The organism is Aquabacter sediminis (assembly GCF_028863665.1).
Lineage (GTDB): Bacteria > Pseudomonadota > Alphaproteobacteria > Rhizobiales > Xanthobacteraceae > L1I39.
Genome location: NZ_JARBFX010000012.1, coordinates 72,140 through 129,810, shown reverse-complemented (window position 1 = coordinate 129,810; position 57,671 = coordinate 72,140). Strand labels below are relative to the sequence as shown.

Below are 57,671 nucleotides of genomic sequence, written 5' to 3'. Positions count from 1 at the left end.
GGACAGGAACTGCAAGGCGGCGTCACCTCCGTTGCGGGGGCTGGCGCGGGCCAGACCGCGAGCAATATCAGCTCTGCCGTGTCCGGGGCCGACGGCTCCAGCCCGCAAAACGGCAGCAGCAATGCCGCGAACGGAATCGCAGCGGCGTTGACCATTGGCGGTTTTGCCGGACAGGGCGGCGCCGGCTCCACGGTGAATGTCACGAGCAGCTCGAACATTTCGACGGGAGGAGACCAGTCCACAGCCATCTTCGCCCAGTCGGTGGGCGGCGGCGGCGGCAGTGGCGGATCGGCCAGCGCAAATTCCAGCGGCAGCTCCTATGCGGCCTCCTTCACCCTCGGCGGTGGCGGCGGTCCGGGGGGCGGCGGCGGCAGTGTCTGGGTGTCAGCCACAGGCTCCATCCAGACCATCGGCCTCCAGGCTGCGGGCATCTTCGCCCAGTCGGTGGGCGGCGGCGGCGGCTTGGGCGGGTCATCCTCCAGCACCGCCTCCAGCGGCGGGCAGGCCGCGCTCAGCATGAGCCTCGGCGGCAGCGGCGGCAATGGCGGAGACGGCGGCACCGTCACCGTCACGTCGATGGCTTCCTCCACCATCAGCACCCTTGGTCCGAACGCCGCGGGAATTTTTGCCCAGTCGGTCGGCGGAGGAGGCGGGTCGGGTGCATCCAGCAGCGCGGCCGCCAGCGCTCCGGGCTCATCCAGTTCCGGCGGCAGCACGTCCAGCGCCACAGGTAGCCTGTCCGGTTCGGCAACCGGCTCAAGCACCGCTTCGGCGGCAGGAGAAAACGGCGGCAAGCCCGGCGCGCAATCCGGGACCAATGGCGGGTATTCGCTGGCCATGAGCCTCGGTGGTAGCGGCGGGCAAGCCGGCAATGGAAACACCGTTTGGATCAATAACGAATTTGGGATTTTCACGGGCATCAATCTGGTGAGCGGGACCAGCAGCCTCGTTCCCGCCGACAACTCGCCGGCCATCTTCGCCCAATCGGTGGGCGGCGGCGGCGGCAATGGCGGAGCCTCCACCACCAACAGCTCGGCGGGTGAATACAGCGCCTCCCTGTCGCTCGGTGGCAATGGCATGGCCGGTGGCACGGGCGGCACTGTCACGGTCAACACCATCGGCACCCTGCAGACGACGGGTGCCAACTCCGCCGGTGTTTTTGCCCAGTCAGTGGGTAATGGTGGCGGCAATGGCGGATCCTCCACCACGACCTCGTCCTCAGGCGGTGCCCTTTCCCTGGCACTCGGCCTCGGCGGCAGTTCATCGGGCGGCGGGGACGGCGGAGAGGTGACTGTCACAGTGAATGCGTCCGGCGCGTTCCCGACGGAAACGGGCATCAGCACGCAGGGCTTCAATTCCCATGGCATCTTCGCCCAGTCCGTGGGCGGCGGCGGCGGCTCCGGCGGCGTTCTCGTTTCCGCGGCGACGGGGCCAAGCAGCACTGGCGGGACCGGCAGCAGCAGCAGCTCGGCTTCGAGCACCTCGACCTCCGCCTCCAGCACGGACGGTGTCGCTCTGGCTCTGGGTCTGGGCGGATCGGGGAGCGCCGGGGGCAGCGCTGACGAGGTGCAGGTCACGTCGAACGTGCAAATCAGCACACAAGGCGCCAATGCGGCGGGCATTTTTGCCCAGTCCGTCGGCGGCGGCGGCGGCGCGGGCGGCGCCAGCACGGTCAATGCCAGCAACAGCAGCTATGCGCTCGCCTTCGGTCTCGGCGGATCGGGCGGCGGAGGCGGCGCCGGCGGCGAGGTCAAGGTGACCGCCAATGCGGCAATCACCACCGGCGGCATTCAGGCCTATGGCCTGCTGGCGCAGTCCGTGGGCGGCGGCGGTGGAACGGCGGGGGCCGCGACCAGCGGCGCCTCGGGCGGATCGGACGCATCCTTCAGCATGGCGCTCGGCGGCAGCGCCGGCAGCGGCCAGACCGGCGGCACCGTGAAGGTAACAACAGCAGACACGATCACCACCTCGGGCGCCGCAGCGGTGGCGCTCCTCGCCCAGTCCATCGGTGGCGGCGGGGGCATCGGCGCTGCCAGTTCGTCCACCTTCAGCAGTGACGGCGTCAGCGGAACGCTCACTTTGGCGGGGACTGGTGGTAGCGGCAATGACGGCGGGAAGGTCACGGTTACGGCTGCCGGCCTCGCGACCTCCGGTACCGCCGCCTTCGGCCTTCTCGCCCAGTCGATCGGCGGCGGCGGCGGTGTCGCCAGTGTCGGCACAAGCTCGGCCATGACGGGCGGGCTCTCCACGACGCTGGGCGGCTCAAGCAGCGGCGCGGGCGGCACGGTCAAATTGACCACCACCGGAGCCATCTCCACCACCGGCAATGCGGCGATCGGCATTCTCGCGCAAAGCATCGGCGGCGGCGGTGGCGTTGCGAATGGCGGCGGCAGCGTGTCCTTTGCGGGGACGTCTGGGGATGGCGGCAGCGTTACGGTGAACGTGAACGCTTCGCTGACCACGTCGGGCACGAATGCGGTGGGTGTTCTCGCCCAGTCGATCGGCGGTGGCGGTGGTGTGGCGGTCTCGGACGGACAGTCGACCACTTGGAGCGGGCCCACCGCCGGGTCTGGGACGGGCGGGTCTGTGACGGTGAATGTGAGCGCGCCGATCAGCACCAGCGGGGCGGGCGCCTATGGCGTCATCGCCCAGTCGGTGAGCGGGGGCGGCGGGCTTGTGATGAACGGCACCACCATGGAGCTGGTGAACGGCGCCAATGTGCTTGTGAACGGCAGCGCCCTCATCTCCGGCAAGGCGGCGGTCTATCTGCTGGGCGACGGCTCGGTCACCGCCAGCGGCGTGGGAGGCACCGGCATCTCGGCCCAGGGCAATGGCGACCCCATCATCACGCTGGCTGCGGGAACGCGCGTCACCGGCGGCCCCTCGGGCACCGCCATCGTCAGCGACGGCACCGAGACCTACATCACCTCCTATGGCACCATCTCCACCCTGGACGGAGCGAACGGTCAGGCCATCCGCACCAGCACCGGCTTCGCGCAGATCGTCAATGGCGGCAGCCTCACCGGCAATCTGGCGCTGACGCCCGGCGCCGCCAACAGCGTGTCGAACCTTGCCAGCGGCACCCTTTGGGCGGGATCCTCGCTCGATCTCGGCGGGGCGGGCAATGTTCTGACCAATGCGGGCACGCTGCGCAGCGCCTTTTCCTCGATCGGCACCACCACGCTGAACGGCTCCCTGGTGCAGACGTCGAGCGGCGTCCTGGCAATCCGGGCGGACCAGCTTTCGGGACAGTCCGACCGGTTCCGGGTCGCGGGCGATGCGCGCCTCTCGGGCGGGGTACTGGGCATCCTCTACAATCCCGGCCGCGCCATGCCGGGCCATTTCGACACCCCCTTCCTGTCGGTCGGGGGCACGCTCACCACGGACAATCTCGTGGCGCTCGGCGACACGGCGATGCTGGATGTCTCGTTGGCCAATATCGCCGGGGGCCTCAGCCTTGGCACCACCATCGACTTCACCCCGTTTGGCCTGTCCAACCGGGGCCTTGCGGTTGGGACCCTGGTCGGGGAGATCCAGACGCGCGGCTCCTCGGCCCTGTTCGAGACCATTGTGCCGGCCTTGCTGCAGGTGACAACGGTGGCGGGGCTGGACCAGAGCTATGAGACGGTGGGGGGCGGCGCCGTCTCCATGGTGCCCACCACCATGATCAATGCGGCCTCGGCGACCCTCATGGGCATCACCACGCAGATGGACTTGTGGCGCAGCGGTCTGCGCCCGGCTTCCACGGCGCTCAGCAACGCCGTTCCGGCGAGCGCGGGCACAAGCGGCGCAAGCTCGGAATCGAGCGACAGCGCGGTGGGCGGCGGACGCTTCTTCTGGGGCGCGCCCATGGCAAGCCTGACCACGGGAGCGGGCCTTTCGGGCTCCAGCATCGGCGGCATGGCCGGGCTGGACGGGGTGGTGGATGGCCTGCCTCTGCTGGCGGGCGCGGCGCTCAGCTTCTCAACGTCCGGCCTTGCCGCCAATGCCTATGGGGCGGACGTGTCCACCAGCTATGGCAGCCTCAGCCTCTACGGCCTCTACGAGGCCGGCCCGGCCTATGTGTCGGCCATCGCGACGGCGGGCTACGGCAGCGCGAACTTCAGCCGCAACCTCTACAATCTCGGCCTCAACCTTGCCACCGACAGCGGGCTGGACGGCTGGATCCTGGGCGGACGGATCGAGGCGGGTTACAGCTTCGCGCTGGGCAAGAGCGGCGCCAACCTGACCCCGTTCGTGGCCTTCCAGCCGACCCAGCTCTGGCTGGGCTCGGGATCGGAGGAATTCACGCTCGGACCGGGAATCCAGTATGAGGCGACGTCCGTCACCGCTCTGCCGCTCTATGTCGGGCTGCAGATCGACGGCGTCTGGACGGCCAGCAACGGGCAGCGCGTAGCGCCCTATCTGCGGGCGGCCTGGATGCATGATTTCAGCCCGGACCGGTACGTGCCGCGCTCGTTCGCCGAATTGCCCAACCTCACCTTCTCTGGCACCGCTATCCCGACGATCAGCAACGCCCTCGACCTGCATGCCGGCCTGCAATTCCTCGCCGGCCCGAACACCGCATTGTCGGCGAGCCTCGACGCACAGGTGTCCGAGAGTTATTCCACGCTTGGTGCATCTGCCAGCTTCCGCGTGAAGTGGTGACCTGCGGAGTGGCGCATGGATATTTACCGGTGACGTGTCCGATTCTCGATCGAAATCCCCAATATGGGAAAGTCCGCTGCCAGCCCATAGCAGCTTATGAAGACGCACAGATCGCCTTCATAAGCTGCAGCAAATCACATGGCTCACGATGGGTAGCTGGTTGAACGCGAAAGCGCCTCCCATGCACTGATTTCGTCGCGCATGCGGTCGAGCTTCTGTTCGACCAGCCCCAGAGCATCGTCGCCAAGGAACAGCCGCACCGGCGGGTTCTCGGCCTTGACCAGAGCAAGCACCGCCTGCGCAGCCTTTGCCGGATCGCCAGGCTGATTGCCGCTCTTGGCCTGTCGTGCGGCACGGATCGGGTCCATGACCGCGTCATAGTCGGCAATACTGCGGGGCGTGCGATCCATGGAGCGGCCGGCCCAATCGGTGCGGAACTGGCCGGGCGCGAGCGCGGTCACCCGAATTCCGAAGCCCGCCACTTCCTTGCCGAGCGCCTCGGAGAGGCCTTCGAGCGCGAATTTGCTGCCGCAATAGAAGCTGATCCCGGGCATGGTGATGAAGCCGCCCATGGACGTGACGTTGATGATATGGCCGCGACGCCGCGCGCGCATGCCCGGAAGCACCGCCTTCATCATCGCCACAGGCCCGAAGACGTTGGCGGCGAACTGGCGCTGAAGATCGTCCATGGACGATTCCTCCAGCACGCCCTCATGGCCATAGCCCGCATTGTTCACCAGCACATCGATAGGACCAGCCCGCCGCTCGGCTTCGGCGACAGCCGCTGGGATCGCGTCGAAATCGGTCACATCCAGCGTCACGGGGTGAGCCCGACCGGGCGCGAGGGCGGCGAAGGCATCGGCGTCAGCGGGCCGACGCACGGTGCCGATCACATGGTGGCCCGCCTCAAGCGCGCCGAGGGCAAAGGCGCGTCCGAGCCCGGAACTGACGCCCGTGATGAGAAATGTCTTGGGTGCGGAAGCCATGATACAACTCCGGATGCGCTCGAATTTATATCATGATATAGATAGGCCATGGCAGGAAGCAAGACCCAGGTAGCGCCGACCGCCGCGCGCGGCGAGCCCGTTCGCCAGCGCGTGTTGGACGCGGCGGAGCGGCTGCTCCGCCGGGGCAAGGCCGATTTCTCGATGCGCGACCTTGCCAGCGAAGCCGGGGTGAGTTTCGCGACGCCGTTCAATCAGTTCGGAAGCAAGGCGGCGATCATGCACGCTTTGTCGGGCCGGCGGATCGATGCCATGGCCACGCGCTTTGCCCAAATGTCGCCGCCGGCCGATGCAGCCGGCAGGGTGCTGCTGGCGATCGACACAGCGGTGGAGGTGATGCTGGAGGAGCCGGAGATCAACCGCGTCGTGATGAGCTGGATCGGCACGGCCGGTCCATCCCCGGGAAAGGTCCTGTCGCACTCCACGGCCTTATGGTCGCTGGCGCTGGGCGCCGGTGAAGGCTTGGCCGAGGCGGATAAAGAGCGTGCGCTGCGCTGTCTGCCGCAGCAGCTCGCTTTCGCCTTTCGCGGCATTCTCTCGTTCTGGACCGCGGGTGAGCTGCAGGATGAGCAGCTTGCCCCGCAGGCGCGTGAGATGGCGAAGACACTGCTTCGCGGCTTCGCGTAACAGCCGCAGGTCAGCGATACCGTCCCTTGAGCTGCCGTGCAGCCGTCAATACCGATCGGCAGGCAGCATGCCTAAGCGTCAAGCAGCCATGCGCGCTACTGGGATGACCACAACGTCAGACTGGCCAGTTCTCTCCCGGTCCCCGAAGATGTCATCGGCCACTGGAAAAAGCGGCTTAAGCAATTTGATTTTCGATCGAAATTTTATCGATGGCGGAGAGCACATCCATCATCTTTCCACCCTTCACCACGCGCGCGCATGACACGCCGTGAGACGCTCAACCCGTTTATATTGATTAGAAGTGATAGTCTCTGACACGCTCTGAGGCAGGAAATTGGAGCGGGTGAAGGGAATCGAACCCTCGTATTCAGCTTGGAAGGCTGCTGCTCTACCATTGAGCTACACCCGCGCACCAACCGGGCCTTTTTCCGGGCGGCAGGCCGCGGGGCGGGCTTTCACCCGGCCCCGGCGGTCAGCACAGCCGGTTCGACTGGACGACGGGTGGTGGAGGGGGTTGGATTTGAACCAACGTAGGCAGAGCCAACGGATTTACAGTCCGTCCCCTTTAACCACTCGGGCACCCCTCCACATCTGGGCCCGTCATCCGTGCTGACCCGAAAGGGTCAGCCCGACTGTTTCGGAAGCGGCGTCAACCGGCTCCCGAGGCCCGGTTTTATGTGAGGGCTCCCCCCACAAGTCAACCGAAAATCTGCGGGCTTTCTCTGCGCCTGTGGATGGCCGCTGCCCTCGCATGGGCGCGACCTGGGGCGGCGCGGCGCAGGCCGGCCATCCTCCACCACGCTTGCCATCCCCCTGCCATTCCCTTTGCCATTCCCCTTGCCCGTTCGCCATCGCGCCTTTGCCCTTGCGCGTCGGCGCGCGCTCTGACAAAGCCATGGCCATGTCCGATCGGCCCAGCCGCCCCCCGCACCGCAGCCCCTCCCACCGCCCCTTCGGCGGCCAGGGGGGCAACCGCCCCTTCCCGCCGCGCCGTCCCAAGGGCGGGCCCGCCCCCGCATGGGAAGGCGACGAGGATGTGGCTCTGCTCTACGGCTGGCACACGGTGTCGGAAGCGCTTGCCAATCCCAAGCGGCGATTCCGCAAGATCATGGCCACTGAGAATGCGGTGAACCGGCTCGCCGAAGAGGGCCTGAAGCTGCCGATCGCGCCGGAAATCGTGCGCCCCTCGCAGATCGACAAGCTGCTGGGGCCGGACGCGGTTCACCAGGGCCTTCTCGTGCAGGCAGAGCACCTGCCCTCCCCGCGCCTGAGGGACGTGGCCAAGGCCGATCTCGTGCTGGTGCTTGACCAGATCACCGACCCGCACAATGTGGGCGCCATCGTGCGCTCGGCGGCCGCCTTCGCGGTGGGGGCCATCGTTACCACCGCCCGTCATAGTCCTCCGGCCACCGGCGTGCTGGCGAAAAGCGCCTCCGGCGGCCTGGAGCATGTGCCCTTCTGCCTGGTGACCAACCTCGCCCGCGCCCTCACAGAGCTGAAGGAGAACGGGATGCTGGTGGTGGGCCTGGACAGCGAAGGCCCGGCAGACCTGGAAGACACGCCCCTGCGCGCGCCGCTCGCCTTGGTGCTGGGCGCCGAGGGCAAGGGCCTGCGCCAGCTCACCCGCGAGACCTGCGACGTGCTGGCCCGCATCGACCTGCCGGGCGTCATCAAGTCGCTCAACGTGTCCAATGCGGCGGCCCTCTCGCTGGGCATGGCGCGGCGGCAGCTGAAGCGCGGCTGAGGCGCCGCCTACCGCACCGCACACCTTGCCGGCGAAGGCTTTCGGCAGCGCGAATACGGTGCGTTGACTTAGACCATTGACCAATCGCGCGCCTGCCGAAGGTCAGGCATGCTCTCCTCATTGCGCACCACCTCGTCCGGACATGCCCGCGCGCCAAATGACGCGGGCGAAGACGATGCGCAGGAGGAAATGCCAAAGCTGAGGCGCGCCTTCGCGTGCCGCAGAACCCTTGCGTTCACCCTCCCGCACATCCGTTCCGGCCGCAGGCCGCGCGCCCGCCCCCGCTGGCGGGGTTTCGTTTGATGCTGGGAGGAAAGCTCATGTCAGTAACGACCGCACCGGCCGCGGCGGCCGGGCCAATGACGAAGGAGGAGCGGAAGGTTATTATCGCCTCCTCCGCCGGCACCGTCTTCGAGTGGTACGATTTCTACCTTGCCGGTTCGCTGGCGGCTAACATCGCCGCCACCTTCGTGCCTGGCACCAATGACACCGCCAAGTTCATCTTCGTGCTGTTCGGCTTTGCCGCCGGCTTCGCGGTTCGTCCCTTCGGCGCCCTGTTCTTCGGCCGCCTCGGCGACCTGATCGGCCGCAAATACACCTTCCTGGTCACCATGGTGATCATGGGCATCGCCACCTTCGTGGTCGGCATCCTGCCCAGCTATGAATCCATCGGCTATCTCGCCCCCACCGCCTTCATCATCTGCCGCCTGCTCCAGGGCCTGGCACTCGGCGGCGAGTATGGCGGCGCGGCAACCTATGTGGCCGAGCACTCCCCCCACGGCCGGCGCGGCTTCTACACCTCCTGGATCCAGACCACCGCCACGGTGGGCCTGTTCCTCTCGCTGCTGGTCATCCTGTCCCTGCGCCTCTCGATGACGCCGGAAGCCTTCGCCGCCTATGGCTGGCGCATTCCCTTCCTGCTCTCCATCATCCTCTTGGGCTTCTCCATCTGGATCCGCCTGCAGCTGAGCGAATCGCCCGCCTTCCAGCGCATGAAGGAAGAGGGCACCCGCTCCAAGGCGCCGCTCAAGGAGGCCTTCGGCACCTGGTCCAACGCCAAGATCGCGCTCATCGCGCTGCTCGGCGGCACCGCCGGCCAAGCCGTGGTGTGGTATACGGGCCAATTCTACGCCCTGTTCTTCCTCACCCAGACCCTGAAGGTGGACGGCACGACGGCGAACCTGCTCATCGCCTTCTCGCTGCTCATCGGCACGCCCTTCTTCATCTTCTTCGGCTGGCTGTCGGACAAGGTGGGCCGCAAGCCTATCCTGCTGCTCGGCTGCTTCATCGCGGCGGCCACCTACTTCCCGCTCTTCACCATGATCGCCACCACGGCCAATCCCAAGCTCATCGCGGCGACGGAGAACGTGAAGATCGTGGTCAGCGCGGATCCGGCCACCTGCGGCACCCTGTTCGACCCGGTGGGCGTGCGCGTCTTCACCCGGCCGTGCGATGTCTACCGCCGGACGCTCGCCACCAACTCCATGCATTATGAGCTGGTGCCCGGCCCCGCCGGCTCCGCCCTCAGCGCCACGGTCAACGGCACCGCCGTGACGATCCCGGACACCGACAAGACCGGTGCCTCCATCGTCGCCGCTGCCCAGGCCGCCGGCTATCCGAAGGCGGGTGACGCCTCCATCCTGAAGCAGCCCACCATTGGTGGCGTGCTGACAGACGGGCGCTCCCTGAAGGTGATCGGCCTCCTGTTCATCCTGGTGCTCTATGTGACCATGGTGTACGGCCCCATCGCCGCATTGCTGGTGGAACTCTTCCCCACCCGCATCCGCTACACCGGCATGTCGCTGCCCTACCACATCGGCAATGGCTGGTTCGGTGGCTTCCTGCCCCCCACCGCCTTCGCCATCGTGGCCGCCACCGGCAACATCTTCGCCGGCCTTTGGTACCCGATCGTGGTGGCCTGCATCACCATCGTCGTCGGCCTCTTGTTCCTGCCCGAGACCAAGAACCGCAATCTCGACGACTGGCACTGAGAGCATTCGGGCGGGGCTTCGGCACCGCCCGTCTCCCGCGCCGCGGGTCAGAAAACCCTGGCGCCCCGACTTCGCGAAACAGGCGTCCCGCCCCCGGCGGGGCGCCTTCTTTGTTGCGAGGTTCGCGGCTTATTGCTGCTGGACGCAGCGCCGGCCTTTCAGCGGTTCGACCGTGCGGGTCGAGAAGCGGAACAGCGACTTCTCCTCGATGGCGGCCGAGCCCGTCGCCTTCATGAACTTGCCGTAGTTGGGACAGTTTTTCGCGTTCGCCTTTTCCGGGATCTCGCGCCAGAAGGTGAGGCCGGTCTCGTCGATGGAAAATTCATCCGATTCGCATCCTGTCGTGGGATCGCACCGGCCCTGCACCGAATAGCCGCCCGAAAACACCTCCTTGCCCTCCGGCACCAGGTAGATGACGAGGCCCCGGTCCGGCCCGGTTCCCGCATCAAGGATCAGGAAGGTCTTGGCCAGCGTGATGTAATAGAGAGCGTCCATCTGGCCGGTGCCGAGCACCACATCGCTGGCACGCGCCTCGAGGGCGCAATCGGCCTTCACATCCGGCGTGCTCCGGCGGACCTGGAACTTCATTCCGGCATCATCGGTCTTGGGGCTGGAAATAACGGTCGCCACCTCGTTGCGGATGCAGCTGGTCACGGTGGGCGCGAACACATGGGCGCTCGCGGGGGCGGCCCAAAGGGTGGAGAGGAGGCCGAGGCCGAGAAAAAGCTGGGGTTTCATGGAATGCTCCCGTGACAGGTCCGAACCGGCCTAATTCTCATGCCCACGCCACAATCACGTGGTGAGTGGGCCAGGCGTGCCCGGCATTATTCGCCTTTGCGCGATAACCAGAGACACTCATTATCTGTATTTCAGACCGGTGAGCAGTGCATAGACACGAATATTTTGTTTCGTTTTCTTGTGACGTACACGAACGCCATGAATGAGAAAGCGACCTTTCTCCTTCCGTAACGCTCGCATTTGATGTATATCTTCTTGCGACATATTGCGTGACGAATGTCATCTTGCATATTGAATGCCAAATCAGCTCAGCGGCCAGCACAAGGATGCTGTCTGCCGGCAAGCAGCTCCTGGCCCAAGCTGCGCCTTTCCTCCAATCAAGGCGGACGAAGCCGCCCCACCGGCCAGGAGCTGCGAGGCGCAGGCAAGAGGTTGACGAACGGGCCGCTGTCGCGGGATAGATGCCCGGACACACTCGAACCAACCGAACGTTCGGCGGGATTCGAGCGGGCACCCGGAGGCAGACCGCCCGAGGGATCTGGGCCGGCTTAGCACAGCGGTAGTGCAGCGGTTTTGTAAACCGAAGGTCGGGGGTTCGATCCCCTCAGCCGGCACCACTTTTCTCCAAGACAGTGCCGAATGCGTCTCCCGTCGCAGGGCGACCGGAATGACCCGGCGGGTAGCATGTACCGGCATCAGCCGAATGCGGGACGGGACCATTTTTTACGGACTATTTCATTGACGCCGCATCGCCCCCGATGTGAGAAACCAAGAGCGGCAATTTGATCCGCTTGAAGTCAAATCTAATTTTTGGCCGAGCGGTAGATCATGGCGTCTTCTGCACGGTCGTCGGCGACGGTTGTTGCGGCCCGCTCGTCACCCTCCACCGTGGCCCCTGGCGCGTGCCGCTCGGGTGTCATTGTCTGATCGTGCGACAGGTTCAAAGCTGTGTGGCCACATGACGGGGTTGACCGAACACGAGAGGTACGCCCCCGTCCGCCGCGGCATTCGCGGGTCGCCCTGCGGGGCGGCCCCGGGCGCATGCTGCTGCCGATCCTGGCCTGCCTCCTCCTCGCGCTCATAGCCCTTTTGACCCTTGCCACCGGCCCCGTCGCTGCCCAGCACGCGCCGGCCTTGCCGCTGGCTGCGGAGGCCCTGGAGGTGCCAGCCAAGGGGCACCTGGAAGCGCTCTATGACCCGACCGGCACTTTGAGCTTCGAGCAGGTCCGCAAGGAGGGGCAGCACTTCACCGCCTTGTCCGGTAATTTCAATGCCAGTTACGTGCCCAAGGGCGCCTGGTGGGTGCGCCTGCGCCTCGCGCCAGAGCCGGGAGCCGGCGGGCAATGGTGGCTTGTCGTCACCGCCCCGTATACGGACCGAATCGCGGCCTATGCGCCGGACGTGGCGGACAACGGCACACTGGTGCGCGACCGCCACAAGGAGACCGGCGCTCTCGTCCCGGCCCGCGCACGAGACCTGTTCACTTTCACCAATGTGCTGCGGCTGCATCTGCCACAAGGGGAGACATCCGAGGTCTATCTGCGCCTGTCCGGCAATCGGGCGCTGAATGCCCAGCTCACGCTCTGGCGACTGCCGGAATTGACGCGCCATTTGACCCTGTCGGTGCTGGTCTTCTCGCTCGGTGTGGGCGCGGCCATCATCACCGCCTTCGGCACGCTCATCATGGCCATGTGGCTGCGCTCCGCGCAATTTGCCTGGTATGGCGCCTATGTGGGTTCGGTGGCGCTGGTGTTCCTCGGCAATGGCGGCTTCGGGCAGGTGCTGCTGCAAAGCTTGGACCCCGGGGACGTGGTGCGGCTTCAGAACATGGTGGGGTGCTTTGCCACCATGGCGGGGGCCTTCATGGTCCGCGCTCTCTTCCGCACCCGCCAGCGCGCCCGGATCATCGACGCGCTGATCGTGATGCTCGGCTATGGCTCGGCACTCGCCATCGGCGTCTCGGCGCTTGGCTACTACAAGGTCATCGCACCCTATCTGATGCTGGGAATCTTGGGCCTGGCTTTGGTCTCGCCCTGGCTCGCGCTGCAGCAGGTGCGCCACCGGGAACCGGCCGGCATCTGGTACTTCGTCGGCTTCACCTGCTATTGCGCCGCGACCATCTGGTTTTCGCTGGTGGTGCTGGGTGTCGCGCCGCTCAACGACTTTCTCAATTGGGGCTACCAGACCGCCGGCTTGCTGCACATGGCCGCCATCTTTGCCGGCCTTGCCTCCTCCATGCGGGCGGGGTCGCGGGCGCGGCGCCGGCTGGAGAGCCAGTTGCTGGCTCTCTCGCGCAGCAATGAGCGGCAGCTTGAGCAGGCCGTCGCACAGCGCACCGCCGCCCTCAATGCGGAAGTGGAAGGCCGCCGGCGGGCGGAGGACGCCCTGCAGCGGGCGCTGAAGGAGCAGCGCAACTTCCTGGTCATGGTCAGCCACGAATTCCGCACACCCCTGTCCACCATGCGCCTGGCCGTCGCGGTGCTGGAGCGAGGCCTCGGGACGGGCATGAGCGCGCTGCGGCGGGAGGTGGACAAGGTGGGGCGTTCGGTCATCCGCCTGTCGAACCTCATCGACACCTTCCTCGCCGACGAGTGGCTGGAGCATTCCGCCATGATGCTTCAGCACCGTCCCGTGGAGATGGCCGCGCTGGTGGCCGAGGTGGTGCGCGAGCATGGCGCGCAGGCGCCCGGCCGGGTGTTCCTGGGCGAATGCACGGAGACGGTGATCGAGGGCGACGGGGTACTCCTGCGCACCGTGCTCGACAATCTGGTGGGCAATGCCCTCAAGCACACGGACGGCCCGGTCACCGCCAGCATCGTGCCGTCCAACGAGGGCGCCCTCATCGAGGTGGCCGACCGCGGGCGCGGGGTGCCGGAGGCGGAACGGGAAGAGATTTTCGAGCGATATTACAGGTCACCCAGCACGGTCACCCGACCGGGAACGGGAATCGGCCTCTATCTCGCTCGCCTGATCGTCGAGCAGCACGCCGGATGGATCAAGGTGGGCGACCGAAGCGAAGGCGGGAGCGTCTTCAAAGTCTGGCTGCCGCGCCATCCCGGTCTTGACCGGCCCACGGCGCGTAAGGGGTGAGGGAGGGGTCATGTCGGTTCATGTGCTTATTGTCGAGGATGACAGCGACCTCCGGGACAGCCTGGACAACCTCCTGACCACGTCGGGCTTCACGGTCCGTGCCCTGCGCGATGCCCGCTACATCGAACGCGAGCTCGCCACCTTCCCCGCCGACGTGGTGCTGCTGGACGTGAACCTGCCCGGCCTCGACGGCTTTGAGGCCGCCGGCCATCTCAAGGAGCGGCCGGGCATCGGCATCATCATGCTCACCGGCCGCACCCGCCGGGAGGATCGCCTGCAGGGACTGTCCGTCGGGGCGGACCACTATGTAACCAAGCCGGTGGACCCGCAGGAACTGGAACTGCTGATCCGCAACCTGGCACGGCGCCTTGCCGGCCCGCGGGAGGGGACACAGACGGAGCGGGCGCGGCCGGGACGCTGGGTGTTCCTGACGGCGCGCTGGACGCTGATCGCGCCGGGCGGCGCCTCGGTTTCGCTCTCTGCCGCCGAGCACCATTTGCTCAACAAGCTGACCGAGCGGGCGGGGGAGCCGGTGGCTCGGACGGCCCTAATCTCCGATGTTCGGCGGCCCTCCGAGGACACGCTGGGGCGCGGGCTCGACCTCATCGTCTTCCGACTGCGCCGAAAGGTGCAGACCGAAACCGGTGAGGCATTGCCCATCGCCTCCGCCCGAAGCATCGGCTACGTTTTCACTGGCCCTGTGACGCGCGACGCGGACCTGCCGTAAGCCGCGCAGACGGCGCGCGCGGGCACGCAGGCTCATGCGGCTGGAGCATCGGCGTCATGCCCTGCCTCTTCGCCTGTACGCAGGGACGGCTGGAGGCGCCGGGCCATACGTCTCTTCCGCCCTTTTGGGGATTGACGTAACGGCCGACTGACCGCCACCACCGTCAAGGCCATTCATTTTGGGGCGAGCAGCCGGTGCGCGATCCCTCCTCCCTTCATCCCACCGCTGGTCCTCGCCCCTGCGAGACCCATCGCGCGCTGGCATGGACGATGGTGGGGGTGGCGACGGTTCTGATCTTCGCGCGCACGCCCGACATCCTGATTGAGGGTCGGATGTTCGCCGAGGAAGGGGTCATCTACTTCCGCGATGCAAAGGTGGGCACCTGGTACGATGCGCTGCTGGCGCCCCGGCTGGGCTACTTTTCGGCCTTCAACAAGCTGGTCGCCCTTGCCGCGAGTGCGGTGCCGCTGGAGGCGGCGGCGCACGTCACCACGTTAAGTGCGCTGGCGCTTCAGTTGGTCGTGGTGTGGATCATCGCCCGCTCCGACGCCTTCGGGCCGCCTTGGGGCCGGGTCCTTGCCGCCCTGGCGCCACTGCTCGCGGTGCCCAGCGCAGAGGTGTGGCTGAACACCATCAACAGCCAGTTCCACCTCGCAATCGGCACCGCCGTGCTTCTGGCGACGGGACCCGCTGCCGTTTCTCCCGTGTTCCGGCTGAGCTTTCTGCTGCTCGCGGGGGCGACCGGTCCTGTTTCCGTCACGCTGGCGCCGCTCTTCGTCCTGAAGGCCGCTCGCAGCCGGACCCTGGCGGACAGCCAGGAAGCCGTCCTTCTGTGCGTGCTTGCTGTGATCCAAGGCGTGTTCATGGCCAAAGGCCTTGCCGGAGGGGAACGCGCCGGCAGCGTTTCCATCGCCGCTCTTGTGGGCGCTTTCGGAATCAAGAATTTGGCAGCCCCCTGGCTCGGAGATTCGGCGGGACTGTTGGCTTTTGAACTGCTGACCGGCAGGAGGTTGGAGAAGGGCTTAACCATCGGCGGGCTCGTGGCCTTCGCCTCCCTTCTGGCAATGCTCCTGCTGCGATCCGCACCGTCCCGCTGGCTTGCAGGCGCTGCCCTGGTGGTCGCCCTCGTCTCCTATGCCGGCGCCCTGGGCAAGGATCCCTGGATCCTGCTGATCCCCACCGCCGCCGGGCGCTATGCCTATGCGCCGAACGTGCTGCTCCTGCTCGCCCTCGTGGCGACGGCGGTGTCGACCAATCCCGCTCGCGTCCGCCTGCTCGCCGGTGCCCTTGCCGGGTGGGCGCTGATCGTAGGGCTGACGCAGTTCTGGACCGACGAAGCCTTTTTCCGCGGGCCATCGTGGCGCGGCGCGGTAGCGGCCTGGCGGGCAGACCCGACGGCTGACCGGATCTCCATCTGGCCGGTCCCCTGGTTCATCACCTTGCCCCACACGGCCCCAGACTCGGCCCAGCAGCGCTGAACATCGAAAACGGCGCGGCAGTGTCGGGGGGAGCGGGGCGAAGGGGCAGCCCTCCTGACGCACTTGCAGGTGCGCCACGCGCCGGATAGAGCTTGAAGCAGCGCCAAGCAGGCGCCAGCACCGGGGAGAACCATGCGCGACCTGACGATCGAGGATTTTCCGGTACGCTCGTTCGACAAGCTGCGCTATCGCGACACCGATCGGCAGGGCCACGTGAACAACGCGGTTTTCTCCACCTTCCTGGAGACCGGGCGCACCGAACTCTTCTACGGACAGGGTGGCTCCATTGCGGGTGAAGGCGGCTCCTTCGTGCTGGCCCGCCTGCTGATGGAATACCGCGCCGAAGTGCTGTGGCCCGGCGAGATCTGGATTGGCACGGGCGTGCTCAGCGTCGGCCGCAGCTCGGTGCAGATGCGCCAGGTGCTGTTCCAGAACGGCAAGCGGGTGGCCAATGCGGACACGGTGATGGTGCGGGTGGACAATGCCACCCGCCGCTCCTCGCCGCTCTCGGAAGAGGCGGTCGCCCGCCTCAACGCTTTCCTCCTCCCGCAGGACTGACGCCGGAAGCCAGCCCCGCCTTTCAGAAGTGGATGGCGAACCGCGCCATGCCCAGCTGCGAGGTGTAGTTGCTGCCGGCATTCAGGCTGTATTCCAGCTTCAGCTCCAGATTCTGCTTGGTCAGCGCCTGGAGGCCGATATCGAAATTGCCAAGCACACTGGGCAAGGGCGTGGTGGTGGTGAAGGGCAGCGTGCCGGCAGGGGCCGAGAGGAAGCTCGACGTGCCCGTCCAGCCATCGTTGGAGGCGAAGGACGCGCCCAGCGTCATATAGGGCCGCAGCACGGTCCCGTCGGACAGGTCGATGCGGCCGCCGAACTCCACTGCCGGCGTCACCACGAATGTGGTCTGGCTCGCCCCGTTCATCTGCAATTCCGCTCCGGTGAAGCCCTGCTCGCTATAGCCGGGGGCATTCACATGGATCAGGTCCAGATCCACCATCGGCCGGGCATACCAGTTGGCAAACGCGAACTCATAGGCGGCGCGCAGCCGGCCTGTAGCGTTCATCACATTGGCGGTGCTGGTGGGCGCCCCGCCCAGGGTCCAGATGACGCGGGTGTTGTCATAGCTCATCCACCCCAGGTCCACCGCCGCCGCGAACATCCATGGCCCCACCTGCCGCTTCAGGGCAAGGCCCACATCCACCCCGCTGCCGTCCGACGACACCGTTGAATTGGAGCTGGAGAGCCAGGTCTGCTGGTAGGCCGCCGAGAGGGCGATGAAGGTGTCGGTCGCGATCTCGCTCTGCACCCCCGCCTGGAAGATGAGGCTGTCGGCGGTGTAGCCGGTCATCTGGTCGGTCGTGGCCTGGCTGGTGCGCCCGGCGATGATGCGCGTCCAGGCGCAGCGGTCCTCGTGCAGCTGGGTGCTGCTCTCGATGAAGACCGGGCAGGACAAGGTCCGGTTCAGGAAGGCACGGCTGTCAGTGACGCGCAGCGCCGCCCCGGTCTGGAGCAATTGGGGCGAGAGCTGGCCGAGGGCATATTGATAGGCCGGCAGGTCTGACAGGCCGATCAGCGAGGAGAACACATTGGTCATCCCGCTCGAGCCGCCCAGATTCCAGGCCTGCTGCAACGCCCCGCCAACCGCCGCCTCGTTGGCGCTCAGCGGCAGGCCAAACGGCACGAAGTGGGCCACCGGCGACACCGTGACAGAGGTGGCCGTTGTCATCATGTCCCAGCTATAGGCAAAGCCCGAATTGGTGGTGGCGGCGGTGTTGGTCACCGAGGCCGCCTCAAGGATGGTGTAGCTGGTATTGGGCGCGATGGTGCGCGGCCGCGGATCGATGAGGCCGGACAGCACCGCCACGTCGGACACGCCAAGAAGGTCATGGCCTTGGGTGCGGGCGTCCACGTCAGCCTGATAGATGCCATCGGAGAGGAATTGGCCGAGAAGCCCTGTCTTGGCCAGCACGCCAAGACCGCCGGGATTGAGCGTGCCGGAGTTCTGCAAGGCGAGCGTCGTGGGGGTCGCTGCGAGCAAGGTGGCACCGACCGTGGCCGGCCCCATGCGCACATACTCGCCCGAATTGAACACGCCCCCCTTCTGGACCACGAAGCTGTTTGCCCCCTCCCCCAGGTCCACGCTGCCGGAGAGCACGCCGGCCACCGTGATGGCGTCGGACGCGCTGCCGGACTGGATGGCCAGCCCCGACAGGCTCGACACATGCCCGCCGGCGGCGATGGTGACGGCATTGTCGAGGCCACCCGAAAGCACGATGGAGGCCGTGCCCGTGCCCGTGCCGCCCTGCACGCTGCCCCCCTTCTCCACCGTCACGGTGATGACGCCATTGCCCGAGGGGCCATAGCTCTGGACGAAAATGGCGGGCGAGCCCGCGCCGGAAGCGCTGACGAGCCCGGAGACATTCACATTGACCGGGCCGCCCGTCCCCGACCCGCCGGCGGTGCCGAAGCCGATGCCCGTGGAGGTCGCCGCAAGCCCGCCGCCGCCGCCGATGGACTGGGCGATGATGGCCGCCGCATTGGCGCCGGTGGTCTGCGCCTTGCCGGAGACATTCACAGTCACCGTGCCACCATTACCCGCGCCGCCGCCGGAACCGGAAATGCCGTCGTCGAGCGAAAAGACCGCGCTCGCCGCGCTGCCCCCGATGCCGCCGCCGCCGCCCACTGACTGGGCGAAGATGGCGGCCGCGCCGGCGCCGCTGGTGACGACATTGCCCGCCACCATGGCGGTGACAAGGCCGCCATTATTGCCCGTGCCCCCCGATCCGCCGAAGGCCACCGCGCCAGTGCCGTCGGAGGCGGCCGCCCCCGCGACGCCGCCGCCGCCGCCGATGGATTGCAGCAGAAGGCCGTGCGAATTGGTGCCGCGGGTGGAAACGGTGCCGCTCTCGCCGACCGTCACCTGCACGGTGCCGCCAAAGGCACCGGTGCCGCCCGAGCCGCCCAGTGTCACCGATGCCGAATGGCTGCCCGAGGACTGGGAGGTGCTGGTGGCCGCCACGCCGCCACCGCCGCCGATGGATTGCGCCAGCACGCCGGCCGAGGTCTCTCCGCTGGTGGCCACCAGCCCCTTTACGGTGCCAGTGACATCGCCACCCGTGCCGCCCGCGCCGCCGGAACTGCCCAGGGTCAAGGTGGCCGACACCTCGCCCGTGCCCGCGTCCGCCCCCACGCTGGAGGCGCGCCCGCCGCCACCGCCGATGGATTGCAGAACGATGCCGTTGGCGGCATCGCCGGTGGTGACGATGCGGCCGGACTGGGTGAGCGTCACCCCTTCGCCATCGCCGCCGGAACCGCCAGTCGCGCCCAGCGTGAAGCCGACTGTGATGGTGTTGCTGTCGCCGGAGGCGCGGCTGTTGGATGCCGCCGTTGCGCCACCGCCGCCGCCCACCGACTGAAGGAGCACGCCGTCCGAACCCGCGCCCGTGGTCTGAACCAAGGCATTCAAGGTGACGGTGACCGTGCCGCCATTGCCGCCCGAGCCGCCGGAGCCACCGATCGTGGCGGACAGGCTCGCCGTGCCGCCGGCATCCCCGCTCGCGGAGGAGGCAAGGCTCGCCTTGCCGCCGCCGCCGCCAATGGACTGTGCCAGCAGGCCCGCCGAATCATGGCCGGATGTGGAGATGATGCTGGACAGGCTGGTGCCGAAATCCACTGTCACAGTGCCGCCGGTGCCACCTGTTCCGCCGCCGCCGCCCACGGTGGCGGAGAGGGAGAAGCTGTTGCCGCCCTTTCCGTCCGCCTCGGCCTTTCCGGCACCGCCCATGCCGCCGCCGCCGCCCACGGACTGGGCGACCACCGCATCGGCCATGGCACCGGTGGTGATGATCTGCTCGGCTGAGCGACCATAGACATAGACGTTGCCGCCATTGCCGCCGCTGCCACCACCCCCGCCAATGGAGGCGCCGACGGCCACCTGGCCGCTCGTAGCATTCTGCGCACTGCCTGCGAAGCCGCCGCCGCCGCCGATGGACTGGGCGAAGATGGCGCTGGCGCCGAGGCCCGTGGTGGTGATGTCGCCACTGTTGGTGACGGTAACCATTTCGCCATTGCCGCCGCCGGCGCCCGAGCCGGTGAGCGAGAGGCCGATGGCCGCCGTGCCTCCCGTGCCGCTGTCGCCGGTCACCGCCGCACTGCCGCCGCCACCGCCGATGGACTGGGCGAGGATGCCGTGGCCGAAACTGCCGCTGGTGGCCAGATCCCCGGCATTGGTGACGCTCACGGTACCGCCATTGCCGGCGGTGCCACCCGAGCCGCCCAGGCTTGCCCCGAGATTAAGGGCGGCTGTCTTGCCCGTGGCGGTGGAGGAGGTGGCCACCGCATTACCGCCGCCGCCGCCAATGGATTGCACCACGATGGCGCTGGCATGGTCGCCATTGGTCTGCACAACGCCGTAATTGTTGAGGGTGGCCGTTCCGCCATTGCCGCCGCTGCCGCCCGTGCCACCGATGGCGGCGGAAATGTTGGCCTTGTCGCTGCCGCCCGTGGTGGAGGAACTCGCGCCGCCCTTGCCGCCGCCGCCGCCGATGGACTGCGCCACCAGGCCGTTGGCCCCAACGCCCGTGGTATAGATGGAGAAGCTGGAACCGGGCGCCGCGGCGCTGCCATTGGTGAGGGTGGCATTGCCGCCGGCGCCGCCATAGCCGCCGGAGCCGCCAATGCCGACCGCCACCGCAACGCCGCTGCCACCGGCACCGTCCGCCGTGCCGGAGCCCGCACCCGCCGTGCCGCCGCCCCCGCCAATGGACTGCACCAGCACCGCATCGGCGGCGTAGCCGGTGGTGCTGATCCGCGCGATCCCGGTGGTGGCCAAGGTGACGGTTGCCGCCCCGCCATTTGAGGCCGAGCCGCCGGAGCCGCCCACGGCGCCGCCGATGGCGAACTGGGCGAGGGCGGCGTTATCGGCGCTGCCCGCCGTGCCGCCGCCGCCGCCGATGGACTGCACCAGCACGGCGGTGGCGTTCTGGCCCTGGGTGAAGACGCTGCCGGACAGGTTGGCGCTCGCAGCGCCGCCATGATTGCCACTGCCGCCGGAGCCCGCGAGCGTGAAGGTGACACCCGCCGTGCCGCCATTGGACGCTCCGCCCACCGCGCTGGAGGCGCCGCCGCCCCCGCCGATGGACTGGACGAGAACGCCATAGCTGGAGACGCCCAGCGTCTGGATGGTGGCGCCCGAGGTGACTGTGGCCGCGCCACCCGTATTGCCCGCTCCGCCGGTGCCGCCAATGCCCACCATGACAGAGGCATCCGCCTTGGTGCCGGTGGCCGCCGCATGGGTGGAGAGCGCAAGGCCGCCGCCCCCGCCGATGGACTGCGCGATGATGCCGGAAGCGTGGTCGCCCTTGGTCAGGATGGTGCCGTCGGTCCAGTTCACGGTCGCCGTCCCGCCCGTGCCGCCGCTGCCGCCTGCCCCGCCAATGCCCAGCGAGATTTCCGCAACGCTGGAAGCGCCCGTGTCAGCCGCCGTCGAGGAAGCCGCCGCGCCCTTGCCGCCGCCACCGCCGATGGATTGGGCCACCACGCCGTTGGAGCCGGTGCCGGAGGTGGAAATGTTCACGCCCTGCGTCGTGGTGCTGCCATTGGTGACGGTGACCGAACTGCCCGAGCCGCCCGAGCCTCCGCCGCCGCCCACTGCCACGGCCAGACTCACCGCCTGGCCACCGGCGCCGTCCGCCTTTCCGGTGCCTGTGCCGCCCGTGCCGCCGCCACCGCCGATGGACTGGGCGAGAACCGCGTCCGCCGCCTGGCCCGTGGTGACGATGGACCCGAAGCTTGCATTATAGAAGGCGACGGTGACGGCGCCGCCGTCCCCGCCCGCCCCGCCCGTGCCGCCCAGCGCGCCGCCCAGCGCGATCTTGGAGGAAGACGAGTTGGTGGCGCTGCCGGCATTGCCGCCGCCGCCGCCGATGGACTGGGCGAGCACGCCGACGCCGTTCTGGCCGGCGGTCTGGAGGCTGCCGGTGGAGGTCACCGCCACCGCCCCGCCGTTTCCGCCCGTCCCGCCGCTGCCGGCCAAGGTGAAGGTGATGGCCGCCGACTTGCCTGAGCCGGTGGCAGCCGAAGCGCCCACAGAGCCGCCGCCGCCGCCCACCGACTGGGCGAGGACGGCATTGGCATGGTCGCCGGTCACGACGATGGTGCCGGAATTGGTGACAACCACCGAACCACCCTGCGAGCCCGCGCCCCCATCCCCACCCAGGCTGGCGCCGATGGCATAGCTCCCGCCGTCGCCTTTGCTGGTGGACGAACCGCCCTTGCCGCCGCCGCCGCCGATGGACTGGGCGAGAATGCCGCTGGCGCTGGCGCCTTCCGTGACGATGCTGGCGGCATTGGTCACGTCCACTGAGCCGCCATAGGAGCCCGAGCCGCCCGCCCCGCCAAGCGCCAGCGTGGCGGAGATGGACTCCTGCCCCTTGGTGTGGCCGTCCGCGCCCGCCGATCCGCCAACGCCGCCACCGCCACCTACGGACTGGGCGAGAATGCCGTCGGACAGTTCACCGGCTGTGTGGATGGTGCCGGAGGTTGTCACATAGACATTGCCGCCCTGCTCGCCATTGCCGGCGGAGAGCGAAATGGCAGCCCCCAGGCTGATCTTTGAGGTGGTGGCCGAATTGCTGTTGCCGGCAATGCCGCCGCCCCCGCCCACCGATTGCGCAATGATGGCCGGGGCGTCCTTGCCCTTGGTGGAGAGCGTGCCTTCCGACGTCACGAAGACAGCGCCGCCAGAGCCGCCGTCACCACCCGAGGCACCCAACGTGAAGGTCAGGGCCGCCTTTCCGCCGGAGGCCGAGCCCGCCGCCGCTCCGCCCTTGCCGCCGCCGCCGCCGATGGACTGGGCCACAATGGCGGAGGAATGGTCCCCGGTGGTGGAGATGGAGGGCGCTGCCCCCGTGCCGGTGGCCACGTTGTTCACCGCCACCGTACCGCCATATCCGCCAGACCCGCCCGAGCCGCCGAGCGAAGCGGTCAGTGAGAAGCTGCCGTCGGAATTGGGCAGGTCCTTGTTGTTCTGCGTACTGCCGGAAGCCGAGCCGCCCGCGCCGCCGCCGCCACCGATGGACTGGGCGAGAATGCCGTCCGCATCTCCGCCCGTGGTGACGATGGAACCGGAATTGCCCACCACCACCACGCCGCCATGGCCTCCCCCGCCGGCCGTGCCGCCGAGCGCGACGGTCACATTGACGGTGCCGTTGTAGGAATTGGAGGTGCCGCCTCCCGCCGCACCGCCGCCGCCGCCCACAGATTGGGCGAGGATGCCGCGCGCGCTGGCCCCGTCCGTGCGGATGGCGCTGTAATTGCCCGCTACCACGGCCCCGCCGGAGCTGGCGAGCCCCCCGGCGCCGCCCAGGGACAGGCTCACCGAGACGGACTTGGACAAGGTCAGCGCATCGGCCGAGGAGGCGCCCACGCCGCCCGCGCCACCACCGCCGCCAATGGACTGGACGAGCACCGCGTCGGCGAAATTGCCTGTGGTGGTCACATGGCCATAGGTGAGGACGGAGGCCGATCCCCCCGCCCCGCCGCCAGCGCCCGAACCGCCCAGCGCCGCACTCACCGAAAGGGAGAAGCCATTGGACGCGGAGATGCTGAGCGCAGAGGCATCGCCCCCCGCGCCACCGCCGCCGCCGATGGACTGCACGAGGATGCCGGTCGCCCCCGCCCCGGACGTGAGCACCCGTCCGGTGTTGGAGAGGCTGGCGCTGCCGGCCTTGCCACCATTGCCCCCCGAACCGCCAAGCGCGGCCGTGACAGTAACCGAGGCATCCACCCCGAGCGAGGCAGCCTTGGCGGCGGAGGAGCCGCCATTGCCGCCGCCACCGCCGATAGATTGGACAACCACACCTATGGCATCGAGGCCGGTGGTGGAAATGGTGCCGGAATTTGTGGCGCTGGCGCTCGCGCCATCTCCGCCGGCGCTGCCGGTGCCGCCGAGCGCCACCGCCGCCGAACCGAACACGCCGGCATTCTCCGAGACGGCCGCCCCGCCCGCGCCGCCACCGCCGCCGATGGACTGCACAAGCACGCCCAGGGAATGGTCACCGGAGGTGGTGATCTTGCCCTTATTGGTCACCTCGGCCGTGCCCCCCGCCCCGCCCGCGCCACCAGTGCCGCCAATGGTGAGCTGGATCAGGTCCGCACCTGTTCCGGTGGCATTGCCGCCACTGCCGCCGCCGCCGCCGATGGACTGGGCGAGGATGCCCATGGCCCCATCTCCGGTCGTGGTCAGCGCGCCGGAATTGCGCACATTGACCGTGCCGCCCCCGCCACCGCTGCCGCCCGTGCCGCCAATGGCGGCCGAGGCGCCCACCGACAGGTTGAGAGCGCCGCCCGCCTGGCCGCCGCCGCCGCCGATGGACTGCACGTGAAGGGCGGAAGCCCCCTCGCCGGAGGTGCTGATGGTCCCGTCGCTCACCACATGGGCATAGCCGCCCGTGCCGCCAGAGGCCCCGTCGCCGCCGACGCTGCTGATGACGCCATAGGCCGAGCCCGCCGACCCGCCGCCGCCGCCGATCGCCTGCACCAGCACACCCGCAGACGCCGTGCCCGAGGTGGTGATGACCGTATCCTTGATGGAGGCATAGGCCTCGGCCCCGCCGCCATTGAAGCCATTGAGGCCCACCGGAGCCTGGGCGCCCAGCACCGCCAGCACACCGCCGCCGCCGATGGACTGCACCACCACCGCCGAGGCATAGGTGCCTGTGGTGGTCACGGAACCGCCGGAGAGCAACACCTCGGCAAGGCCGGGATTGCCCGCCGGCCCGCCATTGCCGCTGTTGGATTGCAGGAAGCCCGCGGAGCTGCCGCCCACCCCACCGCCGCCGGCAATGGACTGCACCACGATGGCCGAGGAGCCCGTGCCCTGGGTGGAAATGGTGCCATAGCTCTTTACATAAGCGGTGCCCGCATTGCCGCCCGAGCCACCGGCCGCCGCCTGGGCATCCACGATGGCCACCGCCTTGCCGCCGACGCCGCCGACGCCGCCCAGGCTCTGCGCCACCAGCCCGAACATGGTGGTGCTGGCCGGCGCGCCGTTGAGCACCGTATAGATGCTCGAACCGGACTTGAGCACAATGCCGGCGGTGCCAGCATTGCCGCCATTGCCGCCAACGCCGCCGCTCGCCTTGTAGTCGGTGCCGGCATTGCCGCCATTGCCGCCGCTCCCGCCCTGGCTCACCGCCTGGATCGCCGTATAGGTGCCGCCGGCGCTCCCGGCATAGGCATGAACGGTGGCATGGATGGTGATCGTCGCATCACTCGCCGCGCCACCGACACCGCCCTGCCCGCCCTGGACGATGGTGGCGAGCCCGCTGGAGGTGGCATACGACCCCGCAGCCCCCGCGCCACCCGTCGAGGCGGCGAGAATGGCCGTGGGAACATTGGACGCGAAGTCCAGATAATTGGAGGACGTGCCGGTGATGGAGACGGTCACCTTCCCGCCCTGGCCGCCGGAGCCGCCGGTGGAGCCGACAGAGAAAATGCTGTCCGCATTGGTCTCGCCACCCGCGCCGCCGGCACCGCCCACCGAGGTGACCGTCAGCCCATAGGGAGCGAAGCTTGTGTTGGTGGCGTGCACGAATACGGTCCCGCCGTTCCCGCCATAGCCGCCATTGCCGCCATAAGCGTAGCCGGTTCCGGTGGCATGCGCGCCCGCGCCACCTGCGCCACCCACGCTGGAGACAATGCTGTTGCCGGGATTTGCACCCGCCTGGAAGAGACCGTCCAGCGAGCTATTGCTCAGCGTCAGGCCCACATTGCCGCCATACCCGCCCTGGCCGCCCTGGCCGCCGACGCTCTTGCCCGTTCCTCCGGCCCCATAACCGCCGCTGCCGCCCGCCCCGCCGATGGAGGTCATGACGACAACGCTGCCGCCCTTCAAGGTCATGCCGGTGGCGGTGACATAGACCGATCCACCATTGCCGCCCTGGGCGCCACTCCCGCCCGTCGCGGTATCGGTAAGGGCTTCACCGTGATATCCACCGCCACCCACACCGCCGGTCGAGGTCGCCAGGACCGCATGGGTGTAGCCGTAGACCTTGTTGCCGTTCGGCCCACCGGACATCGTGATGGCCACCGCGCCGCCATTACCGCCAATGCCTCCAGAACCGCCGAACGCCGTGTCCGAGACGCTGACCCCGTACGCTCCGCCGCCTCCGGCGCCGCCGGTGGAAATGGCAGAGATGGCCGGTCCGCGGATCCCGGCATAGAAACTGGATGCGCTGGATTTGAGGGTCACGGTGCCCGCATTTCCACCCGGCGCGCCACTGCCGCCGGACCCTGTACCGATAAAATTGCTCGCCGTGGCACCCCACCCGCCGGCGCCGGCGATTGAGGACAGGGCGACGGCACCGTTCCCGCCGGCGATGGTAGAGTTGGTGACCTGAAGGTAAACATTACCGGCAATCCCGCCCTGGCCACCATTTCCGGCCGTGGCCGAGTGGGATTCCAGCTGAGCGTCACCCACAGAGACAGCGCCAGCCGTGCCGCCAGCAGCGCCCACGGACTGAATGACGATGGCGGTACTGCCATTTGCGGAAGCGGGAGGGAGATTGGGCGTGGAGGAAATCAGGGTCGATCCGGTGACAACAATGGACACGTCGGCGCCATAGCCGCCAGTCCCGCCATTGCCGGTTGCCGACGACGAGAATTTGGACCAGCCCGTCCCCGAGCTGCCACCAGCCCCGCCATAGGACGCGACCTGGGCCACATAGGCGCCATTGGAGGTGATCTGGCTCGACGAGATGGTCAGCGCGGCGGTGCCGCCATTTCCACCATTCCCACCGGCGCCGCCCCAGGAATTGGACGAGCCGCTGGACCCATAACCGCCGGCACCGCCCGTCCCCGCGATGGAGAGGATAAGAATGGACCCACCAGACGTGAGCAAGGCGCTGTCCTGGATGGTCGCGCCAAAGGCGCCGGCGGAACCGCCATATCCCCCCGCACCACCCACCGCGCTGCCGGAGTCGCTGCTCCCATAGCCGCCGTTGCCGCCATTGCCGCCAATGCTGATCAGGTTGATGGCATAGGGCAAATTGAGGTTGTTGGTGCCGTTCGACGTGACGGATAGTCCGGAGCCGACCCCGCCATTGGTGCCACCACCGCCGTTCGCGTCGGCGAAAGTATAATTCTCGCTGCCGCCGTTGGAGCCATTGCTCCCCGTCACGCTTGAAGCGTAGGGCAGGCTGACCTGCGTCTGGGCCAGGGCGGGGGCGACGACACCTGCCCCCGCCAGCATCACCATGCCGCACAGGGTCGTGGACAGCGCAGTGGAAAGCCGAAGCCGCGCGGTGGAGGCGCCATAGACGCTGCCGGGGGCGGGACCCGCCGCTGCCGGGTGCGTATCATGCGGCTTATGAGCGATTTGATCGGTTGTCCGATGCTCCGCCATGGCGTCCCCCACCCCATTCGGGAAATTGTTACCGCAACCGACTCGGCCACTCACATGAAATCTCGTCCATGTCATGGTTAGCTGACTTGAGCCTTGCAGCAAACGATGCCGTGCCGAGCACGCCAGCGGGTCACTTTTTCACCCTTTTCCAAGGGGCACGGTTCAGCTAGGGCATGGGCCGATCAGCCTGCGCCGCACGCTGATCGGATCGCGCATTCTCTATCAATAAGTGAGAGGGCGATTCACCGATCAGATTGGTTCAATCTGATCGGATCGCGCTCTAAGCGAAACGCGGGGCGCGCCGCTCGCGGGCGGGCTTGGTGTTTCCGGCGGTGGCGTGCCATGGTGTTGCAACAGCGCCGTGCTTCGTTAACCGTCTTGAGCCAGACTGCAGCCGGCGCCACTTTGGGGGCGCAAAGCAAAGAGGCCGGCACGATGCCCGTTACCTTCAAGACCCTGGCGCTGACCGCTCTGCTTCAGGTCGGCGCCGTCGCACTCGGAACCCTCGCGTTCGGAACCGCGGCGATGGCCCAGTCCACGCCCGTCCCACCCGGAGCCATCCAGGGGCGGACCATGGATATTGGCGACCAGCCGGGCGTCGTGGCGCCGGCGGACGACGAGGTGGAGATCGACCCGATCTATCGCCGCCAGCCGGTGTATTTCCGCACCACGGAAGCGCCTGGCACCATCATCATCTCCACCAATGACCGCTTCCTTTATCTGGTGGAAGGCAACAACCGGGCGCTGCGCTATGGCATCGGCGTCGGGCGCGACGGCTTCACCTGGCAGGGCCTCGTGACCGTGGTTCGCAAGGCCGAGTGGCCGGACTGGACCCCGCCCGCCGAGATGATCCAGCGCCAGCCCTACCTTCCGCGCTTCATGGCCGGTGGCCCGGGCAACCCCATGGGCGCTCGAGCGCTCTATCTGGGCGGCACCGTCTACCGCATCCATGGCACCAACCAGCCCCAGACCATCGGCTATGCGGTGTCGTCGGGCTGCTTCCGGTTGGTGAACAGCGAGATCATCGATCTTTACAGCCGCGTCCCCGTGGGCACGAAGGTGATCGTGCGCCAGGCCGTCACGCTCTGACCTGACTTGACCTCCCGCTCCGGCGGGCGCGGCGCTGGCCCGGCAGCGGCCCTGCCGCCCGGGCGACGGGCCGACCGGCGCGGTGGTCTAACCCCAGGGCGGTGGACCGCACGCGCCGCATCCGCGCCGCCCTGATCGCCGTCGCGTTTCGCACGTTCGCGTATCCCTCTCCCCTTCTCCCGTTCCAAGAGGCGGTTTTCATGAAGACCCTCCTGACCCTTCTGGCCGGAGCGGCCGTGGTGCTCGGCGCCCAGGTGGCCGACACGCAGGCCGCTGACGCGCAGACCCTCAAGGCAGTCAAGGATCGCGGCGAGCTGATCTGCGGCGTGAGCCGCGGCCTGACCGGCTTCTCCAGCCCGGATGCCTCCGGCAAGTGGACCGGCTTCGACGTGGACTTCTGCCGCGCGGTGGCGGCGGCGGTGCTGAACGACCCCAACAAGGTCAAGTATGTGCCACTGAGCGCCGACGAGCGCTTCACCGCCCTCCAGTCCGGCGCGGTGGACCTGCTGTCGCGCAATTCCACCTGGACGCTGGAGCGCGAAGGCAAGCTGAACCTCCTGTTCGGCGCCATCACCTATTATGACGGCCAGGGCTTCATGGTGCCGGCCTCCCGCAACATCAATTCGGCCCTGGAGCTGGACGGTTCCAAGGTCTGCGTGCAGAGCGGCACCACCGCCGCCGGCTATACGGAAGACTATTTCAAGACCAACAACATGAAGCTGGAGCTGGTCATCGTCCCCAATTCGGACGAGATGGCCAAGGCCTATGAGGACGGCCGCTGCAACACGCTGTCCACCGACGTGTCGCAATTGTTCGCGCTGCGCCTCGTGACCAAGAAGCCGGCCGCCCACATCGTGCTGCCCGACGTCATCTCCAAGGAGCCGCTTGGTCCGGTGGTGCGCCAGGGCGACGACCAGTGGTTCAACGTGGTCAAGTGGACCCACTTCGCCATGCTGAACGCCGAGGAACTGGGCGTGAATTCCGGCAATGTGGACGAGGCGCTGAAGTCGCAGAAGCCCGACGTGCGCCGCCTGGTGGGCACCGACGGCAATTATGGAGAGCAGATCGGCCTCACCAAGGACTTCGTGGTGCGGATCGTCAATGCGGTGGGCAATTACGGGCAGGTGTTCGAGCGCAATGTGGGCGGTGATTCCAAGCTCGGCATTCCGCGCGGCCTGAACCAGCTCTGGAGCGCCGGCGGCATCCAGTATGCCCCGCCGGTCCGCTGATCCCGGACATCGCGAGGGGCCGCGCAGCGGCCCCTTTTTCCAGCTGCATTGCCGCTCGCTCAAACGTGAGCGGCAACATGCCCTAGCGGTATCGACCGAGCGCGACCGCCCATTCTAGTCTCCCTCGCCTCTGATGGCGCGCATCCCTGGATGAAGGTGGCGCGCCTTCTCAGTCTTGGAACAGACGCGGACCAGCAGCGCCTCTTGGATCGCTCCCGCGATCCCGCTGCGTGGATCGCGCTTCAGGGAGACGACCATGACCCTCCTGTCCCGCCGCTCCGTCCTCGCCGCCGCCGCGGCCGGCGCCGCCGGCCTCACCACCGGTGCCTTCTCGGCGTTCGCCGCCGCCCCCCAGGCCACCAGCCAGTGGCCGTCCGCCTATCGCTACAAGGTGGGCGACATCGAGGTGACCGCCATCAGCGACGGCGCCCGCACCATGCCCCTGTCGGACACGTTCGTGCGCAACGAGCCGCGCGACAAGGTGAACGAGGCGCTGCGCGCCGCCTATCTGCCGGAGAACCAGGTCACCATCCCCTTCACCGTGCTGCTGGTGAATACGGGCTCCAAGCTCTATCTCATCGACAGCGGCAACGGCCCCGCCCAGGGCACGGTGGGCCTGCTGGGCGGCACGCTTACCGCGCTCGGCATTGATCCCAAGTCCATCGACGCGGTGGTGATTTCCCATTTCCACGGCGACCACATCAATGGCCTCCTGAACGCCCAGGGAACCCCCACCTATCCCAATGCCCAGGTGCTGGTGCCGGAAGCCGAATGGGCCTTCTGGATGGATGACGGCCAGATGGGCCGCGCACCGGACGGCCTGAAAGGCGCGTTCCAGAATGTGCGCCGGGTCTTCACCCCCTTCGGCGGCAAGGTCGACAAGTATGGCTGGGACAAGGAGATCATGCCGGGCCTGACCAGCGTCGGCACGCCCGGCCATACGCCGGGGCATACCTCGTTCCAGCTTGCCTCCGGCAATGGGCGCCTGTTCGTGCAGTCGGACGTAACCAACATTCCGGCGCTGTTCCTGCGCAATCCCACCTGGCAGGTCATGTTCGACATGGACGGCGCCAAGGCACAGGAGACCCGCCGCAAGGTCTATGACATGGTCTCGGCCGAGCGGATGCTCGTGGCGGGCTATCACTTCCCCTTCCCCGCCGCCCTCTATGTGGAGAAGGACGGCGCCCGCTTCGACTATGTGCCGACCGCCTGGAGCCCGGTGCTCTGAGCCGGCCTCCGGCTTCCCCTACAGCTTCATCTTGAGGCTGAGCGAGCCTGTCTGGTTCACAAAACCGGATGGGCTCGCCTGCAGGTCATAGTTCACGCCGAAATCGAGGCCGCCGATGCGTGTGCCCAAAAGGCCGATCCCGCCGGAGAACAGCCAAGGGGAGAGGTCGGCCCCATAGGTAACGAAGCTCGGCCCGCCACCCAGGAAGGAGGCGCTCACCTGCGTCTGCGTGTCGAGCAAGTTGTAGCCCGCCCCGCCATAGAAGGTGAGGCGCAGCGGGTCGGACAGGCGATATTCGCCCCGCAGCCCCGCCGTCAGCATCATTTCCTGGTAGGTCTGGCCCGCCACCGAAAGGCTCAGCGCCCCCGCCCCGCTTTCCACATAAGACGGCGAATGCACGGTGGCATAGTCGAGCCGCACGGTGGGCGTCAGGCGTAGCGCCTCCGACACCCGAACGTCCTGCCGCAGCGCGCCGCCCGCATGGAAAGTGGTGCCGGTATAGTCCGCGCTGGCGTTCGCCGCCGAAAGGCCCACATACCGGCTTTCAGTGCTGTCATTGAAAGCGCCGTCCAGGGTGAGATCCAGCGACAGGCCGGGCGCGAGGCGCGTGCTGCCGTAGAGACCCAGCGCATAGCTGGACACGTCGAGAGAGCTGGGCGCGCCCACGGCGTTGCCGGTGAGGCCCGCATAGGAATAGGCGAACCAGCCGCCCAGCGTCACCTGGTCGGTCACCGCCCCGTCAACGCCAGCGGCAAAGCCACCACCCGAAGCGGTGTAGCCGGAATAACCTGCCTGCGTGGACTGGCTGGCGAGCGCGCCGAAAGGCTGCGCCCATCCCGCCTTGCCGGCGGGATCGTCGGTCCGCGCGGCGATCCGGCTGGCAACGATCTGCTGGAGGGGACGCTGGGTGTCATAGGTGGCGCGGGAGGCGTTGCCGGCGAGCGCCGGCAAGGTCTGGCCCAGCGCGGCGGCGAGCGCCGGTCCTTCCAAGCCGTTGAGGATGGAGATGGCGGGGGCGAGCGGGCCCACAAGCCCCTCGGGCGTGCCCGCCACCCGATAGAGCGCCACCGCCGCACCCGTTGCGGCCGGGTTTAGCACCGCTGCGGTGATCACATAGGGCTCCACCAGCGTGACAAGGGCAGACTGGCCCGTATAGGTGCCGCTGGAATCATACACGCCGAGTTGCATCTGGGCGGAAAGCGGATCGCCTTCGACCTCGCCATACAGGTTGGTGATCACCGGATTCGAGGTGGGCACGGTGGAGAGCAGCACCTTGCCCTGGGGGGTCATTGAACCGATGAAGGTGAAGGTGTCGCCCCCCGGCGTCACGCCCTTCCCCCAGAAATAGCCGCCCGAATAATTGGTGATGACGATGTTCGCCGCTGCCGTGGTCCCGAGCAGGCTCGGGCTCACCAGGCGCCAAGGCGTGCCCTGGGTCCACGCCCACTGGGGCGAGGCAACAGCCGGCACCACCTGCGCCGTCGGCGGGGTGAAGGTGGCGGGATTATAGGGCGTCATATAGGCCCAGTGGGTCACCATCATGGTGTCCCCGGTGATCATCTGCATTTCCATGGTGGTCACGCCGCCTTCCTGCTGCATGACCCCGAGGCCCACCGTGGTGAGGCCCGCGCCGTTGTTAAACAGCATGGTGATCTGGCCGGAATCGGTGACTGTTCCCTGGATGGTCATGGAAGACGGCGTCACGAACGGCCCGACGGCAAGCGTGGCCGAGCTGCTGCCCGTGAAAATGCCATTGGTAGAGGTGCCCAGCGCCCAAAGCGTCTGGTCCCCCACCGCGAACGGGTTGGCGAACGAGGTGCCGGACGTGCCATAGGCCAGCATGTTGGGGACAGGCACATACCAGTAACTGTTGGAAATGATCGAATCCCACTGCGACTGCGCCTGTGCCGCGGATGCGCCCGCGCCAAGGATGAGACACGCGCCCAATGCGGCTTTCGAAAGTCGCCGGCGCCCCGCGCCCGCCTGCCTCGGCTTGCGCGCCCGCCCCGCTTTGGCTCGCTGCGTCATCCCTTCCCCACCTCTTTTCTGGCTTGACCTACCGCTAGGACACCTCAGGAGAGATCCGGGGGCAACCTCTAATCTTTTGCCGCATCTACCGTTTGCGCCCGCACCCAAGCGGCGAAGGGCGCATCCGCCACCTCCACGTCAAGCGAAAGGATAGCCGGCACCTCGTAGGGATGGAGCGCACGCAAGGCGTCCATCAGTGGCGCCACCTGGCCGGTGTGGGTCTTCAGGAGGAGCACCACCTCCTCCGCCCGCTCCATGGCGCCCTCCCACTCATAAAAGGAGATCAGACCCGGCAGAATGTTGCCGCAGGCGGCCAGGCGCCGCTCCACCAATTGCCGGGCGGCCGCCTCCGCGGTGGCGACGGAAGGGAAGGTGGAATAGACGATCTTCAGGTCGTTCGGCATGCGCCCTCCCCTAGGCTCGCCGGCCCGCCGACGGCGGGGCGAGGATGGCGCGGGCGGGGCGCCTCGACAAGGCTCGCGCGGCCCGCTACGAAGACGGAGCGTCTGCACGGGGCGCACCGAAAGGACCTGCGGGCGCGACCGTCCTGATGAACACCCCCCTGTCGACTCTGAACAAGATCGCCTTCGTGGCCGCCCGTACCCCGGAAGCCGAGAGCGCGCGGGAGCGCCTGATCGCCCGCTATGGCAGTGTGCCGCCGGACCAGGCGGATGTGATCGTGGCGCTCGGCGGCGACGGCCTGATGCTCCAGACCTTGCACGCTGCCCGCGACCGGGGCGTGCCCATCTATGGCATGCATCGCGGCTCGGTGGGCTTCCTGCTGAATACCTATTCGGAAGACAATCTGGTGGAGCGCCTCGCGGCCGCCCAGCACGTGGTCATTCATCCCCTCATCATGGAGGCGGTTGACATGGCGGGCGTACGCCACAAGGCCCCCGCCATAAATGAGGTCGCCCTGTTCCGCCAGACCTACCAGGCCTCCAAGCTCCGCATCTCCATCGATGGGCGGGTGCGGCTGGAGGAACTGATCTGCGATGGCGTGATCATCGCGACGCCCGCCGGCTCCACCGCCTATAATCTCTCCGCCCATGGCACCATCCTGCCACTGGGCACGGCGCTCCTGGCTCTCACCCCCATCTCCCCCTTCCGCCCCCGCCGGTGGCGCGGTGCCCTGATCCCCGACAAGGCCCGCATCGACATCGCGGTGCTGGAGGCGGACAAGCGCCCCGTGAGCGCGGTGGCGGATCATTTCGAGGTGCGCAACGTGGTGGCCGTGACCGCACGGCTCGACACCCGCTCGCGCATCGACATGCTATTCGATCCCGATCACGGGCTGGAAGAGCGCATCCTGCGCGAGCAGTTCGTCTTTTAGACGACGCCGCGCCCGGTCCCTGTCCCATGGTCTTCTCGTCCGTCACCTTCCTCTATTACTTCCTGCCCGCCTTCCTGGTCTGCTATTTTGCAGTGCCGGGCCTGAGGACGCGCAACTTCGTCCTTCTGGTCTTCTCGCTCGTCTTCTATTCCTGGGGCGGGATCGCCAATCTCTTGGTGCTGGCCGTTTCCATGGTGGGCAACTACCTGTTCGCCCTCCTCATCGGCTCGCGCCCGCCGCTGCGGCGCCTGCCGCTCCTCGCGGTGGCGGTGGCGCTCAATCTCGCCGGCCTCGTCTTCTTCAAATATGCCGGCTTCCTGGCGGAGAATCTCAACGTGCTGCTGGAGCCCACAGGGCTCGCGCTGCCGGTGATCCATACGGAGCTGCCGCTCGGCATCTCCTTCTTCACCTTCCACGCCATTTCCTATCTGGTCGACATCTATCGCGGAAAAGCCTGGGCCAACAATCGGTTCGAGGAGATCGCGGTCTACATCACCATGTTCCCGCAACTGGTGGCCGGCCCCATCGTGCGCTATTCGACCATCGCCCATTTCATCGGCGACCGGCGCACCACGCCAGGCCGGGTGGCGGCGGGACTGCGCATTTTCGTTATCGGGCTATCCTGGAAGGTGCTGATCGCTGACGAGGTGGCACCGCTGGCCGCCATCGCCTTCGACCAGACCACCAACCCCAATTTCGTCACCGCCTGGCTCGGGGTCGCTGCCTATGCGCTGCAGATCTATTTCGATTTCGGCGGCTATTCCAACATGGCCATTGGCCTCGCGCTGGCCATGGGCCTGCGCTTCCCGCGCAACTTCAACCTGCCCTATGGGGCGCTGTCCATCACGGACTTCTGGCGCAAGTGGCACATGAGCCTGTCCAGCTGGTTCCGGGACTATGTCTATATTCCGCTGGGCGGAAACCGGCGCGGCCACCTGCATACGGCGCTCAATCTGTGGACCGTGTTTCTCTTGTGCGGCCTGTGGCACGGGGCGAGCTGGACCTTCGTGATCTGGGGCGCCCATCACGGCGCCTTCCTGGTGCTGGAGCGCACCCCTTTCGGACGGGCGCTGAAGCGGGCACCGCGCATCCTCGCCCATGCTTATGTGCTGCTGGTGGCGCTGACCGGCTGGGTCTGGTTCCGCGCCCTGTCCCTGCCCCATGCCCTCGACATGTTTGCTGGCCTTGCGGGTCTGAATGGCTGGGGCGGGCTCGATGCGTCCATGCGCGGCGCACTGCAGCCGGTGACCCTCGTCATCTTCATCCTGGCCTGGCCGCTCTCCATGTGGGGCCTCCCGCTGATGAAGGGCGGTCCGCTCTCGCCGCGCGCGCGGGTCGCGATCTATGGGCTGGTGGATACGCTGGTCATCTTCGCCCTGTTCGCCTTGTCCTTCATCACCGTGGGGGCGGCCAATTACAGCCCCTTCCTGTATTTCCGGTTCTAGATCATGCCCCTCCTCCTCGCCTATCGACGCTGGTGGCTGGTCCTGTTCGCGGCAATCCTCGCCCTGCCGACCCTCGGCCTTTTCCTGCCGGACCTGCCGGGACCCGTGCGGCCGGTGACCAAGGTGGAGGAGAAGTGGTGGATCCGCGCTACGGAAGGGCTCGACCCCTTCATCAACGCCCATTTCGGCTTCCGGGGCTTGGTGATGGCGGCCAATGCCTCCTATGCGCGCGCAACCCATTCCACGCGGTCGCGGCCCGTGGTGGTGGGAGATGGCGGCCAACTCTATTTCACCGGCGACCAGACGCTTGAGCAGTCGCTGGGCCTCCTGGTGCGCTCCAAGCCCATCGCCGACTTCGTCGATGTGGTCACGCGCCTGGAGACGCGATTGAAGGCGCAGGGCATCACGCTGGTGGTGGCTGTGCCGCCCAATGGGGCCACCATGCTGCCCGGGCGCCTGCCGGGGTGGGCGCGGGCGCAAATGCATCATCCCACGGAGCTGGACATCGTCTCAGAGCGCCTGCCGCAGAACGGCGTCACCTTTGTGGACCTGCGCCCCATCCTTGAGGCGGCGCGCACTGCGGGCGGGCAGATTTATCGCCGCACCGACACCCATTGGACGCAGCTCGGCGCCGTCCTCGCCTTCAATGCGGCGATGTCGGCGGCCGGCCGGCCTGAGCTGGCCATCCCGCTTGAGGAGGCAAACGGCCCCCTTGTGCCGGCGGCCACCGGCGACCTCTCGCGGATCCTCGGCGAATCCAAGGCCACGGGCGACAGCGATTATGAGGAGCGCCTGAAGGCGCCGCCAGGCCTGATACCCCTGAAGGGTCTGGTCCCGGAGCGGCCCGACAGCGACCCCTTCCAGCCCTATGCCTTTTCGACCGGCCATTCCGGGCCGTCCATCCTGGTGATCGGCGACAGCTTCACCCAGAATTTCTGGCCACGCCTGCTGGCGGCCCGCACCAGCCGATTCGGCTGGATGCATCACTCGTCGTGCAAGTTCGAGGCCGATGCCATCGACCGCTTCAAGCCGGACATCGTCGTCTACATGCCCACCGAGCGGTCCCTGCCCTGCAAGGGCCAGCCCTCCGGCATGTGAGCTGGGCGTCTATCGCAGCTCAAGCAGCCCCGCCGCCCCATCCGGCCGTGCGCCCAGGTGGAAGGCGATCTCCGGCACGTCGAAACCGGCGCCGGCCAGCACCTCGCGCCAGCCGGCAAGGTCCGCGCCATAGGGATTGTCGCGCAGCAGCTCCACCTTCACGAAGGGGAACCCCTCCGCGAGGAGTTCGCGCCAGCCGAGCTGGAGTTGGTTGCGATGCGCGCCCTTGTCCTTGAACAGGATGTCCACGCGCAGTCCCGCGCCTTCGAGGATGGCGCGCTGGCCCACCTCATAGTCGCGGATGATCTCATTCTTGTCGCCGCGTGAGGCGATGGCGGCCCAGAAGGCCCGCACCGCAGGCGCGGCCAAAGCGGGGGCGCGCAGCACGAAAAAATAACTTTGAAAATGCGGCTGGATTTCCAGGCTCTCGGTCAGCGCGAAGGCATCCGCCGTGCCGGCCCGGATGCGGGCGACGAGCGCCTCAAGGGCGTCGGAGGCATGGTAGACGCTGTCATTGGCGAACCAAAGGTCCGGCGCTTCCAGGAGCTCCGGCATGTAACGCAAGGTGGCCGCCCAGGCGGCGAAGTCGTAGCCATGGTTTTCCCGCACCACCAGCGCGTCCGCGACCTCGGCCCCCGGATCGCGGCATTGCAGGTCGGGCCGATCGGTTACCGCGATCAGCACCACCTTCAGGCCAAGCCGCCGCAGGTCGGCGCAATAGCGCAGGGTGTGGTCCCAGATCCGCCCGTCGGGCGCGAAGGCGACAAACAGGCAGGTGGGGCCTGGCGCCTCTGCCAGCGAGGGCAGGCGCACGGCCCGGAAGCCAACGTCCAGCAGATCGCGGTCGGCACGCACCGCCGCCGGTGGCGCCACCGAAAGCAGGCGCAGCGCCTTGCGGATGCGGCGGATGGGATTGTCCCCCCGGGCCACGCTGAGCGCGGCCAGCATCAATTGCTTGGCGATCTCGCCCCGTGGCCGGTCCGCTGCGCCCATGGCCCTGTCCTCCGCCGGTCAGAAGCGCGTCACGACCTCCGAGAGGGGCGGCCGGGGGCGGTCCTCCAGCTTCTGCGTGGCGGTGCCCACATAAAGGAAGCCCGCGATGCGCTCGAATGGCTCCAGCCCCAGCGCGGCCCGTGCCTTGGGCTCATAGCTCGGCCATTCCGTGACCCAGTTGACGCCATAGCCCAGCGCGGTGGCGGCGATCACCATGTTCTGCGCCGAGGCGGCCGCGGAGAGCACCTGCTCCCATTCGGGAATCTTCACATGGGTCGTCGCCCGCGACACCACAGCGATCACCAGCGGCGCGCGCAGGAAGCGGCCGCGCTCTTCCTCCTGCCGGCGTCCGGAAGCCTCGGGGTCGGTCTCGGCGAGGGCCTGCGCCAGCGCCGCGCCGGCCCGCGCGCGCCCCTCACCTTCGAAGACGATGAAGCGCCAGGGCGCAAGCTTGCCATGGTCGGGCACGCGGGCGCCGATGGTCAGGATCGTCTCCAGGTCCTGCGCCGAAGGACCCGGCTCCGCCAGATCCAGGATCCGGGTGGAACGGCGGGTCAGCAGCAGGGCAATGGTGTCGGTCATGGCGGCAACCTTCAGCGAACAATCGGGGCCTCCTCTATCACGCCCGCCCAACGGGCCAAAGACACCTCTCGCGCCCAAGGTTGGCAGGGCGCGCGGCTTCGACTTGAATCCGTCACGGTTTCGGGGCACGTCACCGGTCATGCTTCGTCTCGACCATGCCTTCCGCGCCGCGATGAGAGGCCTGACCGCCAGCATCGCCCTCGTGACCGCCCTGCTCCCGGGCGCAGCGTCGGCCCAGGTGATGCCCTTTCTCGGTCCGCCCGCAGGCATGCCCGCCGAGCGCTTCAATCCGGCCCCCCCGCCGCCCGGCGCCCCCGGCGGCAGTTTCAGCCCGCCACCCGCCCGCAACACCCAGGGCCAGCGCAACGAGCCCCACGCCACCTTGCCCCAGCCGCCCGCCGGAAAGGTGGCGCTGGGCGCCTTCGCCCGCTTCGGCGCGGAAGGACCGCCCATTCCGCGCGGTGTGCAGTGGCGTGTCTTCGCGGACACACCGGAAGCCTCCGGCGCCTTTCCGCTGGTGGCGGAAAGCTCCGACCCCTATCCAGTCTTCTTCCTCGACCCCGGCGGCTACATCTTCCATGTGAGCTACGGGCTTGCAGTCACCGCCCAGCGCGTCCAGGTGGGGTCGGTGTCCCGGCGCGAGGCTTTCAACTTGCCTGCCGGCGGCCTGCGGCTTCAGGCGGACGTGGACGACAAGCCCATTCCCGGCCAGAAGGTCACCTTCGACATTTTCGAGGGCTCCTTCCTCCAGGGGCGCGCCTCCAGCCAGCCTTATTATCGCGGCGCCAATGCCGGCGAGGTGGTGCTGCTGCCGGAGGGCACCTATCACGTGGTCTCCTCCTATGGGGACGCCAATGCGGTGGTGCGCGCCGACGTGACCGTCCAGGCCGGCAAGCTGACAGATGCCACCGTTCACCACCGCGCGGCACAGGTCACCCTCAAGCTGGTGTCCCAGAAGGGCGGCAATGCCTTGCCAGACACCCAATGGACGGTGACCACGCCCGGCGGCGACACCATCAAGGAATCCATCGGCGCCTTCCCCGTCTTCGTGCTGACGGAAGGCGATTATGTGGCCTTCGCCCGCAAGGATGGACGCACCATCAGCCGCGAGTTCAAGGTGGAGGCCGGCAAGGACCAGGAAGTGGAAGTGATGACGCGCTGAGGCGCCCGCGCCGGTCGGCATCCATCCGCGCCGAGCGGCGATGCCAGGGGCGCGGATCGTGGTGCGGGATGCCAGATCGCCTTAAAGTGGCATGGAAACGCTGAAGCGATCCAAGGCTTTGTCTTGGCGCATTCCATACACGCAAAGCGGGTCCCACTTTGCCCGGAAATGCTCTAGGAAGGGGCGAACCACATTCCCGCCCGCCTCAAGACGCGCCATGACCTTTCTCTATCCGGCCCTGGCCTTTGCCATCGGCGCCTGCATCGCCGTCCAGGCACCCGTCAACAACCAGCTCGCTTTGTCGCTGGGCGGCGGGCCCCTGATGGCGGCACTCGTCTCCTTCGTGGTGGGCACGGTTTTCCTGCTCGTCATCGCCCTGTTCGGCGGCGGGTTGCCGGCGGCGGTGGCGGCGCTGCCGCGCCAGCCGCTCTGGAAACTCTCCGGCGGGCTGCTGGGGGCGGCCTATCTTCTGGGATCGGTCTTCCTGGTACCGCGCATCGGCCTTGCCGGGCTCCTGGCGCTGGTGATCGCAGGCCAGATCGCCTGTTCTCTCACTGTCGACCATTTCGGATTGCTGGGCCTGATGGAGCGTCAGGTCACCGCGGCCCGCAGCCTCGGCGCAGCGTTGGTGATGGGCGGCGTGCTCCTCATCCTCTACGGTGACCGCTTGCTTTCCGCGCTGCGCGGCTGATCCCTTTTTTCTCCACCCAACGGAGCCTGCCATGGCCGACGACATCATCGCCTCCATCCTCACCGGCCTCAGGATCAATTTCCTTCATCCGGAAGGGCTGCCCAGCGCGCTTATCCTGGATGTGAGCACCGACGAGGGCGACCAACGCTTCGTGCTGCCCTGCGATCCCGATCTCAGCCCGGAGGATGTGGAAGCCATCGGCGACGACCTGATGGCTTGCCTCGACCGCCTGATCGCCCCCTCGGACGAGGACGACGCGACCGAGGAAGGCGACGGCGAAGATCGCGACGAGGACTGAGGACTGTGTCTCCCGGTGCGGGGGCCACGTGCACCAGCGCACCGCTTAAGGGAAGAGCGGGCACAAAACAGCAGGCTCTGGCGTTGCATTCGCGACCAACGACCGGAGACCGCCATGCCCGCTCCCGCCATGCCCCCTCGCGCAGTGACCCGCCCCTTCGCCACTGGCCGTTCCCTTCGCCGAGCCCTTGGCTTGGCCCTTCTTCTCGGCGCGCCGTTGGCATCCCTGCCGGCCGGGGCGGCGCCGAGCCCTCAAACCGCCCAGAATGCCGCGCCCACGGGGCCCGTCCCCTTGCCCCCGGCAGCGCCGGGCGCGGCCTCGAAACCCAGCACGCCCACCGTCAAGACCGAGCCGGCCGTGCCCGCAGGTCCGGCAGCCGGCACCAAGGAGACCGACCTGGCGCTCGCTTGCAAGGAGCGCGCGCTCACCATCCTCAAGCAGCGTTCGCCTTCCATCGAAGACATCTTCATCGACATGGACGGCCTGACCATCGCCGAGGCGGATCTTGCCGTGGGCAACACCAAGATCCGCAACGTGCTGATGGGCGAGGCTTATATCCAGCGCGACCGCAGCGACAAGGTGCACCGCTTCTTGTGTCTCACCGGCGAGGGCGACACGGTGCTCCTGACCTTCCTGACCGAGCGCTGACCTTGGCCCCTGCCCTCACTGCCGGGCGATGCAGCGTGCCGGCCCCGGCGCGCCCCGCTCGAGGCCGGGCAGGCGCACGGTCACCTGGCGCGCCAGCGCGGGCTCAAGGCCATTGGCCTTGATGCTGGCGAAGTCCTTGCAGTTGGAGGCATCGGCGGTGCCGCCCACCTCCCAGAAGGTGACGGAACCGGGCTTCACGTCCAGCGGCTGGTCGTCGTCATAATCGGCGGTCAGCACCGTTCGGCGCGCAGCCAGATCATAAAGGCGCAGCTGCCGGTCGGGGCCGGTGCCAGCGTCCAGCACCAGGATGCTGCCGGCGAGGCCCTTCACGTAGAAGGCATCATCAGCCCCGCCGATCTTGAAGCCGCCTTCGGTCTTCAGCGTGCAGGCGCCGGACGCGGCGGCGTGGACCACGATGTCCGAGCCCACCGATTGCGTGCGCTCCCGATAGGCCACCTTGAAGCCCGCGCTCTCCAGGCATTTCGGCCCGTTGGCGGCGTCGGCGGTCGTGAGCGCTCCGGAAGCGAGCAACACTGCCACAAGGGCGAACCCGAACATTACTCCTGCGAACCTCATGGTCGGATCCTCCCCTGCCGCGCGCCGACGGGCGCCTCATGTCTTGCTCGGGTCGCGTCGCACCAAGGCGGCGGGGAGCCAGAGCACGGCCAGCACCGTCTGCGGATCGGGCGTGCGCACCTGGAGAGCCCCGTCGCTGGCCTCAGCGAAATTCTCCACCAGGCGCAGGCGGGTCTCGCTTCGCATGCTGGCATCCCGCACAGTCCCTTCCTCGCCTGTGAGGCGAAACTCCACACAGACATAATCACCTACGGGGACCGGCGCCGCGGTCGCGGTGCGCACCTGGCGACGGTCCGGGATGGCAACCAGACGCGATCCGGACGGCCCCATCTCCCGCAGGCCAAGCACGAGGTCCACCAGGGCGACTTCGAACCGTGCGGGATCGACGAATACATCCAGCAGCGGCTCGCTCGGCGGAAGCTGCACGAACAGGCGCGGCCAGACGGCGCCAAGCAATAGCTTGCGCAGATCCTCCAGCGCCAGGGCCATGTTCACGATCCGGGCCTGGTTGCCCCGGCTCCGCAAGGTGGCAACGAGACGCTGCGCTACCTCGACGCCATGGGACGCGCCCTCCAATGAATCCCCGAGGTCGGGCCCCGGTCCTTCGCTGGCATGGCGCCGGCTCACCGCCAGCGTGTTCAGGACCAGCGACAGTATGGTGTCCAGGCCGCGCAGGCCCAGGCTTGGCAGGCGCTCGGCCACCACCAGGCTTTCCGCCGGCCCCGTCTCGGCGGCCTGCCAGGCGAACTCGTCCTCCAGATCCCGCCGCCGGCCGGCAAGGCTGAAGGCGATCAGGAAGGCAAGGCTGCTCGCCAGCGCCGCCAATCCGTAGCCGGTCGTGCGGCGATACCATTCATCGAGGATGTCATCCTCGTTCAAGGCGTAGAGAAGCGCAATTCGTGCATTGGGCAGGGTGCGGAAGGCGGCGATGCCGCGCGAGCGATCGGGAAAGACAAAGTCCGTGAGAATGCCGGATTCCTGATGCTTCAGCGTCTCTTCCAGTCCTGGCAGCGGCGGGGTGACCTCCCCCGCGGTGCGGGCATCGGGCGAGCGGAAGATCACGGTGCCGTCGGGCCGCACCAAGGCGGCTGTGACGCTGGAGCCGGTCCGGGCGGAGTTGCGATAGAGCGTGTGGAAATATTCCGGGAAGATCGTCACCGACACGACGCCACCGAATGCCCCCTCGCGCTGGAGAGGCCGGCTCGCGGCGAAGGAAACCGAGCGGGAAAAGGGCCCGCGATAGGGTAGCGAGAAATGGAGGCCCTCATGCCCCGCCTTCCCGGCGGTGTAATATTCGCGCGTCCGCACATCATAGGGGGGAATGGGAAAGGACCGGCTGGAGGCGGCCACATAGCCATCCGCATCCACCAGGAAGATGGAGTCCATATAGGGGAAGCGGCGCTGCAACTCGGCCAACCGCTTGTGGGTGTGCTTGTCCGCCCGCACGGCGCTCACGGGACGGTCATCGAGGGCTTGGTCGACCTGCTCCAGGACCACTTGCACGGTGGAGAAGACCGCATCCGCCTGCTCGGCCATCACATAGGCGCCGGCCATGGCCTCGGCGCGGGCGGCGCGCATCTCGCGGGAATAGTCCCACCAGGCGGTCAGGCCAAACAGAACCACCGGCACGGCGGCGCACGCTCCCAGGGCGATCAATCGCCGGCGATCGGAGCGCGCCTCCCCGCGCCTGCCATTCTGCATCAATCCGGAGCTCATCACCCGTCTCACCCCGCGGAGACCGCCGCAGAATAGGCGAGGCCCACGGTCAAGGCCACCGCTCATGCGTCAGGCCCGGCAGATGCCCCTCTCCCGCGTTGGTTGTGCCGATGGGCGAAAATGTTATGGCTCCGCCCGCGCCGTGGTACGGCGCGGCTCATCGAGAGGCGGCGCAGGCCGTGCCCCCCAGCGGACGCGGGCGCCCTCAGCCCTCGCCCAGCAAGGCGAGCGCATTGGCGGCCCCGATCCGGTCCCGCTCCGCCTCGGAAAGGCCTTCCACCGCGTCGAGGCTGGCGAGCGGGGTCTCGTCGCCCATGTCGAAGGGGGCGTCGGTGCCGAGGCACACATGATCGGCTCCCACCACGTCGATGAGGTGGCGCAGCGCCTGGGCGTCGAACAGCACGGTGTCAAAGTAAAGGGCCTTCAGGAGCGCCTTGGGCGAGGTGGTGGTCTTCACCTTCGGCTCGGCCCGCACCTTCTGGCCATGCTCCAAGCGCCCGATCTGGTAGGGCGCATAGCCTCCGCCATGGGCGGCGAGGATCTTCAGGCCCGCCAGCTCGTCCAGCGCGCCGGAGAAGATGAGGTGGGAGATGGCGAGCGTGGTGTCGAACGGATTGCCGGCGAGGTTGGTGAGGTAATAATCCTCCAGCCCCGCCTTCGAGCCCACATAATAGGGATGGATGAAGACCAGCACATCCAATTCCCGGGCCCGGCGCAGGAAGGGGCGGAAGCGGGGATCGGCCAGTTGCACCCCCTCGATGGTGGTGCCGATCTCCACCGCGCTGAAGCCCAGCTCGTTCACCGCCCGCTCCAGCTCGGCCACCGCCAATTCTGGATGTTGCATGGGCACGGAGGCCATGCCCCGCAGCCGGTCGGGGGCGGCGGCGACGAACTCCGCGATGCCGTCATTGACGAGGCGCGCGGCCTTCGCGGCGAGCTCGGCGGGCGCCCAATAATAGAACATGGGCGGGGCGGTGGAGACCACCGACAGGTCCAGCCCCTTGCGGTCCATGGCGGCGAGCTTGGCGGCGGGGTCCAGGAACTCGTCGAAGAGCGGATAGACATAGCCCTGGTCGTGCACCATGCGGCGATTGCCCTCGGCGCCCTCGATGCGGGCGGCAAACCCCTTTCCGTCGGCGGCGATGGCCTCGACGATGGTGCGGGGGATGGCGTGGCTGTGCAGGTCGACGCGCATGGGGACGTCCTCTTCTTGCGCGGCGCCGAGGCTCGGCGCGCGGGACAGGGGGGTGGGGATGTCGCGGCGAAGGCCCAGACGGGCGCTTCGCCGACCGGCTCAGGCGATCCCGCAGCCGGGCGGGACGCGGGTGTGGAAGTCGGTCACCCGCTGGTAGGCATCCGCCGCCCGCAGCAGGAGCGCTTCCGAGAAGGGACGGCCCACCAATTGGAACGAGGCCGGCAAGGTGCCGTCGGTGAAGCCGCAGGGCACCGCCACCGCCGGCAGGCCGAGATAGTTCAGGCCCCGCGTGCAATGGGTGACGCGGCCGAGCGCCGCCGCCACCGCTTCCGGCGCCCCTTCGGTGGTCTCGGCAATGGTGGGCACGGGCACGGCCAAGGTGGGCAGGACGGCCATGTCGGCTTCCCCCATGGCGCCGGCGATCCAGGCGGCACAGGCGCGCGCCCGCATCATCAGCGCCTCGGCATAGCGCAGCGCGGGATAAGCGAGCCCCGGCAGGATGCGGGCGAGCACCTGGGGGGCATAATCCTGCGGACGCGCCTCGATATAGGCCCGATGAAGGGTCGCCGCCTCCACCGACATGAGCACCTGCATGGCGGCGTTCACATAGGCCATGCCGCCCATATCCTCGCCGATCCGCGTCTCGATGATCCGCGCGCCCCGGTCCCGCAAGGCGGCGACGGCCTCGTCCAGAAGGGCGAGGACCTCCGGCGTGGCGGCGGGACGGTAATAATCCTGGGGGACGGCGATGGTGAGGCCGGACAGATTTCCGGTGAGCCCCACCTCATAGTCCCGCACGGGGGCGGAGAGGCTGGCGCCATCGCGGGGGCTCGGGCCAGCGATGACGGAGAGGAGCCGCGCCGCATCCCGCGCGCTGCGGGCGAGCGGACCGATCGTGTCGAGGCTGGGCGAAAGCGGCATGGCACCGGCGAGCGGCACCAGGCCGTGGGTGGGCTTCACCCCGGTCAGGCCGCACATGGCGGAGGGGTGGCGGATGGAACCGCCCGTATCGGAGCCGAGCGCGGCCGGCACGAGCCGCGCCGCTACCGCAGCCCCGGACCCGGAGGAGGAGCCGCCCGAGCAATGGTCGAGGCTCCACGGGTTGCGCCCATGGCCGTAATGGATGTTGTAGCCGGTGGGCGAGAGGGCAAATTCGGCGAGGTGCAGGGTGCCCAGATCCACCGCCCCCGCCGCATCCAGGCGCTCCAGCGCCACGGCGGTCTCATCCGGCACCACATCCTTGCGGATGATGGAGCCGCCGGAGCAGGGGCGGCCGGCGCGGTAAAACAGGTCCTTATGGGCCATGGGCACGCCAGCGAGCGGACCCAGGACATCGCCGCGGGCGCGGGCCACATCTACCGCGCGGGCGGCTTCCAGCGCGAATTCCAGGTCTAGCCGCACCACGGCATTGAAGCGCGGACCCAGCGTCGCGAGGCGGTCATAAGCCGCCTTGGCCGCCGCCTCGGCACTCACCGCGCCGCTCGCCACGGCCTCGGCTGTCTCCACCACCCCCAGTTCATGAACCGCGCTCATGCCCGCTCCTCCCCCGCCTCGGCGGCGGGCTCGGCGGCACGGAACTGCGCCTTCAGGGTCTCAAAACTCCAAGGCGCGGAATCAAAGGGCAGATGGGCATCCGCCGTCGCCCGCACCACGCCGTTCATGGCGGCCGCCACCGCTCGCAGAGGCGGCAGAAGAGCGGGCTCAAGATGCACGCCGTTCCACTCCGCCATCAAGGCACGCATATGGTCGGTGGGGATGTCGTCTGTCGCCATGGCCGCCCCTCAATGCACGCCGAGGAAGCGCGTGAGCGCCTTCGGGTCCGCCGCGACGGTGGCCGCGTCCGCCTCATAGACCATCCGTCCCGTCTCCAGGATGGACACCCGGTCCGCCACCGCCAGCGCGCTGTAGAGATTCTGCTCCACCAGCAGGATGGAGAGGCCAGCCTGCTTCAGCTCCGCGATGATGGCCTCCAAATGCTGCACCATCACCGGGGCCAGGCCCTCGGAGGGCTCGTCCATGAGGATCAGCTCGGGATCGATCATCAGCGCCCGCGCCACCGCCAGCATCTGCCGCTCGCCGCCGGAAAGCTGGTTGCCGTAATGGCTGCGCCGCTCGCCGAGCCGAGGAAACAGTTCGAAGGCCTTGGCCACCGTCCAGCCCTCGCGCACATTCGCCGCCTTCAGCACGGTGAGGTGCTCGGTGACGGTGAGCGAGGGAAAGAGCCGCCGGCCCTGCGGCACCAGGGCGATGCCGCGCTTGGCGATCTCGTGGGGGGCAACGCCCTTGATGGACTGGCCCTTCCAGATCACATCCCCCTCCCCCACCCGGGGCGGGGAGAGGTTCATGATGGAGCGGATGAGGGTCGTCTTGCCCATGCCGTTGCGGCCGAGCAGGGCCAGAACCTCGCTCTTGCCCACGCTGAGGCTTGCCCCGTGCAGCACATGGGCGTCGCCGTAATAGGAGTGGATGTCGCGCACCTCAAGCATGGGCGCGCGCCTTGCCGAGATAGACGTCCTGGACGTCCGGATTGTCGCGGATCTCGCCGGGCGGGGCTTCCACCAGCAGCTTGCCGTTATTGAGCACGGTCACGTAGTCCACCAGTTGCAGCACGAGGTCCATGTCGTGCTCGATGAGGACGAGGGTCAGTTCGCGCGGCAGTGAGCGGATCACGTCGGCGACGATCACGCGCTCGGCCGGCGAGAGGCCCGCCGCCGGCTCGTCCAGCAGCAGGAGCTTGGGCTCGGCGGCGAGCGCCATGGCCATTTCCAGCTGGCGCTGCTCGCCATAGGACATTTCCCGCACCTGCGCGCCGCGCCGTTCCTGGAGGCGGGAGAGGGAGAGGGCCCGATGGGCGCGGGCTTCCTCGTCGGGGGTCAGCGCGCCGCTATCGAACAGGGAGAATTTGCGGGGCGAGAGGCCGCGCAACGCGAGGCGCATGTTCTCTTCCACCGTCAGGCGGGGGAAGAGGTTGGTGATCTGGAAGGTGCGGCTCATGCCGCGCGCGGCGCGCTTGTGCACCGGCTCGCCAGTCACGTCCGCGCCATCGAAGGAGATGGTGCCGGACGCGGCGCGCACCACCCCGGTCATCACATTGAACAAGGTGGTCTTGCCGGCGCCGTTGGGCCCGATGATGGCCCGCCGCTCGCCGGCCTTCACGCGGATGGACACGTCGTCCACCGCTTTGAGCCCGCCGAACCGGACGGTGATGTGATCGAGGTCGAGAAGATGGCTCACGGCCCGAACTGCCTTTCAGTTCCGAAACGGCATCGGAGGGGAGGAAGGCCCCCGCGCCCGTGTCAGGGCTTTCGGGCGCGGGGGCCTCTTCCTGGGCCGGCGGTGGCAGTTGCCGTGCCGGCCCGCGGAAGCGCGATCAGGACTTCTTGATGCCCTGGAAGGTCCGCGAGTAAGGCGGCTGCTTCATATAGGTCTCGGGGTCGTAGGTCCAGAACTGAGACACGTTCGGGTAGGTGGTCACCGGAACGTTCCAGTACTTTCCGTCCTTGGCCTTGGTGACCTTGCGGATATAGACGTCGTAGATGGGGTTGCCATAGGCGTCCAGCTTCACGGGCTTGCCGAGCGGCGAGCCGGTCAGCGTCGTCTTCATCACGGCATCGATCAGGAGATCCTTGTCGCCCGCATTGCCGTTGATGGTCTTCAACGCCTCGGACACCCACATGGCGCCGGAATACATTGAGAAGCCGTAGAGCGAGGGCAGCTTGCCGTAGCGCTTCACATTCTCCGCCACGAAGGCCTGGGTCACCGGCACATCGGAGCCCTCAGCGAAATGGGCGGCGGAGACGATGCCGTCCACTTCATCGCCCATGGTGCGGATCACCGACTGGTCGGTGAGGTTCATGGCCCCCAGCATGGGGATCTGCCCCTTCAGGCCGAAATTGGCGTATTGCTGCATGAGGCGGGTGGCGTCGGCGCCCGTCTCCATGGCGAACACGCAGTCGACGCCGAGATTGGCGATCTGGCCGAGATAGGGGCTGAAGTCGGAGGTGTTGAGCGGGTGCCAGAACTGGCCGAGCACCTGGCCTCCGCCTTCCGTGAAGGTCTGGCAGAAACCACCGCACTGCTCATGCCCGAAGGTGTAGTCCTGGCTGATGGTGGCTACCTTCTTATAGCCCTGCTTCAGCGCCCAGTCGGCCAGCGGACGGGGGAACTGGCTGGCGGTATAGCCGGCGACCCGGATCACATTCTTGATGCGGGCGCGCTGGGTCAGATCGTCGGCGGCGATGATCGGGATGAAATAGGGCACGCCGTTGCCCTTCACATAATTGGCCACCGCAAGGCCGGTATTGGCCAAGAGGTTGCCGAACAGGAAGTCGACCTTGGCCTGCTCCACGAGGCGCCGGGCCTTCTGGAGCGCGGTGTCAGGGTTGGAGGCGTCGTCCTCCACCACCACTTCCACCTTGCGCCCGGCCACCTCGCCGCCCACGCTCTCGAAATACATGTTGAAGCCATCCACCATCTCGCGCCCGCCGGAGGCGACGACGCCGGTGAGGGGCGCCATGAGGCCGATCTTGATGGGCGCGCCCTGCGCCCGGGCCACGTAGGGACTGGCCACGACGCCGGTGGCGGCGAGGGCAACGGAGGTCTTCAGAAACGTCCTGCGATCCATAACCCGCTCCTTCTGGTGTGTTGTGATTGGCGGGCCGGTTCAGCGCCGGCCGCGCGATAGCAAGTCCCGCACGCGACCGAGGATGCCCTCGGGCGCGAAGATCATGGTGAGCACGAACATGAGGCCGAGCACGCTCATCCAGCGCTCGGTGTAGAGGCTGGCGAAATTCTCCAGCCCGATCACCACGCCCGCTCCGATGAAGGCGCCGAACAGCGTGCCGATGCCGCCCGCCACCGCCATCAGGAGCCCTTCCACCGACTGGGAGAGGGCGACGGTCGAGGGGCTGGCGAACTCGTTGAAGAGGGCATAGAGCGAACCGGCAATGCCGGCGAAGAAGCCCGACACGGTGAAGGCCACGAAGAGGTGGAGCGAGACGTTGTAGCCGAGCGCCCGCATGCGGCTCTCGCTGTCGCGAATGCCCCGCAGGGTCAGGCCAAAGGAGGAGCGCACGAAGCGCCACATGGCGAAGGCCACCACGGCGACCGCCACGAAGACCAGGTAATAGAAATGGACATGGTCGGCGATCAGGCCGGGGCGCAGGCTCCCGCGCAGGCCGTTCTCGCCGCCGGTCACCGCCGTCCAACGCAGGCACACGCCCCACACGATCATGCCGAGCGCCAGGGTCAGCAGCAGGAAATAGACGCCCGAGGTGCGGATGGCGAGCAGCGCGAACACCGCCGCCACCAGGGTCGCCGCCACCACACCCGCCGCCATGGCGACGATGAGATGGTCGCTCACATTGGTGTGCCAATAGACGGTCACATAGGTGGCCACACCGAAAATGGCGCCGTGGCACAAGGGCGTGCGGCCGGTGTAGCCGGCCAGAATATCCACCGCCATGGCCAGTACGGCGAAGATGAGGATCTCGGTGAAGATGCTCACCTGGTAGGTGGGCGCCACCAGCGGCACGAGCGCGAACGCGATCGCGCCCAGCAGAACCGCGAGGCCGCCGAGCCGGGCGGCGCGGGAGGAAGCCATCAGGCTGGTCATGCCGCCCTCCCGAACAGGCCGAGCGGCCGGAAGGCCAGGATCAGGGCCATGGGACCAAAGATGACGAAATAGGCGAATTCCGGGAACATGACCTGGCCGATGGAATTGAGCAGCCCCACCATCACTGCCCCCACCGCCGCGCCGACCAGGCTGCCGCAGCCGCCGATGATGACCACGGCCAGCGAGAACACGAGGATTTCGGCGTCCGCGCTCGGATAAAGGGTCAGGAAGGCGCCGCCCACCGCGCCGCCAAGGCCGGCGAAGGCAGAGCCCAGCATGAAGGTGAGCAGGAAGATGCGGCGGATGTTGATGCCCATGGCCTCGATCATCTCGCGGTCATCCACCCCCGCCCGGATCAGCGCGCCGAGGCGCGTCTTGTAGAGGAGGAGCCACAGCGCAATGAACATCACCACCCCAAGGCCCAGCACGAACAGCCGGTACTTCGGGTAGAACAGCCCGTTTATGTTCACCGCCCCGCGCAGCAGCACGGGCGTCGGCATGGTGAAGGTGTCGCCGCCAAACACCACCAGCAGCATGTCGTTGATGATGAAGGCGACACCCAGCGTCAGCAGCACCTGCCGCAGCTCGAAGCCGCGCACGAAGCGCAGCAGCCCCTGGTCGAGGGCAAAGCCCGCCAGCGCCACGCAGGCCATGGCGGCGATACAGCCGACGACGAAGCCGGCCCCGAGCGTCGCCGCCACCGTGTAGCCGATATAGCCGCCCGCCAGATAGAGCGCGCCGTGGGCCAGGTTGACGATGCGCAGCAGGCCGAAGATCAGCGTGAAGCCCGACGCGACGATGAAAAGCAGCGCCGCGAAGGTCAGCCCGTTGAGGATATGGAAGGCCCAGCCACCCATCACTCGGCCGCCTCGGAGAGCGCGTTCGGGCGCTGCGCCAGATACCAGTCGGCGATCTGCTCTCCCGTCATGAAGGCCACGTCCTCGTAGGAGGCGATCTTCTCAACGATCTTGCGGAAATATTTCAGCCGGTGCGGCGCGCCCATGATGTACGGGTGCACCACGATGGCCATCACGCGCGCCGAATGACGGGCATCGTGGTGGATCTGGTCGAACTGGTCGGAGGCCCGGTCGAAATATTCCGAGGCCTTGTGATGCTGGATCAGCATCATGGCCACGTCGTTGCATTCCTGGGTGTAGGGCACGTTCAGGATCGGCTTGGTGCGGGTCTTCAGCACCACCGGCTCGTCGTCCAGCACCCAGTCGCACACATAGGAATAGCCCTCCTCCACCAGGATGTCGGGTGTCTCCCAGGTCTCGGTCAGGCCCGGCCCCAGCCAGCCGCGCGGGCGCTTGCCGACGAAGTCGGTGATGACCTTGGTGGTGCGGGCGATGTCCTCGCGCTCGTTCTCCACCTTCTGCATGTTCTTCTGGCTGAAGCCGTGGCCGATGAACTCCCACTTGCGGTCGCGGGCAGCGCGGGCAATGGGCTCATAGGCGGCGATGGCCGAGCCATTGATGGCGAGGGCTGCGGGCACCTCGAACTCGTCGAACACCTCCAGCATGCGCCAGAAGCCGACGCGGTTGCCATATTCGTGCCAGGCCCAGTTGGGGATGTCCGGCATGGGCGCACCGCCCGCCGGCGGGGTCAGCACCGTGCGCGGCATGGTCTCCTTCGGGTTCCACTCCTCCACATTGACGATGATCCACACCGCCATGCGCTTGCCGTCGGGCAAGGTCAGGCGGGGGCGCTCGGTGATGGCGGAATAGGCGATGCGCTCGGTGGGAAGCATGGTTCAGGCCCCGGCTTCGGCAATGGTGAGAGTGAGGGCACCAACGCCCTCGACTTGCCCGACGATCACGTCGCCCGGCTCAACCGGCCCGACGCCCGCGGGCGTGCCGGTCATGATGAGGTCTCCCGGCTCCAGGCGATAGGAGCGCGAGAGGTTGGCGACGATTTCCGGCACGTTCCAGATCATTTCGCCAAGGTCGCCCTTCTGGGTCAGCGCACCGTTGACGGCGAGCGTGATAGCGCCCCGATCGGGATGGCCGATGACGCTTGCCGGGTGCACCTCGCCGCAGGGCGCGGAGAGGTCGAAGGCCTTCCCCGCCTCCCAGGGCAGGCGCTTGTCGCGGCAGTCCCGCTGGCGGTCACGGCGGGTCAGGTCGATGCCCACCGCATAGCCGAAGATGTGATCGCGGGCCGCCTCCACCGAGAGGTCCACGCCGCCCTTCCCGATCGCCGCCACCAGCTCGATCTCGTACTGGAAATCGGTGGTATCCGCCGGATAGGGCACGGTGGCTCCGTCCGGCACGATGGAATCGCGCGGCTTCTGGAAGAAGAAGGGCGGGTCGCGCTCGTCCTCAGCCTCCTTCATCTCGCGGATATGAGCGAGATAGTTGCGCCCGACGCAATAGATGCGCCGAACGGGAAAGCGCTCGGCGCGCCCGGCCACGGGGAGGCTGACGACCTCCGGGGCCGGGACGACGAAGGCAGACTGGCCGGGCTCGACCGCGTTCACGGAACCGCTCACTTGCCCCTCACGCCCTGGTACCAGTCGTAGATTTCCTCGCCATTCCACATCAGCACGTCGCCGCGGCTGCGGGCATACTCATAGACCGCCTCCAGATACTTGATGCGGTGGGGCTGGCCGGAAATGTAGGGATGGATGGCCACCGCCAGGACCTTGGCGCGATCTCCGCCTTCCATGTGCAGGCGGTCGAGAGAATCCTTGAAGCGCTGAAGCCAATAAGGCGATTCATGATTGGCGATGGCCATCATGGGGATGTCGTTGTGCTCCACCGTGTAGGGCAGCGTCACCAGGGGGCCGGAGGCGGTTGAGATCTCGCAGGGCTCGTCGTCCCACACCCAGTCGCCGATATATTTGACGCCGGCATCCACCAGGTTCTCGGGCGTCTCGAAGGTCTGGGTCAGGCCCGGGCCAAGCCAGCCGATGGGCCGCTTGCCCGTGAACTTCTCGATCACGTCCATGGACTTGAAGATGGTGCCGCGCTGGTCTTCCACCTTGTGGATGGGCTGCTGGTCATACATGTGGCCCATGAATTCCCAGCCCGCATCGCGCGCCTCGGCCGCCACCCGCTCATAATCCTCGCAGACGCGGGCATTGATGGAGAGGGTTGGGCGGATGCCCAGGCGCTTGTACAGGTCGAAGAAGCGCCACACGCCCACCCGCATGCCGTATTCGTGCCAGCTCCAATTGGGGACGTCGGGCAGGAGCGGCACGCCCTGCGGCGGCGAAAGGGCCTGGCGCGCCATGGGGCGGCCGATGTCCCACACCTCCAGATTGACGATGGTCCACAGCACCACGCGGGCATTGCCCGGCAGCTTCAGCGGCGGGCGATCGACAATGGCGGAATAGGGGGCACGGTCACGGGGCAGAGTGGGCATGTTTACCTCACTGGAACGGGGACGTGGAAAAGGCCTCGGGGAGTTACGACGCGGCCTCCCGGAGCGCGGCGATCGAGGGGGACAGCAGCGGGGCGAGCCCCGAATAAAGAAGGCGCGCGCCCCGGCCGACCCAGGTCCCGGCGGTCGCAGCATTGACCGGCAGGCCGAACGGGCGACCGAGGGCGGCGAGTTTCTCGGCCACCTCCGAAACCGCCTGCTGCACTTCCGGGTGGCCGGCATCGCCGGCAAAGCCCATGGAATGGGACAGGTCGTTGGGACCGATGAGGATGAGGTCGATGCCCGGGGCAGCGGCGATCTCCTCCAGCGCAACAATGCCTGCCACAGTCTCGATCTGCGCGACGAGAAAAAGATCGGCGCAACGCCCGGTGGCCTTCGCCACGGCGACGAAGTCTGCGCAGGCTGCCGCATCCTCCACCTGGGGCAGGACGAGGCCGTCGATGCGGCAGTCCAGATAGCGGGTCAGGAAGGCCGGATCGCGGGTGGGCGAGCGCACCAGGGCCGACATGCCCCGCGCCTGCGCCGCTCGGGCGAGAATCACGACCCCCTCAATGGAGACCGGCGTCCGCTCGCAATCGATGAACAGCGCCTCGACGCCGGCATCCGCCAGCGCATCCACCACCGGCAGTGCCACGCCACCAGGATTGACCGCGAGCACGGGGCGCCCTGCGCTCACCATGCTCTTGAGGCGGCGGCTCATGGCGCGTCGGCGCCTTCGGGCGCGCCGAGGATCGCAATGACATCCATTGCCGGCATCACCCAGCCGAAGGCGGTGCGGATGCAGGCAAGGCCGGCGGCATGGAGGGCGTCGCCGTCCATGGTGTCCACGCAATCCTCCACCACGATCACAGCGAAGTCCCGCACATTGGCGGCGGTGGTGGTGGCAAGGACGCAGGAATTGGTGTTCACGCCAGTGACCAACAGCATGTTGATGCCGTGGGCGCGGAGCGTGAATTCAAGGTCGGTTCCGATGAAGCAGTCGTAGCGCTTCTTGGTGCGCACGACGAAGTCTCCCGGCGCCTGCAACTGCGGCATGACGGTGCAGCCGGGGCTACCCTCCAGATTGTGGCGCAGCACATTCTTGCGGGTCGCGGCGGGATCATCGGCACGGGTGCGCCAGAAGGGATTGGCGCGGATTTCCGTCTCGTCGCGATAGGATGTGACAAGGTGGATGACCGGCACGCCCGCGCCCCGCGCCCAGCGGAACAGCACGTCATTGGCCGCGATCACGCGCTCGGCCACCTCGGGCGAGGTGGGCATGGTGGCGACGTCCATATCCAGATGGCCGCGATGCAGATCGATGGCGACCACGGCGGGCCGGACCTCGTCCAGACCGAAATCGAAGGACTTCAACACGTTGGCGCTCCCCCTGTGGCGTGGTGCGCGCGGCCTTGCCGGGGCGACGAAAAGCCGCCGATGCCAAGGCCGCTCCGGCCCGGAGCCAGCGAACGCCGGCTGCCCGAGTGGGATGACCGAAGTATGAATACAATTTGGCACTCGTCAACGAGTTATGTATACATTTTGTGATGATTTCTGAGGCAGCGATTGCCTCGCAATCGAGCAGTTTTTCTTATTTCGCAGCGCAAAAACGCGATGCGCTCGGTTTGGGTGCAACGCAAGTGTCTACGACGATTGTATCCTTGCGGAGAGATCGCTCCTGCTGGTATCAAAGTCGTGGAGAACCCATGCGGAACGCCATGTCAGACATTCTCGTCGATCCCTCCGAGCCGGACCGCGCGCCGACCCGATCCCTGTCGGTGACCGACAGCATCCGCGCCGCCATTCTGTCGGGAACGTTCGAGGCCGGGGTGCGCATGCATGAGGTCCGCCTTTCCGAGTGGCTCGGCGTGTCGCGCACGCCCGTGCGCTCGGCGCTCCAGACCCTCGCCTCCGAGGGGCTGCTCGAATATGCGCCCAATCGCGGATATTCGGTGCGCAAATATCTGACATCGGAGATCGTCGACGCCTACGAGATCCGGGCCATGCTGGAATCCCTGGCAGCGCGCTTTGCCGCCGAACGGGGCCTGAAGGAAGAGGAGCGCGCCGCCATCGAGCGCTCCTTGGCGGATGGGGACGCCCTGCTCGCCAAGGGCGACCTGAACGAGAACGACCGCATCTCCTACGGCGCCATCAACTTTGCCTTCCACGACACCATCCACCAGGCCGCCCGCTGCCGTATGCTCGGCGACATGGTGCGGCTGTGCCAGTCGGTGCCCCAATCCTCGCACCGCAACGTGGTCTCGTTCGAGCTCCTGGACGTGCGGCGGCGCCATGACGACCACCACCGCATCTATGACGCCATCATCATGTCGGAGCCTCACCGGGCCGAGCTTTTGATGCGCGAGCATGTGGCGAGCGTGAAGACCTCCCTCGTGCGCTCCATCACCGGGCGCCCCGCACCGCTGCGCCGCGCGCCGGGCTGACAGGCCGCGCCAATCCCCCTAACGTCACCTGGTCCGCCCCAAAAGCGGCAGGTTACGTAAGGAGAGCGCACCATGTGCACCAGGACCCTGTTCGTCTCTGACGAAGGCATCGTCATCACCGGACGGAACATGGACTGGAAGGAGGACATGCGCACAAATCTGTGGGCATTTCCTGCCGGGATCTCCCGCGACGGCGCGGCAGGCCCTGATTCCCTGCGCTGGACGTCGAAGTATGGAAGCGTCATCGCCGCCGGCTATGACATCGGAACGCCGGACGGGATGAACGAGGCGGGCCTGGTGGCCAATGCCCTCTATCTGGTGGAAAGCCAATATGCCGCGGCGGTGGCCGGGCGACCGTTCCTGTCCATCTCGCTGTGGGCGCAATATGCCCTCGATAGCTTCGCCACGGTGGCGGAGGCAGTGGAAGAGTTTCAGCGGGAGACCTTCAACCTCCTCGCTCCGCCTTTGCCCAACGGCGTACAGACCACCCTTCACCTCGCCCTTTCAGATGCCACGGGCGATTCGGCCATCCTGGAATATGTGGGTGGCAAGCTCGTCATCCACCATGGCCCCGCCTACACGGTCATGACCAATTCGCCCACCTATGACCAGCAGCTGGCCCTGGTGGAATATTGGAAGAGCATCGGCGGCCTGGCCTTTCTGCCTGGCACCAACCGTGCCGCCGACCGCTTCGCCCGCGCCGCCTTCTATCTGGAGGCGATTCCGCGCAAGCCCGAGCCGCAATACATGGCCGGCGTGCCGGGCCAGAACTTCGCGCACCAGGCGCTCGCCTCGGTGCTAAGCCTCCAGCGCGCGGTCAGCGTCCCGCTGGGCATCACCACGCCTGACCAGCCCAACATCTCCTCCACCATCTGGCGCACCATCTGCGACCACAAGGAGAAGGTTTATTACTTCGACTCGGCCACCCGCCCGAACACCTTCTGGGTGCGCCTGGACAAGCTGAACCTGAAGCCGGGGGCGCCGGTGATGAAGCTCTCCATTGCGGCAGGCGAGGTGTTTGCCGGCGAGGTGTCGGAGCATTTCGTGGCAGGCAGCGAGCTCCATTTCATGCCGGCCCTGCCACCCGGCTGAGTCGCGGCACCACAGGATCCCAAGCTGCCCCACAAGCAAGACGGCCGCGCCCAAGCGCGGCCGTTCAGGGATGAGAGAGCCCTCAGGCGCCCCCATTCATGCCCGTCAGCGCCGGCGCGACCTGTCTTCCATGAGAGTGGGGAGAAGTGGTGGAGCCAGGCGGAATCGAACCGCCGACCTCTTGAATGCCATTCAAGCGCTCTCCCAACTGAGCTATGACCCCACCGGGCCACGGGCCCTTGCGGACCCGTTGGAAACGTCGCGCCAGCCGGGAAGCGTGCCTATCGGCACCAGCGCCCCGTCAGCGCGTTGGGACTGGAAAGTGGTGGAGCCAGGCGGAATCGAACCGCCGACCTCTTGAATGCCATTCAAGCGCTCTCCCAACTGAGCTATGACC

General features: G+C 67.6%; 42 protein-coding genes and 4 tRNA genes (1 of these 46 cut by a window edge). 21 read left to right on the top strand and 25 right to left on the bottom strand.

The window, feature by feature from the left end; all coding sequences use genetic code 11:
• On the top strand, nt 1-4,647 hold the 3' portion of the coding sequence (locus PV781_RS20630; RefSeq protein ID WP_274777504.1) for an autotransporter outer membrane beta-barrel domain-containing protein. The gene continues 4,275 nt to the left of window position 1, outside the view; only the last 4,647 of its 8,922 coding nucleotides appear in the window; its start codon lies beyond the left edge, outside the window; it ends in the stop codon at nt 4,645-4,647.
• Nucleotides 4,648-4,790: 143 nt separating this feature from the next.
• Here the strand turns inward: PV781_RS20630 and PV781_RS20625 are convergent, their stop codons facing one another.
• The gene (locus PV781_RS20625; RefSeq protein ID WP_274777503.1) at nt 4,791-5,633 is read right to left on the bottom strand and encodes an oxidoreductase; all 843 of its coding nucleotides are present in this window, start codon (nt 5,631-5,633) and stop codon (nt 4,791-4,793) included.
• Nucleotides 5,634-5,681: 48 nt separating this feature from the next.
• Between PV781_RS20625 and PV781_RS20620 the strand changes: the two genes are divergently transcribed.
• Complete coding sequence (locus PV781_RS20620; protein WP_274777502.1) at nt 5,682-6,278, top strand: TetR/AcrR family transcriptional regulator; 597 nt, start codon at nt 5,682-5,684, stop codon at nt 6,276-6,278.
• A 335-nt stretch (nt 6,279-6,613) separates the two neighbouring features.
• Here the strand turns inward: PV781_RS20620 and PV781_RS20615 are convergent.
• Together PV781_RS20615 and PV781_RS20610 are read right to left on the bottom strand one after the other, a co-directional pair.
• Nucleotides 6,614-6,687 (bottom strand) — tRNA-Gly (locus PV781_RS20615).
• A 93-nt stretch (nt 6,688-6,780) separates the two neighbouring features.
• Nucleotides 6,781-6,865 (bottom strand) — tRNA-Tyr (locus PV781_RS20610).
• Nucleotides 6,866-7,179: 314 nt separating this feature from the next.
• On the opposite strand from PV781_RS20610, the gene rlmB reads away from it, so the two are divergent.
• Nucleotides 7,180-8,022, top strand: coding sequence for a 23S rRNA (guanosine(2251)-2'-O)-methyltransferase RlmB (gene rlmB, locus PV781_RS20605; protein WP_274777510.1), 843 nt, complete (start codon nt 7,180-7,182; stop codon nt 8,020-8,022).
• A gap of 320 nt (nt 8,023-8,342) precedes the next feature.
• Nucleotides 8,343-10,013 (top strand): MFS transporter, encoded by a 1,671-nt coding sequence (locus PV781_RS20600; protein ID WP_274777501.1) that lies wholly within the window; start codon nt 8,343-8,345, stop codon nt 10,011-10,013.
• 129 nt (nt 10,014-10,142) lie between these two features.
• Here PV781_RS20600 and PV781_RS20595 read toward each other — a convergent pair whose 3' ends face one another.
• A complete protein-coding gene (locus PV781_RS20595) occupies nt 10,143-10,751 on the bottom strand; it encodes a hypothetical protein (RefSeq protein ID WP_274777500.1) in 609 nt (202 codons plus the stop codon).
• A 542-nt stretch (nt 10,752-11,293) separates the two neighbouring features.
• Between PV781_RS20595 and PV781_RS20590 the strand changes: the two genes are divergently transcribed.
• The 5 genes from PV781_RS20590 (at nt 11,294) to PV781_RS20570 (ending at nt 16,604) form a co-directional block, all read left to right on the top strand.
• Nucleotides 11,294-11,368: transfer RNA gene (locus PV781_RS20590), tRNA-Thr, on the top strand.
• Between the two features lie 424 nt (nt 11,369-11,792).
• Nucleotides 11,793-13,841: a sensor histidine kinase gene (locus PV781_RS20585; RefSeq protein WP_274777499.1), complete on the top strand. Its 2,049-nt coding sequence runs from the start codon at nt 11,793-11,795 to the stop codon at nt 13,839-13,841.
• A gap of 10 nt (nt 13,842-13,851) precedes the next feature.
• Nucleotides 13,852-14,568: a response regulator transcription factor gene (locus tag PV781_RS20580; protein WP_274777498.1), complete on the top strand. Its 717-nt coding sequence runs from the start codon at nt 13,852-13,854 to the stop codon at nt 14,566-14,568.
• A gap of 194 nt (nt 14,569-14,762) precedes the next feature.
• Nucleotides 14,763-16,046, top strand: coding sequence for a hypothetical protein (locus PV781_RS20575; protein WP_274777497.1), 1,284 nt, complete (start codon nt 14,763-14,765; stop codon nt 16,044-16,046).
• 132 nt (nt 16,047-16,178) lie between these two features.
• The gene (locus PV781_RS20570) at nt 16,179-16,604 is read left to right on the top strand and encodes an acyl-CoA thioesterase (protein ID WP_274777496.1); all 426 of its coding nucleotides are present in this window, start codon (nt 16,179-16,181) and stop codon (nt 16,602-16,604) included.
• A 22-nt stretch (nt 16,605-16,626) separates the two neighbouring features.
• Here PV781_RS20570 and PV781_RS20565 read toward each other — a convergent pair whose 3' ends face one another.
• Nucleotides 16,627-27,450, bottom strand: a complete 10,824-nt coding sequence (locus PV781_RS20565; RefSeq protein WP_274777495.1) for an autotransporter outer membrane beta-barrel domain-containing protein — start codon at nt 27,448-27,450, stop codon at nt 16,627-16,629.
• A gap of 525 nt (nt 27,451-27,975) precedes the next feature.
• Between PV781_RS20565 and PV781_RS20560 the strand changes: the two genes are divergently transcribed.
• From PV781_RS20560 to PV781_RS20550, 3 genes are all read left to right on the top strand, one after another.
• The gene (locus PV781_RS20560; protein ID WP_274777509.1) at nt 27,976-28,539 is read left to right on the top strand and encodes a L,D-transpeptidase; all 564 of its coding nucleotides are present in this window, start codon (nt 27,976-27,978) and stop codon (nt 28,537-28,539) included.
• 200 nt (nt 28,540-28,739) lie between these two features.
• Nucleotides 28,740-29,768: an amino acid ABC transporter substrate-binding protein gene (locus PV781_RS20555; RefSeq protein ID WP_274777494.1), complete on the top strand. Its 1,029-nt coding sequence runs from the start codon at nt 28,740-28,742 to the stop codon at nt 29,766-29,768.
• Between the two features lie 256 nt (nt 29,769-30,024).
• On the top strand, nt 30,025-30,996 hold the full coding sequence (locus PV781_RS20550; protein WP_274777493.1) for an MBL fold metallo-hydrolase: 972 nt from the start codon (nt 30,025-30,027) through the stop codon (nt 30,994-30,996).
• Between the two features lie 18 nt (nt 30,997-31,014).
• Here the strand turns inward: PV781_RS20550 and PV781_RS20545 are convergent, their stop codons facing one another.
• Together PV781_RS20545 and cutA are read right to left on the bottom strand one after the other, a co-directional pair.
• Nucleotides 31,015-32,853 (bottom strand): autotransporter family protein, encoded by a 1,839-nt coding sequence (locus PV781_RS20545; protein ID WP_274777492.1) that lies wholly within the window; start codon nt 32,851-32,853, stop codon nt 31,015-31,017.
• Between the two features lie 239 nt (nt 32,854-33,092).
• Nucleotides 33,093-33,428 (bottom strand): divalent-cation tolerance protein CutA, encoded by a 336-nt coding sequence (gene cutA, locus PV781_RS20540; RefSeq protein ID WP_274777491.1) that lies wholly within the window; start codon nt 33,426-33,428, stop codon nt 33,093-33,095.
• 146 nt (nt 33,429-33,574) lie between these two features.
• On the opposite strand from cutA, the gene PV781_RS20535 reads away from it, so the two are divergent.
• From PV781_RS20535 to PV781_RS20525, 3 genes are read left to right on the top strand one after another with little or no spacing between them, the layout of a single operon-like run.
• The gene (locus tag PV781_RS20535; RefSeq protein ID WP_274777490.1) at nt 33,575-34,357 is read left to right on the top strand and encodes an NAD kinase; all 783 of its coding nucleotides are present in this window, start codon (nt 33,575-33,577) and stop codon (nt 34,355-34,357) included.
• Between the two features lie 26 nt (nt 34,358-34,383).
• Nucleotides 34,384-35,802, top strand: a complete 1,419-nt coding sequence (locus tag PV781_RS20530; protein ID WP_274777489.1) for an MBOAT family O-acyltransferase — start codon at nt 34,384-34,386, stop codon at nt 35,800-35,802.
• Between the two features lie 3 nt (nt 35,803-35,805).
• Complete coding sequence (locus PV781_RS20525) at nt 35,806-36,900, top strand: alginate O-acetyltransferase AlgX-related protein (RefSeq protein ID WP_274777488.1); 1,095 nt, start codon at nt 35,806-35,808, stop codon at nt 36,898-36,900.
• 9 nt (nt 36,901-36,909) lie between these two features.
• On the opposite strand, the gene PV781_RS20520 is transcribed toward PV781_RS20525, so the two are convergent.
• Both PV781_RS20520 and PV781_RS20515 read right to left on the bottom strand, forming a co-directional pair.
• The gene (locus tag PV781_RS20520; protein ID WP_274777487.1) at nt 36,910-37,893 is read right to left on the bottom strand and encodes a rhamnan synthesis F family protein; all 984 of its coding nucleotides are present in this window, start codon (nt 37,891-37,893) and stop codon (nt 36,910-36,912) included.
• An 18-nt stretch (nt 37,894-37,911) separates the two neighbouring features.
• Nucleotides 37,912-38,475, bottom strand: coding sequence for a nitroreductase family protein (locus PV781_RS20515; protein ID WP_274777486.1), 564 nt, complete (start codon nt 38,473-38,475; stop codon nt 37,912-37,914).
• Nucleotides 38,476-38,614: 139 nt separating this feature from the next.
• On the opposite strand from PV781_RS20515, the gene PV781_RS20510 reads away from it, so the two are divergent.
• The 4 genes from PV781_RS20510 to PV781_RS20495 all read left to right on the top strand — a co-directional run bounded on the left by PV781_RS20510 (nt 38,615) and on the right by PV781_RS20495 (nt 41,274).
• Nucleotides 38,615-39,637, top strand: coding sequence for a hypothetical protein (locus PV781_RS20510; protein WP_274777485.1), 1,023 nt, complete (start codon nt 38,615-38,617; stop codon nt 39,635-39,637).
• A gap of 217 nt (nt 39,638-39,854) precedes the next feature.
• The gene (locus tag PV781_RS20505; RefSeq protein WP_274777484.1) at nt 39,855-40,328 is read left to right on the top strand and encodes a DMT family transporter; all 474 of its coding nucleotides are present in this window, start codon (nt 39,855-39,857) and stop codon (nt 40,326-40,328) included.
• Nucleotides 40,329-40,359: 31 nt separating this feature from the next.
• Nucleotides 40,360-40,626 (top strand): hypothetical protein, encoded by a 267-nt coding sequence (locus tag PV781_RS20500; protein ID WP_274777483.1) that lies wholly within the window; start codon nt 40,360-40,362, stop codon nt 40,624-40,626.
• A 192-nt stretch (nt 40,627-40,818) separates the two neighbouring features.
• Complete coding sequence (locus tag PV781_RS20495) at nt 40,819-41,274, top strand: hypothetical protein (RefSeq protein ID WP_274777482.1); 456 nt, start codon at nt 40,819-40,821, stop codon at nt 41,272-41,274.
• A 15-nt stretch (nt 41,275-41,289) separates the two neighbouring features.
• Here the strand turns inward: PV781_RS20495 and PV781_RS20490 are convergent, their stop codons facing one another.
• The 15 genes from PV781_RS20490 to PV781_RS20420 all read right to left on the bottom strand — a co-directional run bounded on the left by PV781_RS20490 (nt 41,290) and on the right by PV781_RS20420 (nt 55,115).
• Nucleotides 41,290-41,850 carry a hypothetical protein gene (locus PV781_RS20490; RefSeq protein ID WP_274777481.1) on the bottom strand — a complete coding sequence of 187 codons (561 nt, stop codon included), beginning with the start codon at nt 41,848-41,850 and terminating at the stop codon, nt 41,290-41,292.
• A 36-nt stretch (nt 41,851-41,886) separates the two neighbouring features.
• A complete protein-coding gene (locus PV781_RS20485; RefSeq protein WP_274777480.1) occupies nt 41,887-43,566 on the bottom strand; it encodes a hybrid sensor histidine kinase/response regulator in 1,680 nt (559 codons plus the stop codon).
• A 205-nt stretch (nt 43,567-43,771) separates the two neighbouring features.
• On the bottom strand, nt 43,772-44,761 hold the full coding sequence (locus PV781_RS20480; protein ID WP_274777479.1) for an amidohydrolase family protein: 990 nt from the start codon (nt 44,759-44,761) through the stop codon (nt 43,772-43,774).
• A 99-nt stretch (nt 44,762-44,860) separates the two neighbouring features.
• The gene (locus tag PV781_RS20475; RefSeq protein ID WP_274777478.1) at nt 44,861-46,294 is read right to left on the bottom strand and encodes an amidase; all 1,434 of its coding nucleotides are present in this window, start codon (nt 46,292-46,294) and stop codon (nt 44,861-44,863) included.
• Entirely contained in the window at nt 46,291-46,533 is a 243-nt protein-coding gene (locus PV781_RS20470; RefSeq protein ID WP_274777477.1) for a hypothetical protein, read from the bottom strand. Before PV781_RS20470 ends, PV781_RS20475 begins: the two co-directional genes overlap by 4 nt.
• Before the next feature lie 9 nt (nt 46,534-46,542).
• Nucleotides 46,543-47,247 carry an ABC transporter ATP-binding protein gene (locus tag PV781_RS20465; RefSeq protein WP_274777476.1) on the bottom strand — a complete coding sequence of 235 codons (705 nt, stop codon included), beginning with the start codon at nt 47,245-47,247 and terminating at the stop codon, nt 46,543-46,545.
• On the bottom strand, nt 47,240-47,995 hold the full coding sequence (locus PV781_RS20460; protein ID WP_274777475.1) for an ABC transporter ATP-binding protein: 756 nt from the start codon (nt 47,993-47,995) through the stop codon (nt 47,240-47,242). Before PV781_RS20460 ends, PV781_RS20465 begins: the two co-directional genes overlap by 8 nt.
• A 136-nt stretch (nt 47,996-48,131) precedes the next feature.
• The gene (locus tag PV781_RS20455) at nt 48,132-49,385 is read right to left on the bottom strand and encodes an ABC transporter substrate-binding protein (protein WP_274777474.1); all 1,254 of its coding nucleotides are present in this window, start codon (nt 49,383-49,385) and stop codon (nt 48,132-48,134) included.
• Nucleotides 49,386-49,424: 39 nt separating this feature from the next.
• Entirely contained in the window at nt 49,425-50,375 is a 951-nt protein-coding gene (locus PV781_RS20450; protein WP_274777473.1) for a branched-chain amino acid ABC transporter permease, read from the bottom strand.
• The gene (locus PV781_RS20445; protein WP_274777472.1) at nt 50,372-51,232 is read right to left on the bottom strand and encodes a branched-chain amino acid ABC transporter permease; all 861 of its coding nucleotides are present in this window, start codon (nt 51,230-51,232) and stop codon (nt 50,372-50,374) included. The genes PV781_RS20450 and PV781_RS20445 overlap by 4 nt, the downstream gene beginning before the upstream one ends.
• Nucleotides 51,232-52,125, bottom strand: a complete 894-nt coding sequence (locus PV781_RS20440; protein WP_274777471.1) for a polysaccharide deacetylase family protein — start codon at nt 52,123-52,125, stop codon at nt 51,232-51,234. The genes PV781_RS20445 and PV781_RS20440 overlap by 1 nt, the downstream gene beginning before the upstream one ends.
• 3 nt (nt 52,126-52,128) lie before the next feature.
• Nucleotides 52,129-52,866 carry a fumarylacetoacetate hydrolase family protein gene (locus PV781_RS20435; RefSeq protein ID WP_274777470.1) on the bottom strand — a complete coding sequence of 246 codons (738 nt, stop codon included), beginning with the start codon at nt 52,864-52,866 and terminating at the stop codon, nt 52,129-52,131.
• Nucleotides 52,863-53,741, bottom strand: coding sequence for a polysaccharide deacetylase family protein (locus PV781_RS20430; protein WP_274777469.1), 879 nt, complete (start codon nt 53,739-53,741; stop codon nt 52,863-52,865). Before PV781_RS20430 ends, PV781_RS20435 begins: the two co-directional genes overlap by 4 nt.
• Nucleotides 53,742-53,784: 43 nt before the next feature.
• Nucleotides 53,785-54,459: an HpcH/HpaI aldolase family protein gene (locus tag PV781_RS20425; protein ID WP_274777468.1), complete on the bottom strand. Its 675-nt coding sequence runs from the start codon at nt 54,457-54,459 to the stop codon at nt 53,785-53,787.
• A complete protein-coding gene (locus PV781_RS20420; protein ID WP_274777467.1) occupies nt 54,456-55,115 on the bottom strand; it encodes a cysteine hydrolase family protein in 660 nt (219 codons plus the stop codon). The genes PV781_RS20425 and PV781_RS20420 overlap by 4 nt, the downstream gene beginning before the upstream one ends.
• A 329-nt stretch (nt 55,116-55,444) precedes the next feature.
• On the opposite strand from PV781_RS20420, the gene PV781_RS20415 reads away from it, so the two are divergent.
• Both PV781_RS20415 and PV781_RS20410 read left to right on the top strand, forming a co-directional pair.
• Nucleotides 55,445-56,182: a GntR family transcriptional regulator gene (locus PV781_RS20415; RefSeq protein ID WP_274777466.1), complete on the top strand. Its 738-nt coding sequence runs from the start codon at nt 55,445-55,447 to the stop codon at nt 56,180-56,182.
• A gap of 72 nt (nt 56,183-56,254) precedes the next feature.
• On the top strand, nt 56,255-57,274 hold the full coding sequence (locus tag PV781_RS20410) for a linear amide C-N hydrolase (protein WP_274777465.1): 1,020 nt from the start codon (nt 56,255-56,257) through the stop codon (nt 57,272-57,274).
• A gap of 147 nt (nt 57,275-57,421) precedes the next feature.
• On the opposite strand, the gene PV781_RS20405 is transcribed toward PV781_RS20410, so the two are convergent.
• Nucleotides 57,422-57,497, bottom strand: a tRNA-Ala gene (locus PV781_RS20405).
• Nucleotides 57,498-57,671: the final 174 nt, after the last annotated feature.

What these genes read in the sequence shown, in the direction of transcription:
- PV781_RS20625 (WP_274777503.1), bottom strand. Translation starts at nt 5,633, where the DNA reads ATGGCTTCCGCACCCAAGACATTTCTCATCACGGGCGTCAGTTCCGGG.
- PV781_RS20620 (WP_274777502.1), top strand. Translation starts at nt 5,682, where the DNA reads ATGGCAGGAAGCAAGACCCAGGTAGCGCCGACCGCCGCGCGCGGCGAG.
- rlmB (WP_274777510.1), top strand. Translation starts at nt 7,180, where the DNA reads ATGTCCGATCGGCCCAGCCGCCCCCCGCACCGCAGCCCCTCCCACCGC.
- PV781_RS20600 (WP_274777501.1), top strand. Translation starts at nt 8,343, where the DNA reads ATGTCAGTAACGACCGCACCGGCCGCGGCGGCCGGGCCAATGACGAAG.
- PV781_RS20595 (WP_274777500.1), bottom strand. Translation starts at nt 10,751, where the DNA reads ATGAAACCCCAGCTTTTTCTCGGCCTCGGCCTCCTCTCCACCCTTTGG.
- PV781_RS20585 (WP_274777499.1), top strand. Translation starts at nt 11,793, where the DNA reads ATGCTGCTGCCGATCCTGGCCTGCCTCCTCCTCGCGCTCATAGCCCTT.
- PV781_RS20580 (WP_274777498.1), top strand. Translation starts at nt 13,852, where the DNA reads ATGTCGGTTCATGTGCTTATTGTCGAGGATGACAGCGACCTCCGGGAC.
- PV781_RS20570 (WP_274777496.1), top strand. Translation starts at nt 16,179, where the DNA reads ATGCGCGACCTGACGATCGAGGATTTTCCGGTACGCTCGTTCGACAAG.
- PV781_RS20565 (WP_274777495.1), bottom strand. Translation starts at nt 27,450, where the DNA reads ATGGCGGAGCATCGGACAACCGATCAAATCGCTCATAAGCCGCATGAT.
- PV781_RS20560 (WP_274777509.1), top strand. Translation starts at nt 27,976, where the DNA reads ATGGCCCAGTCCACGCCCGTCCCACCCGGAGCCATCCAGGGGCGGACC.
- PV781_RS20555 (WP_274777494.1), top strand. Translation starts at nt 28,740, where the DNA reads ATGAAGACCCTCCTGACCCTTCTGGCCGGAGCGGCCGTGGTGCTCGGC.
- PV781_RS20550 (WP_274777493.1), top strand. Translation starts at nt 30,025, where the DNA reads ATGACCCTCCTGTCCCGCCGCTCCGTCCTCGCCGCCGCCGCGGCCGGC.
- cutA (WP_274777491.1), bottom strand. Translation starts at nt 33,428, where the DNA reads ATGCCGAACGACCTGAAGATCGTCTATTCCACCTTCCCTTCCGTCGCC.
- PV781_RS20535 (WP_274777490.1), top strand. Translation starts at nt 33,575, where the DNA reads ATGAACACCCCCCTGTCGACTCTGAACAAGATCGCCTTCGTGGCCGCC.
- PV781_RS20530 (WP_274777489.1), top strand. Translation starts at nt 34,384, where the DNA reads ATGGTCTTCTCGTCCGTCACCTTCCTCTATTACTTCCTGCCCGCCTTC.
- PV781_RS20525 (WP_274777488.1), top strand. Translation starts at nt 35,806, where the DNA reads ATGCCCCTCCTCCTCGCCTATCGACGCTGGTGGCTGGTCCTGTTCGCG.
- PV781_RS20520 (WP_274777487.1), bottom strand. Translation starts at nt 37,893, where the DNA reads ATGGGCGCAGCGGACCGGCCACGGGGCGAGATCGCCAAGCAATTGATG.
- PV781_RS20515 (WP_274777486.1), bottom strand. Translation starts at nt 38,475, where the DNA reads ATGACCGACACCATTGCCCTGCTGCTGACCCGCCGTTCCACCCGGATC.
- PV781_RS20510 (WP_274777485.1), top strand. Translation starts at nt 38,615, where the DNA reads ATGCTTCGTCTCGACCATGCCTTCCGCGCCGCGATGAGAGGCCTGACC.
- PV781_RS20505 (WP_274777484.1), top strand. Translation starts at nt 39,855, where the DNA reads ATGACCTTTCTCTATCCGGCCCTGGCCTTTGCCATCGGCGCCTGCATC.
- PV781_RS20500 (WP_274777483.1), top strand. Translation starts at nt 40,360, where the DNA reads ATGGCCGACGACATCATCGCCTCCATCCTCACCGGCCTCAGGATCAAT.
- PV781_RS20490 (WP_274777481.1), bottom strand. Translation starts at nt 41,850, where the DNA reads ATGAGGTTCGCAGGAGTAATGTTCGGGTTCGCCCTTGTGGCAGTGTTG.
- PV781_RS20485 (WP_274777480.1), bottom strand. Translation starts at nt 43,566, where the DNA reads ATGAGCTCCGGATTGATGCAGAATGGCAGGCGCGGGGAGGCGCGCTCC.
- PV781_RS20480 (WP_274777479.1), bottom strand. Translation starts at nt 44,761, where the DNA reads ATGCGCGTCGACCTGCACAGCCACGCCATCCCCCGCACCATCGTCGAG.
- PV781_RS20475 (WP_274777478.1), bottom strand. Translation starts at nt 46,294, where the DNA reads ATGAGCGCGGTTCATGAACTGGGGGTGGTGGAGACAGCCGAGGCCGTG.
- PV781_RS20470 (WP_274777477.1), bottom strand. Translation starts at nt 46,533, where the DNA reads ATGGCGACAGACGACATCCCCACCGACCATATGCGTGCCTTGATGGCG.
- PV781_RS20465 (WP_274777476.1), bottom strand. Translation starts at nt 47,247, where the DNA reads ATGCTTGAGGTGCGCGACATCCACTCCTATTACGGCGACGCCCATGTG.
- PV781_RS20455 (WP_274777474.1), bottom strand. Translation starts at nt 49,385, where the DNA reads ATGGATCGCAGGACGTTTCTGAAGACCTCCGTTGCCCTCGCCGCCACC.
- PV781_RS20450 (WP_274777473.1), bottom strand. Translation starts at nt 50,375, where the DNA reads ATGACCAGCCTGATGGCTTCCTCCCGCGCCGCCCGGCTCGGCGGCCTC.
- PV781_RS20445 (WP_274777472.1), bottom strand. Translation starts at nt 51,232, where the DNA reads ATGGGTGGCTGGGCCTTCCATATCCTCAACGGGCTGACCTTCGCGGCG.
- PV781_RS20440 (WP_274777471.1), bottom strand. Translation starts at nt 52,125, where the DNA reads ATGCTTCCCACCGAGCGCATCGCCTATTCCGCCATCACCGAGCGCCCC.
- PV781_RS20430 (WP_274777469.1), bottom strand. Translation starts at nt 53,741, where the DNA reads ATGCCCACTCTGCCCCGTGACCGTGCCCCCTATTCCGCCATTGTCGAT.
- PV781_RS20425 (WP_274777468.1), bottom strand. Translation starts at nt 54,459, where the DNA reads ATGAGCCGCCGCCTCAAGAGCATGGTGAGCGCAGGGCGCCCCGTGCTC.
- PV781_RS20415 (WP_274777466.1), top strand. Translation starts at nt 55,445, where the DNA reads ATGCGGAACGCCATGTCAGACATTCTCGTCGATCCCTCCGAGCCGGAC.
- PV781_RS20410 (WP_274777465.1), top strand. Translation starts at nt 56,255, where the DNA reads ATGTGCACCAGGACCCTGTTCGTCTCTGACGAAGGCATCGTCATCACC.